General features: G+C 61.1%; 54 protein-coding genes (1 of these 54 running past the window's edge). 30 read left to right on the forward strand and 24 right to left on the reverse strand.

Going from position 1 to position 57,671, the window contains the following annotated elements:
- The 4 genes from VII69_06275 to VII69_06290 form a co-directional block, all read left to right on the forward strand.
- Positions 1-535 (forward strand): ice-binding family protein (locus VII69_06275; protein HEY5094698.1); only part of this gene is annotated, 535 nt, incomplete at its 5' end.
- A 111-nt stretch (positions 536-646) separates the two neighbouring features.
- On the forward strand, positions 647-1,867 hold the full coding sequence (locus VII69_06280) for an MFS transporter (GenBank protein ID HEY5094699.1): 1,221 nt from the start codon (positions 647-649) through the stop codon (positions 1,865-1,867).
- Between the two features lie 91 nt (positions 1,868-1,958).
- The gene (locus VII69_06285; protein HEY5094700.1) at positions 1,959-2,507 is read left to right on the forward strand and encodes an SRPBCC domain-containing protein; all 549 of its coding nucleotides are present in this window, start codon (positions 1,959-1,961) and stop codon (positions 2,505-2,507) included.
- Between the two features lie 234 nt (positions 2,508-2,741).
- Entirely contained in the window at positions 2,742-3,647 is a 906-nt protein-coding gene (locus tag VII69_06290; GenBank protein HEY5094701.1) for a hypothetical protein, read from the forward strand.
- A 77-nt stretch (positions 3,648-3,724) separates the two neighbouring features.
- On the opposite strand, the gene VII69_06295 is transcribed toward VII69_06290, so the two are convergent.
- From VII69_06295 to VII69_06310, 4 genes are all read right to left on the reverse strand, one after another.
- Positions 3,725-5,575 (reverse strand): aspartyl protease family protein, encoded by a 1,851-nt coding sequence (locus VII69_06295; protein HEY5094702.1) that lies wholly within the window; start codon positions 5,573-5,575, stop codon positions 3,725-3,727.
- A gap of 232 nt (positions 5,576-5,807) precedes the next feature.
- Complete coding sequence (locus tag VII69_06300) at positions 5,808-6,749, reverse strand: hypothetical protein (protein HEY5094703.1); 942 nt, start codon at positions 6,747-6,749, stop codon at positions 5,808-5,810.
- Positions 6,746-7,915 carry an acetate/propionate family kinase gene (locus tag VII69_06305; GenBank protein ID HEY5094704.1) on the reverse strand — a complete coding sequence of 390 codons (1,170 nt, stop codon included), beginning with the start codon at positions 7,913-7,915 and terminating at the stop codon, positions 6,746-6,748. The genes VII69_06300 and VII69_06305 overlap by 4 nt, the downstream gene beginning before the upstream one ends.
- A complete protein-coding gene (locus tag VII69_06310) occupies positions 7,912-10,308 on the reverse strand; it encodes a phosphoketolase family protein (protein HEY5094705.1) in 2,397 nt (798 codons plus the stop codon). The genes VII69_06305 and VII69_06310 overlap by 4 nt, the downstream gene beginning before the upstream one ends.
- A gap of 123 nt (positions 10,309-10,431) precedes the next feature.
- Between VII69_06310 and VII69_06315 the strand changes: the two genes are divergently transcribed.
- The gene (locus VII69_06315) at positions 10,432-11,118 is read left to right on the forward strand and encodes a type II CAAX endopeptidase family protein (protein HEY5094706.1); all 687 of its coding nucleotides are present in this window, start codon (positions 10,432-10,434) and stop codon (positions 11,116-11,118) included.
- 17 nt (positions 11,119-11,135) lie between these two features.
- Here VII69_06315 and VII69_06320 read toward each other — a convergent pair whose 3' ends face one another.
- Positions 11,136-12,002 carry a polyphosphate kinase 2 family protein gene (locus VII69_06320; protein ID HEY5094707.1) on the reverse strand — a complete coding sequence of 289 codons (867 nt, stop codon included), beginning with the start codon at positions 12,000-12,002 and terminating at the stop codon, positions 11,136-11,138.
- An 87-nt stretch (positions 12,003-12,089) separates the two neighbouring features.
- Between VII69_06320 and VII69_06325 the strand changes: the two genes are divergently transcribed.
- The 5 genes from VII69_06325 to VII69_06345 all read left to right on the forward strand — a co-directional run bounded on the left by VII69_06325 (position 12,090) and on the right by VII69_06345 (position 16,946).
- Entirely contained in the window at positions 12,090-12,779 is a 690-nt protein-coding gene (locus tag VII69_06325) for a metal-dependent transcriptional regulator (GenBank protein HEY5094708.1), read from the forward strand.
- Entirely contained in the window at positions 12,776-14,116 is a 1,341-nt protein-coding gene (locus VII69_06330) for a divalent metal cation transporter (protein HEY5094709.1), read from the forward strand. The genes VII69_06325 and VII69_06330 overlap by 4 nt, the downstream gene beginning before the upstream one ends.
- Before the next feature lie 14 nt (positions 14,117-14,130).
- Complete coding sequence (locus VII69_06335; protein ID HEY5094710.1) at positions 14,131-14,325, forward strand: hypothetical protein; 195 nt, start codon at positions 14,131-14,133, stop codon at positions 14,323-14,325.
- A gap of 76 nt (positions 14,326-14,401) precedes the next feature.
- A complete protein-coding gene (locus tag VII69_06340) occupies positions 14,402-15,169 on the forward strand; it encodes an SDR family oxidoreductase (protein ID HEY5094711.1) in 768 nt (255 codons plus the stop codon).
- A 73-nt stretch (positions 15,170-15,242) separates the two neighbouring features.
- A complete protein-coding gene (locus VII69_06345; protein HEY5094712.1) occupies positions 15,243-16,946 on the forward strand; it encodes a S53 family serine peptidase in 1,704 nt (567 codons plus the stop codon).
- Positions 16,947-17,004: 58 nt separating this feature from the next.
- Here the strand turns inward: VII69_06345 and VII69_06350 are convergent, their stop codons facing one another.
- From VII69_06350 to VII69_06360, 3 genes are read right to left on the reverse strand one after another with little or no spacing between them, the layout of a single operon-like run.
- Positions 17,005-17,985, reverse strand: coding sequence for an aldo/keto reductase (locus VII69_06350; protein ID HEY5094713.1), 981 nt, complete (start codon positions 17,983-17,985; stop codon positions 17,005-17,007).
- A complete protein-coding gene (locus VII69_06355) occupies positions 17,963-19,441 on the reverse strand; it encodes an aminotransferase class I/II-fold pyridoxal phosphate-dependent enzyme (protein ID HEY5094714.1) in 1,479 nt (492 codons plus the stop codon). Before VII69_06355 ends, VII69_06350 begins: the two co-directional genes overlap by 23 nt.
- Positions 19,438-19,809, reverse strand: coding sequence for a hypothetical protein (locus VII69_06360; protein ID HEY5094715.1), 372 nt, complete (start codon positions 19,807-19,809; stop codon positions 19,438-19,440). The genes VII69_06355 and VII69_06360 overlap by 4 nt, the downstream gene beginning before the upstream one ends.
- A gap of 254 nt (positions 19,810-20,063) precedes the next feature.
- On the opposite strand from VII69_06360, the gene VII69_06365 reads away from it, so the two are divergent.
- From VII69_06365 to VII69_06385, 5 genes are all read left to right on the forward strand, one after another.
- The gene (locus VII69_06365; protein HEY5094716.1) at positions 20,064-21,404 is read left to right on the forward strand and encodes an alkaline phosphatase family protein; all 1,341 of its coding nucleotides are present in this window, start codon (positions 20,064-20,066) and stop codon (positions 21,402-21,404) included.
- Between the two features lie 82 nt (positions 21,405-21,486).
- Complete coding sequence (locus VII69_06370) at positions 21,487-23,634, forward strand: hypothetical protein (GenBank protein HEY5094717.1); 2,148 nt, start codon at positions 21,487-21,489, stop codon at positions 23,632-23,634.
- A gap of 334 nt (positions 23,635-23,968) precedes the next feature.
- Positions 23,969-25,540, forward strand: a complete 1,572-nt coding sequence (locus tag VII69_06375) for a hypothetical protein (GenBank protein ID HEY5094718.1) — start codon at positions 23,969-23,971, stop codon at positions 25,538-25,540.
- Between the two features lie 169 nt (positions 25,541-25,709).
- The gene (locus VII69_06380; protein ID HEY5094719.1) at positions 25,710-26,006 is read left to right on the forward strand and encodes a hypothetical protein; all 297 of its coding nucleotides are present in this window, start codon (positions 25,710-25,712) and stop codon (positions 26,004-26,006) included.
- Between the two features lie 53 nt (positions 26,007-26,059).
- Positions 26,060-26,503 (forward strand): hypothetical protein, encoded by a 444-nt coding sequence (locus VII69_06385; protein HEY5094720.1) that lies wholly within the window; start codon positions 26,060-26,062, stop codon positions 26,501-26,503.
- Here VII69_06385 and VII69_06390 read toward each other — a convergent pair.
- The gene (locus VII69_06390) at positions 26,496-27,569 is read right to left on the reverse strand and encodes a cyanophycinase (protein ID HEY5094721.1); all 1,074 of its coding nucleotides are present in this window, start codon (positions 27,567-27,569) and stop codon (positions 26,496-26,498) included. The two genes, VII69_06385 and VII69_06390, sit on opposite strands and share 8 nt — an antisense overlap.
- Positions 27,566-28,477, reverse strand: a complete 912-nt coding sequence (ribF, locus tag VII69_06395; GenBank protein HEY5094722.1) for a riboflavin biosynthesis protein RibF — start codon at positions 28,475-28,477, stop codon at positions 27,566-27,568. The genes VII69_06390 and ribF overlap by 4 nt, the downstream gene beginning before the upstream one ends.
- A gap of 90 nt (positions 28,478-28,567) precedes the next feature.
- Here ribF and VII69_06400 point away from each other — a divergent pair, with 90 nt between their 5' ends.
- Both VII69_06400 and VII69_06405 read left to right on the forward strand, forming a co-directional pair.
- Positions 28,568-29,095: a hypothetical protein gene (locus VII69_06400; protein ID HEY5094723.1), complete on the forward strand. Its 528-nt coding sequence runs from the start codon at positions 28,568-28,570 to the stop codon at positions 29,093-29,095.
- On the forward strand, positions 29,092-30,507 hold the full coding sequence (locus VII69_06405; GenBank protein HEY5094724.1) for an APC family permease: 1,416 nt from the start codon (positions 29,092-29,094) through the stop codon (positions 30,505-30,507). Before VII69_06400 ends, VII69_06405 begins: the two co-directional genes overlap by 4 nt.
- On the opposite strand, the gene VII69_06410 is transcribed toward VII69_06405, so the two are convergent.
- From VII69_06410 to VII69_06420, 3 genes are read right to left on the reverse strand one after another with little or no spacing between them, the layout of a single operon-like run.
- Positions 30,476-31,693: an ABC transporter permease gene (locus VII69_06410; protein HEY5094725.1), complete on the reverse strand. Its 1,218-nt coding sequence runs from the start codon at positions 31,691-31,693 to the stop codon at positions 30,476-30,478. The two genes, VII69_06405 and VII69_06410, sit on opposite strands and share 32 nt — an antisense overlap.
- Entirely contained in the window at positions 31,690-32,436 is a 747-nt protein-coding gene (locus tag VII69_06415; GenBank protein ID HEY5094726.1) for an ABC transporter ATP-binding protein, read from the reverse strand. The genes VII69_06410 and VII69_06415 overlap by 4 nt, the downstream gene beginning before the upstream one ends.
- A complete protein-coding gene (locus VII69_06420) occupies positions 32,433-34,112 on the reverse strand; it encodes an efflux RND transporter periplasmic adaptor subunit (GenBank protein ID HEY5094727.1) in 1,680 nt (559 codons plus the stop codon). The genes VII69_06415 and VII69_06420 overlap by 4 nt, the downstream gene beginning before the upstream one ends.
- A gap of 110 nt (positions 34,113-34,222) precedes the next feature.
- On the opposite strand from VII69_06420, the gene VII69_06425 reads away from it, so the two are divergent.
- On the forward strand, positions 34,223-34,462 hold the full coding sequence (locus VII69_06425) for a hypothetical protein (protein ID HEY5094728.1): 240 nt from the start codon (positions 34,223-34,225) through the stop codon (positions 34,460-34,462).
- Here the strand turns inward: VII69_06425 and VII69_06430 are convergent.
- Both VII69_06430 and ada read right to left on the reverse strand, forming a co-directional pair.
- Positions 34,430-36,382 (reverse strand): EAL domain-containing protein, encoded by a 1,953-nt coding sequence (locus VII69_06430; protein HEY5094729.1) that lies wholly within the window; start codon positions 36,380-36,382, stop codon positions 34,430-34,432. The genes VII69_06425 and VII69_06430 overlap by 33 nt on opposite strands.
- Before the next feature lie 185 nt (positions 36,383-36,567).
- Positions 36,568-37,638 carry a bifunctional DNA-binding transcriptional regulator/O6-methylguanine-DNA methyltransferase Ada gene (ada, locus tag VII69_06435; GenBank protein ID HEY5094730.1) on the reverse strand — a complete coding sequence of 357 codons (1,071 nt, stop codon included), beginning with the start codon at positions 37,636-37,638 and terminating at the stop codon, positions 36,568-36,570.
- A gap of 166 nt (positions 37,639-37,804) precedes the next feature.
- On the opposite strand from ada, the gene VII69_06440 reads away from it, so the two are divergent.
- Positions 37,805-38,602, forward strand: coding sequence for a hypothetical protein (locus VII69_06440; protein HEY5094731.1), 798 nt, complete (start codon positions 37,805-37,807; stop codon positions 38,600-38,602).
- A 33-nt stretch (positions 38,603-38,635) separates the two neighbouring features.
- Positions 38,636-39,223 carry a GNAT family protein gene (locus VII69_06445; protein ID HEY5094732.1) on the forward strand — a complete coding sequence of 196 codons (588 nt, stop codon included), beginning with the start codon at positions 38,636-38,638 and terminating at the stop codon, positions 39,221-39,223.
- A 116-nt stretch (positions 39,224-39,339) separates the two neighbouring features.
- On the opposite strand, the gene truB is transcribed toward VII69_06445, so the two are convergent.
- The 5 genes from truB to infB all read right to left on the reverse strand — a co-directional run bounded on the left by truB (position 39,340) and on the right by infB (position 44,873).
- Complete coding sequence (gene truB / locus VII69_06450; protein ID HEY5094733.1) at positions 39,340-40,221, reverse strand: tRNA pseudouridine(55) synthase TruB; 882 nt, start codon at positions 40,219-40,221, stop codon at positions 39,340-39,342.
- Positions 40,208-41,212 (reverse strand): bifunctional oligoribonuclease/PAP phosphatase NrnA, encoded by a 1,005-nt coding sequence (locus tag VII69_06455; GenBank protein ID HEY5094734.1) that lies wholly within the window; start codon positions 41,210-41,212, stop codon positions 40,208-40,210. Before VII69_06455 ends, truB begins: the two co-directional genes overlap by 14 nt.
- On the reverse strand, positions 41,202-41,591 hold the full coding sequence (gene rbfA, locus VII69_06460) for a 30S ribosome-binding factor RbfA (protein ID HEY5094735.1): 390 nt from the start codon (positions 41,589-41,591) through the stop codon (positions 41,202-41,204). Before rbfA ends, VII69_06455 begins: the two co-directional genes overlap by 11 nt.
- A gap of 29 nt (positions 41,592-41,620) precedes the next feature.
- On the reverse strand, positions 41,621-42,148 hold the full coding sequence (locus tag VII69_06465) for a hypothetical protein (GenBank protein HEY5094736.1): 528 nt from the start codon (positions 42,146-42,148) through the stop codon (positions 41,621-41,623).
- 103 nt (positions 42,149-42,251) lie between these two features.
- Positions 42,252-44,873, reverse strand: a complete 2,622-nt coding sequence (gene infB, locus VII69_06470) for a translation initiation factor IF-2 (protein ID HEY5094737.1) — start codon at positions 44,871-44,873, stop codon at positions 42,252-42,254.
- Between the two features lie 437 nt (positions 44,874-45,310).
- Here infB and msrA point away from each other — a divergent pair, with 437 nt between their 5' ends.
- Entirely contained in the window at positions 45,311-45,967 is a 657-nt protein-coding gene (gene msrA / locus VII69_06475) for a peptide-methionine (S)-S-oxide reductase MsrA (protein HEY5094738.1), read from the forward strand.
- A 206-nt stretch (positions 45,968-46,173) separates the two neighbouring features.
- Entirely contained in the window at positions 46,174-47,814 is a 1,641-nt protein-coding gene (locus tag VII69_06480) for a S53 family peptidase (protein ID HEY5094739.1), read from the forward strand.
- 117 nt (positions 47,815-47,931) lie between these two features.
- Here the strand turns inward: VII69_06480 and VII69_06485 are convergent, their stop codons facing one another.
- Both VII69_06485 and VII69_06490 read right to left on the reverse strand, forming a co-directional pair.
- The gene (locus tag VII69_06485) at positions 47,932-48,504 is read right to left on the reverse strand and encodes a hypothetical protein (GenBank protein ID HEY5094740.1); all 573 of its coding nucleotides are present in this window, start codon (positions 48,502-48,504) and stop codon (positions 47,932-47,934) included.
- 44 nt (positions 48,505-48,548) lie between these two features.
- Positions 48,549-49,109 (reverse strand): hypothetical protein, encoded by a 561-nt coding sequence (locus VII69_06490; protein ID HEY5094741.1) that lies wholly within the window; start codon positions 49,107-49,109, stop codon positions 48,549-48,551.
- A gap of 299 nt (positions 49,110-49,408) precedes the next feature.
- On the opposite strand from VII69_06490, the gene VII69_06495 reads away from it, so the two are divergent.
- Entirely contained in the window at positions 49,409-49,813 is a 405-nt protein-coding gene (locus VII69_06495) for a hypothetical protein (protein HEY5094742.1), read from the forward strand.
- Positions 49,814-49,829: 16 nt separating this feature from the next.
- Here the strand turns inward: VII69_06495 and nusA are convergent, their stop codons facing one another.
- Positions 49,830-51,158 carry a transcription termination factor NusA gene (gene nusA / locus VII69_06500; protein ID HEY5094743.1) on the reverse strand — a complete coding sequence of 443 codons (1,329 nt, stop codon included), beginning with the start codon at positions 51,156-51,158 and terminating at the stop codon, positions 49,830-49,832.
- A gap of 161 nt (positions 51,159-51,319) precedes the next feature.
- Between nusA and VII69_06505 the strand changes: the two genes are divergently transcribed.
- Positions 51,320-52,294, forward strand: coding sequence for a WYL domain-containing protein (locus tag VII69_06505; protein ID HEY5094744.1), 975 nt, complete (start codon positions 51,320-51,322; stop codon positions 52,292-52,294).
- Here VII69_06505 and VII69_06510 read toward each other — a convergent pair.
- On the reverse strand, positions 52,277-52,639 hold the full coding sequence (locus tag VII69_06510; GenBank protein ID HEY5094745.1) for a DUF202 domain-containing protein: 363 nt from the start codon (positions 52,637-52,639) through the stop codon (positions 52,277-52,279). The genes VII69_06505 and VII69_06510 overlap by 18 nt on opposite strands.
- 211 nt (positions 52,640-52,850) lie before the next feature.
- Here VII69_06510 and VII69_06515 point away from each other — a divergent pair, with 211 nt between their 5' ends.
- The 6 genes from VII69_06515 to VII69_06540 all read left to right on the forward strand — a co-directional run.
- On the forward strand, positions 52,851-54,065 hold the full coding sequence (locus VII69_06515; protein ID HEY5094746.1) for a cation:proton antiporter: 1,215 nt from the start codon (positions 52,851-52,853) through the stop codon (positions 54,063-54,065).
- Positions 54,066-54,106: 41 nt separating this feature from the next.
- On the forward strand, positions 54,107-54,322 hold the full coding sequence (locus tag VII69_06520; GenBank protein HEY5094747.1) for a DUF3311 domain-containing protein: 216 nt from the start codon (positions 54,107-54,109) through the stop codon (positions 54,320-54,322).
- Entirely contained in the window at positions 54,319-55,881 is a 1,563-nt protein-coding gene (locus VII69_06525; GenBank protein ID HEY5094748.1) for a sodium:solute symporter, read from the forward strand. Before VII69_06520 ends, VII69_06525 begins: the two co-directional genes overlap by 4 nt.
- A gap of 81 nt (positions 55,882-55,962) precedes the next feature.
- Positions 55,963-56,400, forward strand: coding sequence for a hypothetical protein (locus VII69_06530; protein HEY5094749.1), 438 nt, complete (start codon positions 55,963-55,965; stop codon positions 56,398-56,400).
- Positions 56,378-57,052, forward strand: coding sequence for a hypothetical protein (locus VII69_06535; protein HEY5094750.1), 675 nt, complete (start codon positions 56,378-56,380; stop codon positions 57,050-57,052). Before VII69_06530 ends, VII69_06535 begins: the two co-directional genes overlap by 23 nt.
- A protein-coding gene (locus VII69_06540; protein HEY5094751.1) for a hypothetical protein crosses the window boundary here: on the forward strand, positions 57,039-57,671 show its beginning. 642 nt of this gene lie beyond the right edge of the window; only the first 633 of its 1,275 coding nucleotides appear in the window; its start codon is at positions 57,039-57,041; its stop codon lies off the right edge, out of view. Before VII69_06535 ends, VII69_06540 begins: the two co-directional genes overlap by 14 nt.

Consider the following 57,671-nt stretch of genomic DNA (forward strand, 5'->3'; position numbering starts at 1 on the left):
TGACCTTGGGGTAAGCCCGGGCTCGTCGATCACCGGATTTGGTCCTGGAGAAGGCACCGTCGTCGGCGGTTCGATACACGACAACGATCCCGTCGCGGCGCAAGCCCAGCTGGATTTGACCACGGCGTTCAACAACGCGGCCGGACGAACCGGCGCGCATGGGATTCCCGCCGAAATCGGCAGTACGGTCATCCCGCCCGGCATCTACAAAGCGCCGGTGTCACTTGCAATCACGGGCACCGTCACACTCGACGGCAAGGGCGACCCCAACAGCGTGTTTATCTTCCAAGTTCCATCCACGCTGACCACTGCAGTCAACAGCTCCGTCTTGTTGATCAATGGCGTCAACGCATGCAACGTGTTCTGGGAGATTGGAAGCTCGGCGACGTTGAATACGAACTCCACGTTCAGTGGCACGGTATTGGCGCAGGCGTCGATCTCCCTAGGAACCGGATCGACGGTACTTGGGCGAGTATTGGCACGGACCGGCGCAGTAACGCTCCTCAGCAATACGGTGACCGACACCGGCCCTTGAACAAGCCGCTTCAACCCAGCGGATCTCGGTTTTTTAGAAGACGGCCCGTGAGACATCACTCACGAGCCGTTTTTGAAGGCGGTGTTACGATAGTGCGGTAACCTCAAGGGCGTGCGTGAGCTGCTGCGCGATCGCGAGTTCCTAGCGTACTTTGCGGCACGGCAGGGTGCGCAGCTGGCTTACAGCATCGAGGCGGTCGCGATCGGATGGCAGGTCTACGGATTGCGCCACAGCGCCTTCGACATCGGCCTCGTCGGGCTCGTCCTCTTCATACCGCAACTTCTTCTCGTCATACCCGCCGGAACGATCGCGGACCAGTTCGATCGCCGCATCGTGTGCGTGCTGTGCACGCTCGGCGAGATGACGGCCGAGCTTATGTTCGTCGCGCTGGTTCTGGCCGGCTCGCGTTCGGTCGCGCTAAATCTTGCCGCGGTCGGCCTGATCGGCGTCGCACACAGCCTCGGCACTCCTGCGGAACGATCCTTGTTGGCCGGAATCGTTCGCTCGGAGCGATTCGTGCGCGCTCAGGCGCTGAGCACGTCCGTCGGCCAGGTGGTGACGATCGCGGGCCCTGCGTTGGGCGGCGTATTGATCGCGATCGGCTTGCCCGTCGCATTCGCTGTAGCCGCCGCGTCGTACGGCCTTGCCGCACTTGCCTTTTCGTTCCTCACGCCGCGGTCAACCGACCGGAGCACAGTCCCGCTCGGAGCGATCGAGGGTGTGCGCTTCATCGCCCGTCATCCCGTCATTCTCGGCGCCATATCGCTGGATTTGTTCGCCGTGCTTTTCGGTGGAGCGACCGCTCTGCTACCGATCTTCGCGACACAGATCCTCCACGTCGGCCCGATCGGCTTTGGCGCCCTGCGGAGCGCGCCGGCGGTCGGTGCGGCGCTCGTCGCCGCGTATCTCGCCCGGCGGCCGGTAGCGCGGCTCGCCGGTCCGGTGCTGATGTGGTGCGTCGCCGGCTTCGGGGTCGCGACAATCGTCTTTGGCGTTTCGCACAATCTCGTGCTCTCGCTCGTCGCCTTGGCAGCGACCGGCGGTTTTGACGTCGTCAGCATGGTTATTCGAATGACGCTCGTGCAGCTCGGCACGCCCGACGCGATGCGCGGGCGCGTCACCGCGATCGAGAACATCTTCATCGGCGCCTCCAACGAGTTGGGCGCATTTGAATCGGGCGCCCTTGCGGCGCTGGTCGGCGCCGCATCGTCCGTGGTCATCGGCGGCTTCGCAACGCTCGCCGTGATCGCGTTCTGGGCGGTCATCTTTCCGTCGCTACGATCCTTCGACGGGATCGCCGGCGCCTCACCCGACGAGCCCAGGCCATTGTGATCTTGAAAATGGCCATAGAAAATGCCTTCGATCGCGCAACGAGAAATGCTCGAGAACGAGCATGGTTCACGTCACGTTGGGGAGGAAGACGATGAGCGAGAATAAGGTCACGTCCGTGGAGGCCCGAATGCCGACTCGACGGCAACTGGTCACCGGAGCCGTAGTCGCATTGGGCAGTCTGGCCGCCGGGTCTGCGGTTTTTGGGAAGACCCCATCGGCCATGACGGAACTACCGAGCACCGGCCCAAACAAGATGCGGTGCTCTCTCCACCAGGAAGTCGAATTCAACGCAAGCTCGCAGCGGATCTATGATGTACTCCTGAGTTCACGTGAGTTTGCCGCATTTTCCGATGCGCCGGCGCAGATCGGCCGCGAAGCGGGAAGCGAGTTCTCAATGTTCGATGGGAAAATCGTCGGACGGAACATCGAACTGGTATCCGATCAACGAATAGTTCAGGCTTGGCGGCCGATCGACTGGAATCCAGGCGTGTATTCCATCGTCAAGTTTGAACTCACGTCGCGGGGTTCGCAAACCAACGTCGCACTCGATCACGCGGGCTTTCCGGAAGGCACGTTCGACCATCTTAACGTTGGATGGAAACTGAAATATTGGGATCCGCTTCGGAAATATCTCGCGTAATCGCACGCTTTCATCGTTGGTTTCATTACTATTTCAGAACCCCAACCTATCCTACACGAAAGCACTCTTTTTCGTTTGGAATTGGGGGTCGCCATGGACATGCGTCGGTTACTCGGATCGATCGCGGCTTGCGCTATGCTCGCGGGTTGCTCGCAGGGGGCGAGCCTGAATCCGCAAGGAACTGGAGCGTCCTTGGCGCTAGCGGTGACACACGAATCGTCAGTTCCTGCCCTGGTGTCAAATCTAAAGGTGAAGTTTTTCGGCACGCCCACGGCGTTTTCGTGGCCCGACTACATCACGAAAGGAAGCGACGGCAATCTTTGGTTCTCTGAGTTCTATGCCGATCAGATCGGCCGGATCACACCGTCCGGCGCGATCAAAGAGTTCCCACTGCCGCAGCTCAACGATATCGAGGGCATCGCGACCGGACCGGACGGCAACGTATGGTTTACGGAGCCCGGAGAAAACAAGGTCGGCAAGATGACGACGACTGGCGCCGTCACCGCTTTTCCCATCGACGCCCCAAATCCGTCGCCGCGAGGCATCACGGCCGGCCCGGACGGAAACGTGTGGTTCGTCGAGTACTACGGCAATGCTATCGGCCGCGTCACGCCGGATGGCGTCATCACACAATTCGCAATTCCGCAAGCGGAGAGTTACCCGTGGTGGATCACCACCGGGAAAGACGGGAATCTTTGGTTCACTGAGTCCGCGACCAACATCATCGAACGCTTCAATCCACGCACGTTGAAGTTCGGAAAGCCGTTGCACCTGCCGGGAATCGGTGCGACGCCGTGGGGAATCATGACTGCCCCGGACGGCCACCTTTGGTTCACGCAGCGCCGGGCCGGCGACATCTCGGTGATCCTCAGTGGCAGCGTGAAATCGTTCCACATCGCAAAGCACACGAGCTATCCGGATACGATCGTCACCGGACCCGATAGTAAGCTTTGGTTCACCGAAAATCAGACCAACGCGATAGGGCGCTTCGATCCCGCCACGGGCACATTTCTGAAAGTGATAGAGCTGCCCGACGGAGATATCCCGACCGGCATCGCCGTTGGCAGCGACAACAACATCTGGTTCACGGTCGCCAACTACACGCAGCCGAACTCGATCGGCGAAATCGTTCTCCATTAGGAGGGACGAGCGGCAGCAGCCGCTTGGGCATTCGGCGTCGGTCCCGCACGCAAGTGCGGGATCGACTTTATATCCCCTTACACGTAGTCTTTCAACGTCAGCGTCACCGCGCGCGCCGCGGCGGTCCCCGTTGTCACCGTCAGTTTCACGGTCGTCCCCGGCGGGCCGCTAAGCAGCTGGCGGATGCGCACCAAGCCGAGTTTGGAAGCGTCGACGCCGTTCACGCTCATGATGAGGTCTCTGGGACGCAGACCAGCTTGTGCGGCGGGTGTCGACGTGAGCACGCCGAGCACGCGAATGCCCGCCTTGACTGCCGCGATGACGAGCCCGCTGCGATCCCCTTCGGTCTGCGCGAAGTCGGCGTTCCTCTGTAAGTACATGATCTGATTTCGATAGTCGAAGGTGACGGTGAATCGCTTGAGCACACCGCCTCCCAGATTGCCTGCGACGCTCGAATCGGCCATCGCGCCCATCGTATCTGTCGAGAGATTGGTTATGACGTTTGGCACGTCGACCGATCCAATCGTCAGCGCCTTGATCCGCGTCACCTGCGAGCTGGACGCGCCGCCGATGCCATATCCTGTGATGCCTGCGACGTTCGAGCCATACTTCTTCGCGAGGTCGTGCGAAGCGACGAACGGCGACATCAGCGTGAGCGATCCTCTACTGCCGGTGTCGACTTCGAAGGTTCCATTCAGACCGTCGACCGTGCCCCTGAATTGGGGTATCGTCTGATAGAATACGAACGGCACCGCCGTGCCGGGAGGACGGACGCCCGCCTGCGGCAGCGACAGCGTCATCGTCTTGTGCGCGTAGTCGATCGTGGTGAGGTAGCGCGCGACCGTTTCGTAGCCCACCATGCCGTCGATGTGCACGCCTTCTATCGCCTGCATCACCGGTCCCAACGGCAAGATTGCAAATGATTGATGCGTCAGCGTGGCCCCGCCAATCTGCAGTTTGGGAACCCATGCAAAACCGCTTTGCACAGTGCCCGCGCCCGCGCCGCCCGCCTGGAACGTGCCGACGCCGTGGATGCCAAGCGACGCCGCCACGTCCGGGTTAAGTACGCCCTGGCCGCCGGTGTCGAAGATGAAGCGGTACGGTCCCTTGCCGTCGACTCGCGCATCGAGATAGATGTGATTGTTGATCACTTCGATCGGGAAAGTCGTGCTGTGGGTGCCCGGAGCCAACGCGAAATCGCTCGGCTCAGACGTAGGCATGACAAATTTAGCAGCAACGTCTTTGTTCAAGTCGATGTGTTTGATTTCGGTAAGGGTCTCGTTGCCTTGGGAGTCCTGGAAGTGAACTTTGAAAGGCAGCACGACGCCATCTACTGTCCGGTAATCGGAGAAATCCGAGACCGCAGACCTCGACGGCGAGAACGTGACCACTTCCCGGCCGAGAAGAAAGGTGGCCGAATCCAACCAGAGGTCGATCGGGTAGCCGCCGCGCGGCAGGGCTCGAATCACGTTGTACGTGTTGTTGCCGAGCTTCTTCTTGCCTGTGAAGACCGACGTTCCCGGCAGACGTTGCGGAAAGAGATAGGAGAACGAGGTCGTGTATGCTTGGGTGATCGCCGTCGAGATGTCGTTGCCGCTATCGTTGACGTGAGCTAGCCCGGTTGCGTCTTGCGTCCATGCATCCGTGCCATTGTAACCTTGGCGGAGCGAGATCGGACCCAACGTTGCGACCTGGAGGAAGTGACCAGTGACGAGATCATCCCATTCGTCGCCTGGACCTACAACACCCAAGACCGTCAGACGTGCCTGTACGTGCAGCGAACGGACTCGCTCGAGCGCATCGCCACCTGCCGCTTCCTTGGCGCGTTTGAGGTAGCTCATCGCTACCGTCGGAGTTCCGCCCGTCGGCATGCCGCTGAATGGCGGCGGCGACAGTTGAAGCGCTGCGACAATGATGGCAATGAACATGTCAACTACTCCCTCTAGCGACGCTTATGGTGCGGATTGATAGACCGCCTCGGATGTTTAGCCAGTGGCGACACTTTCATCCTTAGTCGTCATCTGGCCGACGCATGCCAAAAACGGTGGTCATTTCCAGTCGAACAACCCGCTTGTATTCCGTATACTCTGCTGCTTCGCATTTTGTTGCAGAGGGCGGATTCTTCGAGTAGCATGACCCATTAGATGATCTCAACATCTATCAACTTTGGCGTTGCGCCGCGGCTCGCAGTCCGATGGCTGCCCCGCCGGCAAGTTCGGCAGCCACTATTAAGAAGTAGTAGTAATAGAATCGATTCAACGACGCAAACTCCGGGTACCGAATGAGGAATACGACGCAGAGAACTATCGTTATCGCAAAATTGAGAAAGGTGAGACCCGCAATAACCCATGCAGCCACCATTTTTCTGGCAGGCGCATAGTCGGCAACAAGCGCGACGATGATGCCGGTCCCGATCACCGAAGCAAGGCTTTCTGATGAACTTCTGGGCAGGCAAGCCGGACATAGCGCGCCGACACCAACGGCAATCGCCTCAAACGCGGCTCCCAACCCGAGCGCCGCTAGGATGCCGAGCCACCATTGTAAGCCGAGGCCGCCTGGGATCGTGATGGGCACGATCGGTTCATCGATAAGTGATTTGTTTCTGGCGAGCAAGTGTGTCAAGAAGATAATCCCCATCGACGGGATCACAAGATATAAAACGGCGATCCACGCGGGAAATACCTGGGTATGGAAAAGTAGGTCTTGCGAAGCAGCCGACACGAGTACCTTGAGGATCACGGCGAGTTCGGCAATCGCGACGACCAGACCAACCTCGGTACGATACGACGGAGCGATGAAAGCCGCGGCTTGGGCCGCAGCGACGATTGCGATAGCCATCGCCACAGCATATATAGCCGTGTTCGCAATGTCGTGAAATCCAGCCGACGCTAGTTGTCTTATGACGATCGCGGCTACGATCGAAACGCCTGGCAGAGCGATTAACCAACGTGCCCATGCCGGAAACTTCTCGAGCTCCCTGAGTGGATTGCCGCCCTCGTCGGGACTTTCGGAAAACGGCTCGTCGCACTCGGCGCAGTTGAGTGAGGCGGCTTCGTTTTCCGCACCGCATGTCGGACAAGTCCGCACAACTGGAAGCATCATTTTGGGCCGGTCTTCGCCAGCAGCGAACGTACGTGCCGAGCTATCATCAGGCTCTCGTCTGTCGGGATGACTCGCACGGCGACTGCGCTGTCGTCGTGTGAGATGACGTTCGCGTCGTCCGCATTTCGCGCTGGATCCAGTCGGATGCCAAAATGCGAAAGGCCGTCGGCGACAAGAGCTCGGATTTTTGCGGCGTGCTCGCCGATGCCGCCGGTGAACACCACGGTGTCCAACCCGCCCAGGACAGCGATCATGGCCCCGGCATGCTTCACGATCTGATAGACAAAGAGATCGATCGCTTCAGCGGCCCGCGGTTCATCTGCGGCACGAAGCAAAAGCGCCTCCATGTTCGGGCTCGATTCGGAGACACCAATCAATCCCGATTGCTCGGTCAGCAACTCAGTGAGGTCCGATGCCGACGTTCCGGATGCGACGAGGTACAGCAGCACCCCGGGATCCATATCGCCTGGCCGGGTGCTCATCATCAAGCCGCCGAGCGGAGTAAATCCCATCGTCGTGTCCAGAGAATGGCCATCTCGAACGGCCGCAAGACTTGCTCCGCTTCCGAGATGCGCGATCAACACGCGCCGGCCGGCCCCTACTCCAAGCACGGACATGATGTATTCATAGGATAGTCCATGGTAACCGTATCGCCGGATTAGCGGCCCCACGGATCGAGGCAGCGGGATGCGCTGGGCGACCGCCGGCATATCATGATGAAACGCGGAGTCGAAACATAAGACTTGTGGCGTATTGGGAGCCTGCGACGTCACTGAATGCACGAGATCCAGTTGCGATCGAAGATGCATAGGATCGAACGGCACGAAGCGCTCGAGGTCGTCCAACAATTCCGGTTTGACGAGGGCCGGCGACACATGATCGGGGCCGCCAAAAACGATTCGATGTCCGATCGCCGCGGGTTCTCCCGCATCCGATGAAGCGATCGTCTTGAATATCCGCGCCAGCACCGTCGCGAAATCGACGGCAGCGTTCTGCGCGGTGTGGCCTTGGCGAGCCCCGTCCGCGTCCTCGATCCAAAACGTGGTGGAGGATTGACCCAGGCCTTCTGCGGCGCCACGCAGCAGGCGGCGCTGCGTTATATCTTCCGTCGCGTAATACGCAAACTTGAGCGAGGACGAACCGCCGTCGAGGCAGAGAATGTTCACGTGGTCCTTGGCTGCGCGGCACGCCATTGCCAATCGCGGATCTCGGGCATGTCCTCGCCGAATTCGCGGACGTAGATGGAATGCTCGACGAGCTTGTCGCGAATGAGCTGTTGGACGTGAGCCGCGCGGTCTTGAAACATCGGCAGCCGATCGATCGCATCGTTGGCCAGATGAAAGCGGTCGATCTCGTTGCGGACGGCCATGTCGAAGGGCGTCGTCGTCGAGCCTTCTTCTTTATACCCGCGAACGTGGATGCCCGAGTGATTGGTGCGTCTATACGTCAGCCTGTGGATGAGTGTGGGATATCCGTGGAAAGCGAAGATGATCGGCGCGCTCTTTGTGAATATGGAATCGAACTCATGATCGGGCAGCCCGTGGGGATGTTCGGACTGAGATTGCAGAGTCATGAGGTCCACGACGTTGACGACGCGGATCCTCAAATCCGGCAAGTGCCGGTCAAGGAAATCCACGGCGGCGAGCGTTTCCAGTGTGGGAACGTCGCCGGCGCAGGCCATGACCACGTCGGGTTCCACGCCGTCATCGTTGCTCGCCCAATCCCATATGCCGATGCCTTCCGTGCAATGTTGGATCGCCGCCGTCATGTCCAGCCACTGCCACTCCGACTGTTTGCCCGCAATGATGACGTTGACGTAGTTCCGGCTTCGAAGGCAATGATCCGCGACCGAGAGCAGCGTGTTGGCATCCGGAGGAAGGTAGACGCGAACCACGTCGGCCTTCTTGTTGACGACGTGGTCGATGAATCCGGGATCCTGATGACTGAATCCGTTGTTGTCCTGGCGCCAAACGTGCGATGTGAGCAGATAGTTGAGCGATGCGATGGGCCGGCGCCACGGAATGTACCGCGTGACCTTGAGCCACTTCGCGTGTTGATTGAACATCGAACTGATGATGTGGATGAAAGCCTCGTAGCACGAAAAGAATCCGTGGCGGCCGGTCAAGAGATATCCTTCGAGCCATCCCTGGCAAAGATGCTCGCTCAACACTTCCATCACCCGGCCGTCGGGCGCGACATGGTCGTCATTCGGGTAGATCTCGGCTGTGGAGCACCGGTCTGTGAAATCGAACAGCGCGTCGAGCCGATTAGAGCTCGTCTCGTCGGGTCCGACCACGCGAAAGTTATCCGCATTGAGGCGCATGACGTCGCGCAAGAACGTGCCCAAGACACGAGTGGCCTCGGCGCGACACCCGCCGGGAGCCGCCACTTGCACGGCGTGATCGCGAAAATCGGGCATCACGAGATCGCGGAGCAGGAGCCCGCCGTTTGCATGAGGATTTGCGCCCATTCTGCGCTCGCCGGCAGGAGCGAGCGCAGCCAGTTCCGCCTTCAACTTTCCGTAGTCGTCGAAAAGCTCGGCCGGACGATAGCTTCGCATCCATTCTTCTAGTATCCGAAGATGTTCCGGATTGGCCCGCACGTCGCTCACCGGAACTTGGTGCGCGCGAAAAGTCCCCTCTACTTCCTTCCCGTCCACAATCTTTGGACCGGTCCATCCTTTGGGTGACCGCAACACGATCATCGGCCATGGGCGCCGCTTTGTGAATCCCTTGGATCGCGCCTCGCTTTGAATCGACCGGATTTCCGCGAGTACGATTTCGAGCGTCGCCGCCATCTTGCGATGCATCGGCTCCGGTTCGTGTCCTTCTACTATATAGGGCGTGTATCCATATCCGGAGAGCAGGTTCATAAGCTCATCGTTGGAGATCCGCGCGAGGACGGTCGGGCCTGCGATCTTGTAGCCGTTCAGATGCAATACCGGCAAAACCGCACCGTCGCGAACAGGGTTGAGGAACTTATTGGAGTGCCAACTCGTGGCGAGCGCACCGGTTTCGGCTTCGCCGTCACCGACGACCGCGACGGCGATGAGGTTTGGATCGTCGAACACTGCTCCAAACGCATGCGTGAGAGCGTACCCAAGCTCTCCGCCTTCATGTATAGAACCCGGCGTTTCCGGCGAAGCGTGGCTGGGGACGCCGCCCGGAAATGAGAACTGCTTGAACAGAACTTGCATGCCTTTGGTGTCTTGCCCGACCCCTGGGTAAAGTTCGCTGTATACTCCCTCCAGGTACGTGTTCGCGACGACCGCCGGCCCGCCGTGCCCGGGCCCTGCGATGAAGATCATGTCGAGATCATGCTTTTTGATCGCACGGTTCAAGTGCGCGTAGAGAAAGTTCAAGCCCGGCGTGGTACCCCAGTGCCCCAATAGCCTCGGCTTCACGTGCTCGGGTTTGAGCGGCTGCTTCAGCAGTGGATTGTCGAGCAGATAAATCTGACCGACGGAGAGATAATTCGCCGCTCGCCAGTAGGCGTCGATGCCTTGTAATTCTTCGGGCGAAAGTTCGCCGTGACCGGTCGTGGCGCTCGTCGATAGCATGGGTTCACCACATTATTTGAAGTAAGAGGCAAGGTTCGATGAGACGCGCCGTGATTCGACTTCGCGCCGACATTTACCCGTGCTCCGCAGGTTGGCTAAGCCTCAAGGCGATAATCTCGACCGATGAACGACGCTTACTCAACGGCGACCGGCCCCGGCGATCGATTCGCCAAAGAGCTGCGCGGATTCGGGCCGCTCGGTGTCGTCGCGATCGTCGTCATCCTTGCGAGTCAAACGCTCGCGCCCCTCAGCGCCATTCTGGTGCTGCTCTGGGTCACGCTATCGCGCACGCCGTGGGCCGAAATCGGCTACGTACGTCCTCGAAGCTGGCTCGTCGAGGCTACCGCCGGCATTGCCCTCGGCGTTGTGCTCAAATTCCTACTCAAGATCATCGTCATGCCGCTTCTGGGCGCCGATGCCATCAATCGAACGTATCACTACATCGTGGGAAACCCCGCAGCCGCCATTTCGGAGATTCTGCCGTTGATCATCGTCGGGGGCTTTGCCGAAGAGACCGTGTTCCGCGGATATCTGTTCGAACGATTCGGCAAACTTATCGGCAAGAGCATCGTCGCAAAATCGGGCACCGTGCTCGTTACCGCGCTGTTCTTCGCGTCGCTCCACTTTTACGATCAAGGCTTCGCGGGCGTCGAACAGGCCATTTTCACCGGACTCGTCTTCGGAACGGTTTTTTCGTCAACCGGCCGGATCTGGATCGTGATGTGTGCGCACGCTGCGTACGATCTCACCGCGCTTGCGATCATTTATTGGAACCTCGAATCCGAGTTCGCTCACCTCGTGTTCAAGTAAGTCGCGCGAGACGATGCTTATGGTTTCGCCAGCTCCGCCCGCAGGCTGCGTAGCTTCGACTTCAACTCCTTCGGCAGGCTCGGGTATTGCAGGTGCAATGATTTCATCTTGCTCACGAGGATGTCGGCGACCGCCACGCGCGTGAACCATTTATGGTCGGACGGAACGATATACCACGGAGCCCAGGACGAGCTCGTCTTGCCCAACATCCCTTCGTACGCGGCGCGGTAATCGTTCCAGAACGCGCGTTGCTGCACGTCTCCGAGCGAGAACTTCCACTGCTTTTCCCGGTCGTCGAGGCGCGCGAGCAATCGCTTTCGCTGCTCTTCTTTCGAGATATGTAAGAAGAACTTCACGATGTGCGTGCCGTTCCTGACGAGGTAGCGCTCGTAGTCGTTTATCTCGGCGTAGCGGTGCCGCCAGAACGTTGCCTGCCCGGCGTGCGATTTTGGGAGCGCACTTCCCAACAACTCGCGGTGCACCCGCGTGACGATGACGTCTTCGTAGTACGACCGGTTGAAAATCCCGATGCGCCCCCGCTCGGGCATGGATTTCGCGCAGCGCCAAAGATAATCGTGGCGGAGCTCTTCTGGCGATGGCTGTTTGAAACTCGTCACGCTCACGCCTTGAGGGTTCATGCCGGACATCACGTGGCTTACCGCGCTGTCCTTTCCGGCAGTGTCCATCCCCTGAAAAACGACGAGCAGCGCGTAGCGCCCAGCGGCGGTGAAAGTGTTCTGCACGCCGCGGAGTCGCTCGATATCCCGTTCGAGCTTTTGACCGGCTCTTACTTTGTCGGGGAAGCCGCCTGTGCCGCCCGGATCGATCGATTGAAGGTCTACCGGCCGCGAGGGATGCGCCCGCAACGTGCTTTGATACTTCATTCGCGAGCCGTTCTCGTCTTCGCATTCGCAATCTTTCCCGCGTCGACGATGCAAGGGAAATTCGCCCGTTTTCGCAAATAGTTAGACATGGTTAACAACCAGGCCGACCGCTCCCGGCAGCGTGCGCACGAAGACTATGTGAAGGGCATCTATCAGTTGGCCGGCAACGCGCCCGTGCGCGCCGTGGATCTCGCCAGATACTTGCACGTCTCGCGGCCATCGGTCACAAAGCTGCGCCGCAGCCTAGAATCGTCAGGGCTCGTGCAGACATCGAAGGGCCGCACGGACCGGATTTCGCTCACTTCAAAGGGCACCGACCTGGCCGCTCGCATCCTTCGCCGGCACCGGCTGATCGAGACGTTCTTGCATAAAATATTGAAGGTGCCGCTCGAGCGGGTGCACGCCGACGCAGAACGCATCGAACATACCATTTCCGACGACATCGCCGCTCGGCTTTCCAAATTCCTCGGCAATCCGTCGGCCGATCCGCACGGTCACCCCATCCCGTCGCCGGCAGTGAAGCCCGCCGCGAAGTCGCTGACCTGTCTCGCCGACACACGAGCCGGCGACCTCGTGGTCGTGAAGACACTCGACGATCGCGATGAAGCGGCCGTCAAGTACCTCTCGGCGCGCAGCATATTGCCGGGGATGCGGGCGCTGATCGAAGGCAACGTTCGGGGGGTTGTCCGGTTGCGCGTGGGCCGCACATCGGTTCGCATCGCAAAGGCTGCCGCGGAACGGGTCTGGTGCGTGGCGGCTCAAGGCGGCGCGCGATGAGCGGCGCCGGCGTCGCCGAACATCCGAATCGCGAAGAGCAACTTCGCGCGATCGACCGCGGCCGCGTCGAAGCGGCACGGAGCGGTGGGCGGCCGTTTTCTCTCTTCTTCCTTTTGGCCGGTCCGGGCATCTTGGTCATGTTGGGCGAGAACGACGGTCCGAGCATGCTCTCGTACGCGACCACGGGCGCCACGTTCGGCATCGGCTTTTTCATCCCGTTCATCATCCTCACGTTCTTGATGGCGTTCACCGTCCAGGAGATGACCGTGCGCCTCGGGATCGCCACGCGCCGCGGCCACGCCGAATTGATCTTCGACCGGTTCGGCCCCTTTTGGGGTTACTTCTCGATGCTCGATCTCGCCGCAGGCAACGTCCTCACGCTGATCACGGAGTTCATCGCGATCCGAGCAGGCGCGGCTTTCTTCGGCATTCCGGCCCAGTTTGCGGTTTCGGCTGGCGTCGCGTTTGTGATCATCGCGATCAGCATGCGGCGCTATTTCACGTGGGAGCGCGCCGCCATGGCGCTTGCGGCGTTCAATCTTCTATTCGTGCCGGCCGCTCTTCTGGCACATCCGGATTGGGCGGGGCTGGCCCACGCGCTCGGCACCTGGAGTCCGTTGCCCGGCGGCGTGTCGGCCTCATTCATGACGCTCCTGCTAGCAGACGTCGGCGCCACCGTCACGCCGTGGATGATCTTCTTCCAACAAAGCGCCGTCGTCGATAAAGGGATGGGGCGGAACGATATCCCGCAAGGCCGGTTCGACACACTGTTCGGCGCGACGATCGCGGCCACGGCGGCCATCGCCACAGTGGTCGCCGCTTCGGCGCTATTCGTGAATCACGTCAGCGTGATTTCGTTTTCCGACGGCGCGGATTTCGCAACGGCGCTGCAGCCGTTCATCGGCCACACGGGTGCATCGCTGTTCGCACTTGGCATCATCGAGGCCGGCCTCGTCGCCGCGATGACGATTTCGGCTAGCTCCGCCTACGCGCTTGGCGAGGTGCTGCACACAAGACACAGCCTGAACGCCAATTTCCGCGATGGAAAGGCGTTCTACACCTGTGCGATCGCATCGGTGGTGTTCGCCGCGGCGATCGTCCTGATCCCGAATGCGCCGCTGCTCGCCATCACATTGGCGGTAAACGTCATCGCAACGTTGCTCATGGCGCCGGCTCTGCTGTTCCTGTTGCTCTTAGCAAACGACCGCGAGATCATCGGTCCGCTTGCGAACAATGCGCGGAGCAATTGGTTCGGGGGCGCGATCGTGGTGGCGATCGCCCTCATGGGATCGGCATACGGGATCATCTCCGTTTTTCCAAATCTCATTCCGAAGTGAAGGAGCCGCGCCGCATGAATCGTGACGCACCAACCGTTCCGGCACCCGACGAGTCCGTCGAATGGTCCCGCCGGCTTCGCGAGCCGCTGCCGCGCCGAACCTTGAGTCCCGGCATTCTGGCGCTGCTCTGGATCCTCCGAATCTATGTGATGATCGCGGTGCCGCTCGTCATCTATGCTTTCGTCACCGCCCTCCAGCAGCGTCATTGAACGGACACTAAGTAAAGGAGATTCGGGTGACTATCCGACGAACCGATGCGGGCATGCTTGTGCGCTGGAGGTAAATGTGGACTTAGGAATTCGCGGACGCGTGGCGCTCGTCACCGGCGCCAGTTCGGGGATCGGCGAGGCCGTCGCGCTTGCGCTCGCGGAGGAAGGCGCCACCATCGCGGTCGCCGCGCGCCGCCGCGACCGGTTGGAGGCAGTCGCGCTCGAGGCGAAAAAGCGCGGTGCGAGTGCAGCCCATGCGTTTGAGGTGGATCTCGACGATCCTGAAAGCATCACCGGCATGCTCATGCGAGTGCGTGAGACGTGCGGCGACATCCAGATCCTCGTCGCCAATAGTGGAGGTCCAAAACCCGGCACGTTCCTCGAACTGAAGTTGGATGATTGGGACGCCGGCTACCGCGGCACGCTGCGAAGCATGTTGGCATTGGTCTATGCTGTGGTGCCGGCCATGACGGCGAGCGGCTGGGGCCGCATCGTTGCGCTCACGTCATCGTCGGTCAAGCAGCCCATCCCCAACATCGCTCTTTCTAACGTCTTCCGCATCGCATTGGTGTCAGCGCTGAAGACGCTTTCGGGCGAAGTGGCTCGCGGCGGCGTCACCGTCAATTCCATCGCCACGGGTCGCGTGCTCACAGACCGGCTGCGTCATCTCTATCCGGATGAAAAATCGATTCATAAAGCGGCGGAAGCAGATGTTCCCGCGGGCCGAGTGGCGATGCCTTCGGAGTTTGCGCCGCTCGTCGCCTTTTTGTGCGGCGAGCCCGCCCGATACGTCACGGGCCAGACCATCGCAATCGACGGCGGTCTGATCAAAGCGCTGTTCTAGTCTATTTTCACTTTGTAATCCACACCGTACCCGCGACCAAAGTCCCCATCGACGCCGCATATCGAGGGCGCCCATGACGGCTCGTGGAATTGCGCGCGATGCTTGGCGCATCCACATACTTTCGCCGGCGCCGGGCACGAATGGAGAAGCAGACGTGAAATTTCTCGCCCATGTCGCATCCCTTGCGGCGATCGTCGCCTGCACGGCCATGCCCGCCGTCGCGGCGCCGCAATCGTCCGTCCTTGTCGCCAACGCCGTTCACGAGCCCGGCATCCGCGATCTCGGACGCGCCAACCCGCAACAGACAGTTACCTTATTGGTGTCGATGCGCTATCGCAACGACGCGCAACTCGATCAATTCGTCGATGCCGTCAGCAATCCGCGCTCTCCCGTGTATCGTCACTTCCTAACGAACCAACAATTCAATTCCTATTTCTCACCGACGGTGCGCGACTATAACCGCGTCGCAAGCGCGCTCGTCCGCGCGGGATTCCGCGTCACGCCTTCTGCAAACGGCACCATCATCGACGCGACCGGACCCGCGGCGGCGGTCGAACGCTACTTCAACACTGAGATCCACATGGTGCGCCAGGCCGGCGTTCCCGACGTGCGTTATGCGAATTCGCGGCCGGCGAGCATGCCCGCCGAGATCGCGGACGCCGTGGAAAGCGTTATCGGCTTTGACAGCCTGCGCGCCGCAACGCCCGACCATTTCATCGGCAAGAACGAAACCGACCCGGACAAACTAGGCGGCCCGATCCACGGCAAGGCGGGCGGCTACAGTCCGTTTGCGATCGCGCAGGCGTACAACTATCCCGTCCAGCATGGGTTCGACGGCACCGGCCACGCGATCGGCATTGCTATTGACTACGATAGTTCAGACGCCGATCTCAATGGCTTCTTGGCGTTCTTCGGGGAAACGCGGACCGGACAGAACTTTCACGTTCCGGTGGATGGCGGCCAACCCTACGATCCATCCGGCGGCAGTGAGGAGTCCACGCTCGACACCGAGACGGTGGGCACGCTCGATCCCGGCGCCGACCTGTATGTCTACAACTTCGGCGCGTCGTTCACGTTCACGGAGATCGGCGACGGCTACAACCGCGCGGTCTCCGACAACAAGGTCGACGTCGTGAGCTCAAGCTTTGGCTTGTGTGAGAACAATTCGCCGGCCAGCTTCAACACGACCGTGAACCATATCACGAAGCAAGGCGCCGCCAAGGGCATCAGCTTTGTGGCGAGCACCGGCGACTTCGGCCGTGGCGGCAAATGCTCCGACCACACCGGTCAAGACGTCCCCGCGGTGCTGAAGTTCTTCACCTCGGTGGGCGGCGCTGACCCGAACATCGGCAACATGGGCAAACTCAAGAGCGAGCTCGAGGACCGTGGTTCCGGCGGCGGACCCTCGGACATCTTCGCGATTCCGAGCTATCAAGTGGGCGTGCCCGGAATGTTCTCGACGACAAAGCGCAACATCCCCGACGTGTCCGGGCCGTACGAACCGGATGCGTTCTTCTTCGCCGGCCGTTGGGGCACCATCGGCGGCACTTCGTGGGCCGCGCCGGCTACCTCGGCGTTTCTCGCGGAAGCCAACCAGGTCGCGGGCTCGCGGGCCGGCTTTGCCAACCCCGCGATCTATGCGGCGTTCAAGGTTTCGGGCTACGATCTATTCCACGACGTGACCACCGGCAATAACGGCATCGCCTGTTCGACAGGCTACGACGACTGCAGCGGCATCGGCACGCTGAAGGCCTTCGCTCTCGCGAAAGCCCTCTAGACCACAATCATCGCGGACGCTCGGAGCGATCTCCGGGCGTCCACGATTTCAAAAGCCCTCACGCATTCACGTTGCTCATGTCCGCGTAGCGCTGTCCGGCGAATGCGCCCGCCGGCGACGCCTGGTCGACGCGTTCGAGTTCGGCCTTGCTCAGCACGACGTCCACAGCCGCCCAATTCTGTTCGAGCCATTTCCTGCGTTTCGTGCCGGGGATCGGCACGATGTCTTCGCCTTGATACAAAAGCCACGCGATGGCGAGCTGACTCGCGGTGATGCCTTTTCCCTTGGCGATCTCCTCGAGCACGCCGACCACCGCGAGATTGCGCTTCAGATTCTCGTCTTGAAACCGCGGATGGCGGGCGCGGAAGTCGTCGCTGTCCAGCACCGTCGTGTTGGAGATCTGGCCGGTCAAGAGGCCCCGGCCGAGCGGGCTATAGGCCACAAACCCGATACCCAGTTCGCGGCAAGCCGGCAGAATTTCGCTTTCGACGTCGCGCGAAAACAACGAATATTCGGTTTGCAGCGCCGTGATCCGGTGGACCGCATGTGCGCGGCGAATCGTCGCGGCCGACGCCTCGCTCAGACCGAGATGATGCACTTTGCCGGCGTCGACGAGCTCCGCCATCGCACCTACCGTCTCTTCGATCGGCACGGACCTGTCCACGCGGTGTTGGTAATAGAGATCGATATGATCGACGCCTAGACGCTTCAGTGAAGCGTCGCACGCCGCGCGCACGTAGTCGGGCTTGCCGTTGATGCCGATGAATTCTCCAGCTTCGGAACGTTCGTTGCCGAACTTGGTCGCAAGAAACACCTTGTCGCGCTTCCCTGCGATGGCCTTTCCGACGAGCCGCTCGTTCTTGAACGGTCCGTACATGTCGGCGGTATCGAGAAAATAACAACCCAGTTCGAGCGAGCGGTGAATCGTGGCGATGGATTCGACATCGTCCGTCGCACCGTAGAATTCCGACATGCCCATGCAGCCCAAACCTATGGCCGATACCGTCGGCCCAGCGTTACCTAGAATGCGAGTCTTCACGACTGTCCTCCACTGATGCCTGAGATTTTCGCGGTAGGGTCTTCGCTAAACCGTCGAGCCGCGAAATGGTCTCGGCGATGTCTTCGTCGGTCGTGCGCGGATTGAGCGTGCACATCCGGACGACGATTCGTCCGGCAATTTTCGTCGTGAGGATCGCCGCGTAGCCATTTTCGGTCAGCGCCAGCGCAATGCGACGGTTCAAGTCGTCGGCGACGAGCGCATCCATACCAAGAGTAGCGTACCGGAACGTCACGACGCCCATGCACGCGGGCGAAGATATCTGCCAACCGGGCAGACGGCGCACCTCGCGCTCGGCCAATTCCGCCAACTCGAAGCCTCGATCCACCGCTGCGCCGAACGCATCCGCACCGAACACCTGCAACGACATCCAAAGCTTCAGCGCCCGGAACGGCCTCGTCAGTTCGGGGCTCAACTCCCAATAGTTGACTTCGCCCGGATCCACATGCGCGTCCTTGAGATATTCCGGTACGATCGAAAACGCCTGATGCAGGAGGATCCGATCCCGCACGATGACGCACCCGCATGGATACGGTTGGAATATCCATTTATGAGGGTCCACCGAAAACGAGTCGGCCCGGCCCAGACCGGCGAGCAATGCGCGGCCGGTCGCGCTGAAGATCGCCCCCGCTCCGAACGCGCCGTCGACGTGATGCCACAGTCCCTCTCGTCCGCACAGATCGGCCAACGCTTCGAGGGGATCCACCGCCCCGGTGTTGGTCGTGCCCGCGTTGGAGATGAGACAGAACGGAAGCCGCCCGGCAGCGCGGTCTGACGATATGGCTTCGGCAAGCGCGGCCATGTCTATGGTGAACGCGCCGGTGGAAGGAACCTGATGCATCTGGTCGCTCGCGAAGCCCAAAATGCGAAGGCCGCGCTCGATCGACGAATGCGTCTGATCGGAAAAGTAGATCACGGCCCGCCGGCGATCGTCGGGAGCGAGACGGGACTCGCGCGCGGCGTGAAGCGCGGTGAGGTTGGCGATCGAGCCGCCGCTCACGAAGACGCCGCCTGCGGAACTCGGCATGCCGGCTAAACCCGCCAACCACTCGATCGTCGTCGACTCGATCGCGGCGGGTCCGGAACCTTCGAGCCAGGTTCCAGCGAACACGTTGAATCCGGAGGCCATCAGATCGGCGAGCACCCCGACGATGTTGCTCGGGCCCGGCACAAACGCGAAATAACGCGGGTGGTCCGGGCGGCCCATGTACGGCAGAACGTCGTCGATGACGCGGCGCACGACATCGGCCGGATCTTTGGGGCCCGATGGCAGCGGTTCGCGCAGCGCGGGATCGAGCGCGACAGAACTTGCGCGCTGCAAGGCCGGCAGGTCGCGAAGTCGGCGGCGGTATTCAACGACTGCGTCGATCAGTTGGTAGCCAAGCGCCTTCGCGACGTCCGGCTCGAGGTCGAGAGCGAAGTCGATCTCAGGCTTCACGCCGGCATCCCGCGCTTTTTGAACGCCTTGAACCCCGCGTCGACGACATCGGACAGTTCTGCGAAGAGCGCCGGGTCCGGTGCGGTGAAGTTGAAGCAACCTTTTCCTTGCATTCGCTTCTTCAATGCAGGCGACATGTTCGACAGAAGGTCCGGGTACATGTACACGAGCACGAAGTGAAAACTCACGTAGTTCTTGTTCGTCTTCACAGCCGCGACGAACAGGCGCTTGCCTTTCCAGAGCGGCTCTTTGGTTTCGACATAGTATTCGCCGGGTGCATCCCGTTTGACGTAAAGATTTTGCGCGCGTGTTGTCAACAGCCGCCGCAGACCCTTGAACGCGCCGTCAAAATCGTTCTTCTTTGGCATGTCGCGGACTATTCAAAATGTTCCGGCGCCCCGCCTTGTCCCGGTCTCTGCCAAATGGTAACGTCGGTGTTGCTTGCTTGCTATTTTATATGAAGTTTTCTTCGAGTGCACCAAGTCTAGTATACGCATCGCGAAGATTAAATCGCGCGTTCGATTCGCCGGTGCGAGAGGCGACGATATGAGTGCACCGAAGGTCCGCATCGTTTTCCGATTCGGTGCTCGCAATTTCCACATGCAACTAAGGAGTGTGCGACATGTTGAGAAAAATCAAATTCGCTATTCCGTTGTGCGCGCTCGTCGTGCTCGTGAGCGGATGCGGTGGGGGAAATGCCCCGGCCGCAGTTCCTCACGGAGCCGGCTTGCAAGCGCGGTCTAAGGCGCTCACGTTGCCGCAGTACGTCATCGTCATGGTGCAGGAGAACCGCACTGTCGACAATCTCTTCCAGACGCAACCGGGTGTCGACACGCGAAACTTCGGAATCGATTCGCACAATCATCGCGTGCCGCTCAAGCAGGTCGCGTTGGGCGCACCGTGGGGGTGCAGTCACGCGCATTCGGCATTCGTCACTGAAGTCACAAAGGGCTTCGATTTGGAGCCGTGCGGCAAGAACGCGCCCGCCGATGCAGCCTTCTCGTATGTCGATCCGTCGCAGATCACCCAGTACACCGCGCTCGCGTCGCAGTACGCCATCGCCGACCACGTGCTGCAAAGCAACGAAGGTCCGAGTTTTCCGGCGCACCTCTACTTGATCGCGGCCACCTCCGGAACGCCCGGCTCGCATTGGAACATCTCGGAGAACGACGGCGGACACCCGCGCACCGCCGCGGGATGCAATGCGCCCCCTGGAAAGACGGTCACGACGATCGATATGACGAGCGCGTTTCCGGGCATCGAAGATAATCCGATTTTCCCGTGCATCAACCCGCTGACCATCTTCAACGAACTCGATAGCGCCAACATCTCCTGGAAATACTACACGCCGAGTGTCGGCAGCATATGGACTGCGCCGTATGCGGTCCAATCGCTCTACACAAACGACAAGGCGAACGTGATCGTGCCCGAAACCACCGTCTTGTCGGACATCCAAAACGGCACGCTGGCGCACGTGAGTTACGTCATCCCGAGCGGCGACAACTCCGACCACCCAGGCAAGGGCAACAACGGCGGGCCGACCTGGGTCGCATCGGTCGTGAACGCGCTCGGTGCTTCGCAGTATTGGAACCAGTGCGAGATCATCGTGGTCTGGGACGACTGGGGCGGCTGGTACGACCACGTCGCCTACCGTCATCCGGCCTCAAGTCCGGACGACCCGTATGAATATGGCCTGCGCGTCCCACTGCTGGCGATCGGCCCATTCGCAAAATCGAATTGGGTCGGACACGAGCAGCGAGATTTCTCAGCCATCCCGCACTTCATCGAGGATGTGTATGGGCTGAACTCGCTCGGCCAGTTGGACGCGCAGACCGATGACCTGTTCCAACTCTTCGATTTTCACGGACAGCCGCGGAAATTCACACACATTCCCACCGGCAACGTGACGATCAAGGGCCTCATCAACCGTCCGCCCGATCTTTCGGACGTGGACGACGACTAGGACGGAAGACGGTAGGGCGAGCGGGGCCGGCCATAAAAGTCGGCCCCTACTGGTATTGCGCCATGCTTTGAAGGAGATATAGATGTATTCCACCCGGGGAGCCGGCGGCGGCCGTAAGATTCGGTTCGTATCCGCCGCCATCGCGCTCATCGCGCTCGTCATCATTCTCGTGAACATACCGGCGCACGCGCAACCGGTCGCGTCGGAAATACAGTGGCTGTCGCTCGGACCTGCGGGTTCGCAGATCGGTTCGGGCAAGATCAATGCGTTTGCACAAGTCCTGAGCAACCCGAATATCATGTACACCGGTGGAGGCTGGGGCAATACCCCGCGCGAGTCGCCGGCGGAGGGAGGAATCTACGGCACAACCGACGGCGGCGCCACATGGACGCCGATGAACAACGGGCTTATCGGCCCCGACCGGACGATTTCGTCGGTCGTCAACGGGCTCTGGCTCGATCAGTCAAATCCGTCCGTGATGCTCGCCTCCACGGAGTTCGGCGGCACGTTCCGCTCGACGAACGGCGGCCAGAAATGGACCAATGTCGACGCTTCGGAAGCGACCCAATTCGACCAGGTAGGCGCCAAGGTTTATCTCGCGTCGCGGCGCGGCGTGCTGGTTTCCAGTGACGACGGCGCCACGTGGACCGTCTCGCTCGCCGACATTTCCGGAGCCAACACTGTGGTCACGGCGGGCGGCGCCACGTTCGCCGGAACAACGGCGGGAGACGTTTTCAAACTTAAGTCCGGCGGCTGGACCAAAACCGGACATCCCGGCACGGGGCCCATTCACGATTTGGCGGTGGATCCGTTCAACACCAAAATCGTGTACGCTAACGTCGACGACCCGTCGGCGTGGAATCAAAACCTGTACGGGTCCATCGACGGCGGCGTCACGTGGACTTTCGTCAATTGTCAGTGTTCCATCGGCCCACAAGCGATCGCGTTCAGCCTTGTGGTGCCGGACCGGCTCTACATGGGCGACGACGGCAGCGGCGTCATCTTCTACTTCACCGCCAATGGAAGCTCCCGTCCCACTCTGAACTTCGGTGCGGAGCCGTTCGGCGTCGACATGCGCTACATCATCCCGCTCCCGGCGCAGGTCAAGACCGACGATGCCTGCATGCTGCTCATGGACCAAGGCCTTTTCTACGCGCCGAGGTGCACGTCCGGAACGGCGCCGCCGCTTAACGAAAATGTCCCCAACACGCTCGCGTACGACGTGAAAGTGACGCCGAATGGAAAGGCGGCGACCGTGCCGCTTCAAGATAATGACGAAGCGAACAGCGTCGACGGCGGCAAGACTTGGAGCTACAGCGACGCCTCCAACGCAGGCGAAGGCGGCGAGTCGTTCATCGATCCTACGAACCCGGCGAATTGCTATTTCGCGCATCCTGATTCCGGACTATGGGTATCGTCCGACGGCTGCGCCAACTTCTCGGGTCCCGTCGTCGGTGGTATCGAATCGCTCACGTTCGACCAAGCCGTCCCCGGGAAGCTGTACTCGGTCCTCAACGCCGATGTCAGTTCGGCATACGTCGCCGTCAGCACGAATGCCGGGAACTCGTGGGCTCAAACCGGGTGGACATTCACCAATCCTTATCTGGTCGTCGTCTCACCCACCGACTCGAAGACCATCATCGTCGCCACCGGCACGGCCATGACCACCCCACATCTGTTCTACACACACGATGGCGGCACGACGTGGATTGAAGCGCACGGACTTCCGTCGCAAGTCCAACGCAACTCGACCATCTACTATCCTACGCATCGCTACTACGCGACGTTCGAACCGGGCAAGCCGAAGTCCATTCTCCTCGCCGATCACGACCCGACCACGGACAACGTGTTGATCTTCCGGAGCACCGACAACGCGAAGACGTTTTCGAAACTGAAGACGTTCCTGCAGCCGGTGCCGCCGCGCCCGTGGCCGTTCCTCATCTTCCAGAACAGTCACGAGCACGCTTCGAAGGACGTACCATACTACGCCACACGATTCTTCGGAAACCGGCTTGCGTTCAACCCTCAGGCTCGGACCGGCGAGACGCCGGCCGTCGTCCTGACGACGCGATTCGGCGCCTATGTCTCCTACAACGAGGGCACGTCGTGGTTACGGATCGACAACTTCTCGATCGCGCATCACTTCATCGGCGTTGATTGGAACAGCGGCTACGTGTTTCTCTCGACCTTCGGCCAAGGAGTAATTCGAAGCGTCGCCCGATTGCAGTAGCCGGGCAATCGTAAACGCGGCGCGGAATCCGCGGCGGCGGTCGGGCTAATCCCCGGCCGCCGCGTTTTTTTCACGCCGGCAGCCGTGCGGCACGTGAAAGCGCGGCGATGAGAGGACTATCGGACGAAGGAGCGAGCCGAATTCGAGCCGTAAAATCCAATCGCGCCGATAGCCTCTATCGACGCTTCCCAACGTTCGTGATCGGATAGCGATCGCACAACTTTCTGCGCGCGGGAGGATTCGGATGAGGACCAGCACCGTTGCCGCGGGAGCGACAGCTCTCGCCTTGGCTAGCTTGACGTTTGCCAGCCCTGTCTCTGCCCAGGGGTCTGTCGTGAGAGCGTTTCACGCGCCAACGCCGGTATTCTCAAAGGCGGTAGCCTTTGACGTATCCCGCCCGGTGCGGAGTCTGCCGCGCTATTTGGGCGTCACCCCGTTGCAAGGCGTTCAACAAGAGATCCGGCCGGAGAATAACGACGGGCCGTTCGTCAGACCGGTCAACGTGTTCCAAGACCCGGTCGTCCAAAGATATTTCGGCAACGACCCGACCGATAGATTGTTGATGAACTTCGAGGGTTTGAAAAACGGCAACAATCCGTTTCAGGTGGCACCGCCGGACCCGGACGGCACGATCGGGCGGAACAATTACGTCGAAATAGTCAATCTCGTTTTCGGCGTCTACGACAGACACGGAAACCTTCTCGCCGGACCAACGCAAATCGGCACCCTCTGGCAAGGATTCTCAGTGCCGGATTGCACCGACGAATCGGGCGACCCGATCGTGCTCTACGACCGGCAAAACAATCGCTGGATCCTTTCGCAATTCACGACCAGAGGACCGAATTTTTACAATTGCGTCGCGGTTTCGCAGACGGCGGACCCCGCGGGCGCATACTTCCGGTACGCATTCGCCGAGGGTCCGAATTTCCCGGACTATCCGAAATACGGAGATTGGAGCGACTCGTATTTGCTCAGCTCGCGTGATTTTGGAAACGACGGCAGCTACGGAATCAGCATCTACGGCCTCGAGAAGAGAAAGATGGTCCAGGGCGACCCGAACGCTCGAAGCGTACACTTCTTCCTCGACTCGAGCATACTGCCCATCGCACAGCTCGGAGACGGGCTGCTGCCGGCGGACGTGGACGGACCGCCGCCCGCGAACGGCGCTCCGGCTCCGCTTGTCGGAACGCAGAACATACTCGGCCCCTACGGCGCCACCACCGATGCGCTCAACATCTACGATTTGACGATCGATTGGCCCAACGGAACCGCGTCGCTCAGCAACGTTCTGCAGCTTCCGGTTGCCACGTTCAACTCCACGTTCCCGTGCGGCGCAAGCGGGCGCGCGTGCATTCCCGAGCCGGGCACTACGGCGAAAATCGACTTCCTGGGATACCGGCAGCGACCGACTTGGCGCCTCGCCTTCCGCAAGTTCCCCACGTACGAAACGATGGTCACCAATCAATCGGTGCAGGTGAGCGCCGGTGTGGCCGGAGTTCGCTGGTATGAAATCCGAAGAAACCACGGTGTCTACTCGCTCCACCAGCAAGGCACGTACGCGCCGAACGATGGCGTCAACCGCTGGATGGCGAGTGCGGCGATGGACAAACTCGGCAACATCGGATTGGGCTTTAGCGTATCGGACGGGACGAGCGTGTTCCCGGGCATCCGCTACACCGGCCGCAAGCGCACCGACCCGCTCGGCACGATGACCGCGCGCGAGCAAGTTCTAATGGCCGGCAGCGGATCACAGACTACGACCAACAACCGCTGGGGTGACTACACCTCGCTGAACATAGACCCTCTAGACGACTGCACGTTCTGGTACGTCAACGAATATTATCAGGCCACGTCGAGCGAAGGTTGGCAGACGCGGATCGGAAGCTTTAGACTCAGCGGCTGCTGATACTGCTACAACACCGTAGTTCGCACGTAACGGTCGAGATTTCTCGGCCGTTACGTTTTGCTGCGGCCCTTGAGAGCGCGCGCCAAAACGTAGGAAGCATCGGACCGTGCGAGGCTAATAATATCTTCAGTTCCGCGGGTGGCTATTGGTGGCTGTCGAAGCTCTAAGGATGCCTAGAACAAATAGCGCGCCATCCCACAATGGGAAGTCACACATATCAGCGGTTCTCGTCGCGCCGGGGAAGCCAGTCTCACTTGTCGACAAGACGCAGAGTCATTCGCGGCTCTCCGTCTCGCTCGACGTCGATACCGCCCTCAAGGTTCGAGACCTTGCGTTCAAGGAACGCACCAGCGACAGCGCCGTCGTCGAGGCCGCGTTGCGTGGTTTTTTCGATTCCGGAAATTCGTTGAACCTGCACGCCATTCTCGAACGCTTGGGAATCGCTCCGCGGCGTAGAAAAGCCTAGCGCATCGTTTCTCGGCGGGGACGTCTCCATTTCGTGCGGAAGTCCGGGCACGTATGCCAGGCAAGAATATCATCGTGCAAATGGCCGATCGGCTGCGCGCCGGCAAAGCCGCCGGCCCTGAAGGCGCAGCGCGACACGCCGCTTCTGAATCGTTTGCGTCGCGTCAATACATCCTCGCGCAGCTTGGAAAACGTCTGACCGAACGCATCGCCGCCGACCTCCGTTTCGCCAAGGTCAGATGCCTCGCAAAGCCCTCCTCCGACGAACCCGAACGGATCATGCTCGTTCGTAACGAACGCGTCGTCACGGTTCGCATTTCACCCGACAGCGAATATTTCAGCGTGGGCGGGTTCGGTCTGGGAAAACGATTCTCTGCAAATCCGGCTCATCTGCAAGGCGACGATATCGTTCTTTTAGTAGCCGATGAATCCAGCGTCAGCCCGTTCGGCACAGAAGTCACGGCTCTGGATTTTCTCGAAGACCTGCTGCCTAGTTAGAGCAGGCCGCGCTGCGGCTGCCTGCCGGAGCCACGTAGGGATCCGCCGGCGAATAGATCTGCTTCGCGTCGCCGTTCACGTCGACGGAATATTCTCTCCCCGCGCCGCACCAGCGCCGCAGATCGAACGTCGCGCCGTTTCGATCGAGCAAGATCACGTCGAGCCCGCGAAACTCTAAGGGCCGGCCCGATTGTAGCCGTTCGACCGTGCCGCCGCGCACGAATAGCGCCCGGCCGCCGCTGCCCTGAAGAAGCAACGTCGCGTTGCCGCTGCGGTCCACGGCTAGCGCCGAGCGCGCGTCCACACCGATTCCGCGAACGTCGTGGCCGCGCCGGCGCAGAAGCGCCAAGAATGCGGCGAGCCGCCCGAAGCGATCGCGCTGATGAAAGTGCGTGTCGGTGATGACATCGCGCAATGGCGGAAAGGACAAGAAATTCTCGGTGAAGCTGATCGCCGGCTCCTGCGGATCGGGCACGGCATCTGCCGTGTGCACGTCGTGCGTTCGATCCCCCGCGACCGCGTCGAAGGCATATTGGCCCAGTATCGCGAGTCCTGCGCTCGTGCCGCCCACGATGCCGCCGCGATCGTAGACTCTTTGCACGGCCGCCGCGAGCGGCCCGCCTTTCCAGATCACATAGTTCGCTTGATCCCCGCCTGCGAAGAACACGTTCTGTGCGCGCGACACGATCGATGCAGCGCGAGCGATCGCGCCGGCTTGCGAACATGGCGGCAGCAAGATGGTGCGCACCGAATTGAAGTGGGCGAGGCCGTGGATATACGTGTCGTAGTCGTTGCCGCCGCTCGCCCGCAGAACGACGACATCCCCGGCGTCACCCGCCGGCGATCCGGCTGCGTTGACTCCCATCCAGTGAAACGCAGCGTCGACGTCGGTGCCGCCGCCCATGAGCACGAGGCCCGGACCGCGCGGGGCGATCGACGACGGCTTCGCATTTCCCGCAGGCGGATAGAACGTCACCGGACACGCTGCGGCTCGCGCCGGAATGGGCGTCCACATCGCCAGCGCGGCGATGAGGATGATGACGAACGACTTCGCCGCGATCGTCACGCGTTCGCAACCGCCTCGACGTCGCGCCGGATCGCCGCCGCAAGCTCGTCCTTGCTCGCAAACCATTGTTGTTCGCGCAAAAAGCGCCAATCGCGCACGCTCACGAGTTCGCCGTAGATGCTCCGCGAGAATTCCAACAAGTGCACTTCGACGACGCTTTCGGAACCGCCGAACGTGGGCTTGTCGCCGATGCTCACAGCCGCGCGGTAGTCGCGGCCGTCGTGGTGCGCGAGGGCGGCATACACACCCGCGGGCGGCACGAGTTTACCCGACGGCACGGTCAAGTTGACCGTGGGGAATCCCAACACGTGGCCTTGCCCATCGCCGGTCCGCACCAAGCAGTTGAGCGTATACGGCGAGCCCAACAATTTGTCGGCCAGGACGAACTCGCGCTGCTCGATCAGATTGCGGATTCGAGAGCTCGAGACTTTATCGCCGTCCGATTCGAGAAGGGGCGCGGCTTCAAACGCGCTGCCGGCTTCTTTGAAGACGCGTTGCGCAAGCGCGCAATCGCCGGTCCGATTGCGTCCGAACCGCCAATTGTCACCGACGACGAGAAGCTTCGTCCGCAGCCGCGTCAGCAGCAGGTCGCGCAGAAAGATCTCTGCCGGAATCGACTGGATGCGCTCGTCGAATGGCAAGAGAAACAGCACGTCGAGCCCACAGGCGTCGAGTAGATTGATCTTCTCTTCGACCGTCGTCAATAACCACGGCGCGTGACCGGGGTGCAAGAACGCCTGCGGGTGATGATCGAAAGTCAGGGCGCCGGCGACGACGCCCGGCCGCCGCTGCGACAGCAGTTTTTGCAGCACCGCGCGATGACCGGCGTGCACGCCGTCGAAAACGCCGATGGACAGCAACAGGTCGGCGTCGGCCGAGTAACTTTCAAGGTTACGGACGATAAGCATAGAGCGGCCGACGTTCGCGCAGGCGGCCCGAGCGCCCTATGCCGCTATCGATTGGCGGGCTGGCCGGCACCTCTGACGAACGGGCGGACCATGGTTTCTCGACCGCCGGGCGACAGGGAGAGCGCACGGCTCACTTCCCTGCCGATCGTCATCGGACCGATCGTGCTCGCGCTGTGTTGGACAACGCTTGGGCTCGTCGCGCAAGCACAACACGCGTCATGTTGGGACGGATTCAAACTTGCGCGAGTCGCGGGTCCGCTCGCGCTGGACTACAAGTTCAATGATAATGTTGGCCCCGCGTTACCGCTTTTGACGTACGCGATGCAAGCTGTGTCCGCATACGTGCTCCTCTTCGTATTTGGGGTCGTCGCGGCGCAGCGAAGCGCACGGGCGATTCTCGTCGCGATCTCGCTCATCGGCACGATCGTCGTCTCACTCTTCTTCTGCGCCGCCTACGTCGCGACGTACGCCGATTTGGCGCGCGGCGGCTTCTTATGCGACCTGGGTTTTGAGCTGATCCCATTCGGCGGCTTTGCGTTAGCGGTAATCGTTGTCGCTGCCGGATGGCTGATCGGGTGGCTTGCCGGCCGCCGGCCTACGAAAGCAGCCGGCCGATGACCGACGGTCAGCCCGAACTGCGCCGGAGTCTCGGGCTTGCCGACATCGCCTTTTTCTTCGTGGTGGCAGGTTCGAATCTGCAGTGGGTGGCGACCGCCGCGGCCGCCGGGCCAAGCTCGCTGCCCGTGTGGGTCATCGGATGCGGCGCGATGTTCATCCCGCTCTCGATCGTGGTAGTATATTTGTCTTCACGTTATCCGGATGAGGGCGGCATCTACGTGTGGGCGAAGCGCGCATTCGGCCCGTTCGCCGGATTCATGACCGGTTGGACGTACTGGTGCGCCAATCTCCCATATTTTCCGGCGCTGCTCTACTTCACCGCCGGCAATGCGCTGTTCATCGCGGGCAGCAATGCAGGGTGGCTCTCGACGTCGCCGCTTTACTTCATCGGCGTCAGCATCTTCGGTCTCGCGCTGGGCACGTTCGTCAATGTGCTCGGCCTCGACGTCGGTAAACTGCTCAACAACGCCGGCGCGATGAGCCGCTGGACCGTGACCATCCTTCTCATCGCCCTCGGCGCGCTGATCTGGTGGAAGGCCGGCCCCGCCACGCCCATCACGATGTCCACGATGCGCCCCGGCTTCCACATCAAGGACTTGATATTCTGGTCGACGATCGCATTTGCGTGGACCGGGCCGGAAGCCGCATCGTTCATGGCGGGCGAGATCAAGAATCCGCGGCGCACCATTCCGCTCGGTTTGATCATCGCAGCGCCCGTCATCGCCGCTATCTACATCCTGGGCACCGCGAGCGTGCTGGCGGCTCTCCGGCCCGCCAACACGAGCGCACTGTACGGCGTCATGCAAGCGATCGGGCAAGTGGCGAATCACTTCGGCTGGGCATTTCTCACGCCGGTCGCTGCCGTGCTGGTGACCGTCAGCTGCTTCGGCAGCGTCGGCGCGTGGCTTGGCGCCGTCGCGCGTCTGCCGTTTGTCGCCGGACTCGACAAGTTTTTACCGGCTTCATTTGGCCGCATGCATCCGCGATGGGGATCACCGGTCACGGCGCTTTTAGCGCAGGCCGCGATAGCGGCGGTCTTCATCTTGCTGGGTCAAGGCGGCACCTCGGTGAAGGGCGCTTATGACGTGCTCGTCAGCACGACCGTGGTCATCACACTGGTGCCGTTCGCCTATGTCTTCGCGGCAGCGTTCAAGCTTCACGGGCGTGACGATGCGCAAGCGATCCGGATCCCGGGCGGAACGTTGACGGTGAGAATCGCCGCGTCGATTGGCCTAGTGACCACGCTCGGCTCGATCGTGCTCGCCGTCTTTCCTGCCGACGACGAGCCCAACAAGGTTCTCGCGGTGACAAAGGTATTGGGTCTCACGGCATTGATGATCGTGAGCGGCGTGGCCGTCTATCTTCGCGGCGCGCGCCGCATCACTCGTGACGCAGCGCTTCGATCGGATTGAGCTGCGACGCCCGCTGCGCCGGATAGAATCCGAACGCGATCCCGACCAACGCCGCGAACACGAACGAGAGTACGATGGACGACGGCGCGATCTGGATAGGCCAGCCAGCGCCCGCCGACGTGCCGAAAGCCGCTCCGATGCCGATGAACACTCCGATGATGCCGCCGGCGCACGAAAGCGCCACCGCTTCGACGAGGAATTGCATCAGAATGTCGCGCTCCCGCGCGCCGACCGCCATCCGGATCCCGATCTCGCGCGTGCGCTCGGTGACCGATACGAGCATGATGTTCATGATTCCGATGCCGCCGACGATGAGCGACACGGCGGCGATCCCAGCGAGCAGTTTGGATTGCACGTCAGCAGTGGCGCTCGCGGCCGCCTGGACGTCGGCGATGTTCCGCACGGAGAAGTCGTCGGGCGCTCGCGTCGTCAAGGCGTGGCGCAATCGAAGCAATGCTTCCGTCGACGAAACAACGCTTGCAACCGCATCGGGCGATTGGGCGGAGACGAAGATCGTCCCTAACCAACTCTGGCCGTTCAGCCGCAATTGCATGGCCGAAATCGGCACGACGACCTGGTCGTCCTGATCGCGCCCGAATCCGCTCTGTCCCTTGGCCGCAAGCACGCCGATCACCGTGAACGGCACGCTTTTGATGATGACCGAGCTTCCGACGCCGCCGCCGGATGGGAACAGATTCGACTGCACGGTCGCGCCGAGCACCGCCACTTTCGCGCCGCTTTTCACCTCATCGTCGCTGAAGAATCGCCCCTGACTCATCGTCCAGTTCTGAACCGACATCCACGAAGGCGTCGTGCCGACGATTGACGTGGCCCAGTTGTTGCCGCCCGCGACCACCTGGGAATTGGTGGAAGACATAGGTGCCACGTACGCGACGCCGGGCACGTCCGCCTGAATCGCCGTCGCGTCGCCTAGCTTGAGTGATTGACGGGCGCCGGCTCCCAACTGCACGCCGCCGGTGATGCTGCTGCCGGGCACCACGACGATGAGATTGCTGCCGAGGCGGGCTAATTGCGCCTGGACCGCCGCTTGCGCGCCGCTGCCGATGGCCATGGACGTGATGACCGCTCCCACGCCGATGATGATGCCGAGCATGGTGAGCAGCGACCGGAACGCATTGCGCACCAACGACTGAAACGCGACGCGAAGCAATCCGGCGGTATTCATGCGTGCGCTTCCGTCGACGCCCGAGCCGGCGTGGGCTGATCATCGAGCACGTGCCCGTCACGGAATGTGACGATGCGCTGCGACCAAGCGGCGACATCGGGTTCGTGCGTCACCAGCACGATCGTGATGTGGCGCTCTTCGTTGAGCGAGTGAAAAATGGCCATGATTTCCTGAGTGCTGTGGCTATCCAAGTTGCCGGTGGGTTCGTCGGCGAGAATGAGGGAGGGATCGTTCACGAGCGCACGCGCGATGGCGACGCGCTGCTGCTGGCCGCCCGAAAGTTCGGAAGGCGTGTGATTGAGGCGCTTGCCGAGGCCGACGGCTTCGAGCGCTTTTCGAGCGCGTTCGTGGCGCTCCTCGGCCCGAACGCCGGCGTAGGTCAGCGGCAATTCGACGTTCTCGATGGCCGAGCTGCGCGACAGCAAGTTGAAACCCTGGAACACGAAACCGAGTTTTCCGCTTCGAACCGCGGCAAGCGCGTCGCGCGAAAGATGCGAGACGTCGTCGCCTTCGAGGAGATACGTGCCTGACGTGGGCTGGTCGAGACAGCCGATGATGTTCATGAAGGTGGACTTGCCGGATCCGGACGCGCCCATGACCGCCAGGAATTCGCCGTTGTCCACGTGCAGCGTCACACCGTCGAGCGCCGCGACGTCTTCGGCGCCAACGCGGTAGACCTTATGCAGATCGCGGACGTCGATGACGTGCCGAAGAACGTTGTGCACCGCTCCATTGGTGTTCATCGACCAAACCCGGCGCCTCCCGCGATGGGGTTGGTTCCGCTGTATTGCTGCGTCAGCAGTTGTCCGACGATGACCTGGTCGGTCGGCAGAAGTTCGCCGCTCAGCACTTCGTAGTTGCGACTGTCCGAGATTCCGATGACGATCCGCACGGGAACCGCTTTGCCGCCGCGCAGAACCCACACAGTTGCATTTGAGCCGACGGCTCCTGCCACTGTGGACGTGCCCGAGGGCGCGGCACCGCCGCCGCCCGCCGCCGCGCCGCCCGATGCGCCGCCGCCCGGTGCTGCACCCGCCGGCGCGCCGCCCGGTGCTGCGCCCGCCGCTGCGCCGCCTGGCGCTGCGCCGCCCGCCGCGCCGGATCTAGACCCTCTTGTTCCGCTACTGCCGGCTAAGCCGGTCGGCTTGAACAGCAACGCCGCCGCCGGAATGGAGAGCACGTGACTGTGCGTCGTCAGAGCGATGATCACATCGGCCGTCATGCCTGGCTTGAGCCGGGATGAGTCGTCGTGCACGGCGACGATCGCGTCGTAGGTCACGACGTTTGAGACCGTTGTCGGGTTGATCCGGACTTGCTGAACCGTGCCCTGGAAGTTGACGTTCGGAAACGCCGGCACCGAAATCTGTGCTTGCGCGCCCGTCTTGAGCTGACCGACATCCGCTTCGCTCACCGATACATCGACTTGCATGTCTTTCAGGCTCGACGCGATGACGAAGAGGGTGGGGGTTTCAAGTGACGCGGCAACTGTCTGCCCCACGCTTACCGCGCGCGACACGACGATGCCGTCGATCGGGCTCGTGATGACCGCGCGCTGAAGATTGTATTCCGCCTGTTGCACTTGACCTTGAACGGCCGCTGCTTGCGCTGCCGCTGCGCTCGCCTGATACAACGCTGCGGCGTGCTGATCCGACGCCGAGCCGATTTGAATCGTGGTAGCGGAAGCCTGAGCGCGAGCTGCCGTAAGCGCGGCCTGCGTGGCGCTGACATCGGCGACGTTCGCGTTGTAGGTGGAGCGGTCGGTGTCCATCTGGCTCTGCGAGATATAGCCCTGCGCGAGCAGATTGACATCGCGCGTGATCGTGCTCTGCGAAAGTGCGAGCGCGGCCTGCGCTTTGGCGACGTTCGCCGCGGCCGATTTCACGTTGGCCAGTGAAACGTTAGCGGTGGCGACCGCCGCCGCGATCGCGGCCGAAGATTGCGACGCGGTGCTTGACGCGGCCGATGCGTTGGACTGCGCGGCCGCCAACTGACCGTTGACCTGAACCGCTGTGGCCTGAAGACTTGTCGGATCCAGCGTGGCGAGGACCTGGCCTTTGTGAACGATCGAATTGTAATCCACCGACAAGCTGTTGATCGTGCCGGACACCTGCGTGCCCACGGCTACCTCGTTCACCGGGTTGACCGTACCCGTCTCTTCCACCGTGCTGCTTATGTCCGCGTAGGCGACCGGCTTTGTGATATAGCGGGGAGCGGCGGCGCCGTTTGTCAGCGTCCGCACGATGGCCCAAATCCCAAAAATGAGCAGCACGACGCCGGCCCCGATGATCCACGGGCGCAGCGCAGGCGGCAGTTGTCGTTTGGCCGGCTTCCGTTCATTTACGGGGGAGTCAAATTCGGGACGCTCTTGCGATGGCTTGGTAGGTTCGGTTTCCGGGTAAGCGGGATTTTGTGTTATCATGACGCCCTTATCGTACCCTTCTTTCCTTAGAGACATACGTGGGTTCGATGAGAACGTTCTCATCGAAGCCACACGATTGTCCCAGGCGACGGCCTTATGCTTGCAGCGATATGTCTAATGCGCATCAGGAACTCGATGCCGACGTCCAAGCCATCGGCCGGGTATTCACGAAGATCTATAGCCGGAATTACGACCGCCACGGCCGCGGGGGTTTGACCGCCGCGCTCAAGCTTCTCGCCGAAAACGATCGCCGGGTCCTTTTGTACGCACTTCGGCGGCTGCTCGCTGTGCGGATCGATGTCGCCGCGGAAGCGCGGCTAGACCGCCATCTTGATGAAGTGCGCGGATAGGTATTTGCCCCACGTGTGCAGATCCGCCGCATCAAAGCACCCGATGCTCGGCCGCCCGAGCAGATATCCTTGAACGCCGCGTATTCCCTTGGATATGCCGCCGATCTGCGCCCCTGTCCGGCAGGCGAACTCGAGAATTTCAGCGTTTTCGACACCTTCGGCGATGACGTAGCTGTTCGCGCTCTGCGCGATCGCCACGATTTCCGCTATCATGCTTCGCGCTGCCTCATCGGTGAGCGCCTTTTTCATAAGCGAATAGTCGATTTTCACGTAGGCGAACGTCATTGTGCTCAGGATTTCGAGTCCTGACTTGTCCGAAACGTTGTCCAGCGCGAGCCTGACGCCAAGTGCGTTTAGGGCTGCCGCACGCGCGGCGAGCAGAGCGGCATTCAATGCCCCGGGTTTTGCGATCTCGATGACGATCTGTTGCGGCTGCAAACCCGCCGAGCGGCCCATGCCGACGAATTCGTGCGCGCTGAATTCGGGATGCGCGAGCGATTTCGGCGTGATGTGCACGAAGACCGTGGAGCCCGGCGGCAAGTTCGCGCTTGAGGCAAATGCCTTTTGTATGCAGCACCGGTCGAGTTCCGGAAGCATGTTCAAAGATTCGGCCGACTCGAATAGCTCGGCAGGCCCGTTCAAGCCGAGTTCGATGTGCGGACGCGTCAGCGCCTCAAATCCGAACGGACGACAAGTCGCGATATCCCAAATCGGTTGGAAGGCGACGTCGAGCAAACCCTCATCGATGAATCGTTTGAACGTCGCCGCCTTACGCGTGGAATTGACCCGCGCGGGCGCATCGATTTCATCGAAGCAAACGACGTTGTTTCGCCCGCGTTTCTTCGCCTCGTAGAGCGCGGCATCGGCGAGCTCGTATGGTTCGGTCGCCAGGTGCGCGGCGTCAAGAGCCACGTAGCCCACGCTTATGGTGGCGCCGAGCATGCTGCTTTGCGCCTCGACTCGAAGCCGCTCGAGCGCTGCCCGTGCGATGTCTCCACCCGTGTCGACGAAGATGATCGCGAATTCATCGCCTCCGACGCGGTACGCGCGATCTTCTCGCCGCAGCGTTCGGAACAGGCGCGCCAAGCGGGTGAGACAATCGTCACCGTGCTTGTGTCCGTGTTTGTCATTGAGAATCTTGAAGCCGTCAATATCTATGAGGGCGAGCGTCAGCGGGTGGCCATGCCGGTGAGCGCGGGCGACTTCTCTCGCGAAGTCGTCCGAGAATGCGCGGTGGTTGCCGAGCTGCGTTAGGCTGTCCGTGAGCGCGACGCGTTCCAGCCCCTCGATCCTCGCCGTCGTCGTCTGCTCGGTTCTCCGCCTCGATGCTTCGAGCTCGATGTTCGCGGCGGCCAATTCTTGCGTGCGCTCCACGCTCATGAACAGCTTACGCAGTTGCGACACCGCCCAGATGAGCACCCCGCATTCGACGCCGACCATGATCGCGTGCAGCGCGACGCGGCCCAAGCCGCCCTCGGTCGGGAACACGCGGCTTGGAGCGATGTAATTGAATAGAAGGTGATGGATCGATGTCAGCGCGGCGGAGATGGCGATCGGACGCCAATCGCAGAATGCGATGAGCATCGCGAATACCACGAAGAAGTACATGTGGTAGTCTATTTGAAGCCGGCCGGTGTTATCGAAGACGAAGAAAATTGGCATGGCGGTGAGCGCGACCGCGATGAGATTTCGGGTGGCGAGGCCGGAGGGCTTTGTGATCGCAAAGATCGTCGGCGGGATCAAGATGACCGTGAGTAGGATCAATTGCGGTCGCCAGTCGAGGCCGTTTAGCGCAGCCATGACGAGAATCACCGGCAAATGAAGCCACAGCAAGACGACGTAGAGTTTCGCTGCTCTCGTCCGAAGGATGACGAGTTCGCGGCAGTCGTCGATGGTCAGCTCCGAAGATCGCTTAGTCAAATGTCTTCTTCCTTACATGTGCTCCATAATATGTATCGGCCATCCAGCGTCTCAGCCCCGGCCTTCCATAGGTCAAGCCGCAGCCTGCCGTCTCATTTGTTCAGGCAGGTCGTTCTGGCCGCGGCCACAGCAAAGGCGCCGGCATTCCTACGTACGCTCAGCGCCTTAGCGGTATCAAGTGCCGTTCAGCGGGATTTTAGCGCCGACCGCTCCATGTCTATGAGGGTCCGCTTCCTATCCAATCCCCACTTGTAGCCTCCGAGTTCGCCCGTGCTTCGAATCACCCGGTGGCATGGGATTGCGATTGCGACGACGTTGCTGGCGCAGGCGCGCGCGACCGCTCGGGCCGCGCCCGGCTCGGCGATCCCCGCCGCGACCTCGCCGTACGAGCGCACCTCGCCGTAAGGAATCGTTTGAAGATAATTCCATACCCGCATCTGGAACGCGGTATGGAGAATGTCCAGCGGCAGATCGGTGAGAGGCTGGCCGCCCGATAGGTGCCGATTGAGCGCGTCGACCCACTTCTCAAATTCGGGATGTCGCGGCTCTCGCATCGGTCCGATCTCGGCCTGGGGATATTCGCGCTGAAGCATCTGGAGAAGCTCGGCAGCGGTGGCGCCGAATTGCACGAAGCACAGCCCGCGATCTGTGGCGCCGACCATCATGAGACCCACCGGGGAGTGGATCGTCGCGTACGTGATCTTCACATCTCGTCCGCCCGAGCGGTATTGACGCGGCGTCATGCCTAGGCGCGTGTCCGCTTGCTCGTAGACGCGGCTCGAAGATCCGTACCCGGCGTCGTAGACCGCCGTGGTGACGTCCTTCGCGCTCTTCAGATGCGCGCGGAGGTTGCGTAGCCGGATAGCGTTCGCGTATTGCTTGGGAGAAACGCCGACGATCGCTTTGAACCGGCGTTGGAAATGAAACGGGCTCAGGTTCGCGCGCTTTGCAAGCTCACTTAAGTTGAGCGAGGCGCCGCCCTGCGCTTCGATATAGTCGCAGACCTCCCGGATTCGATTTGAAGTCGCATCAACGGCTATGGCGGCTTGCGGCTTACAACGACGACATGCGCGAAAGCCGGCCTTTTCCGCGTCCCCGGCCGAACTGAAGAAGCGGACGTTTTTGCGGCTCGGATGGCGTGACGGACACGATGGGCGGCAATACACCCCCGTCGTGGAGACGCCGAAGTAGAACTCCCCATCTTGGCTTGGGTCTCTGCGTATGACCGCATCCCAGCGGCGCTTTTCGTCTAACAAATCTTCCTCCCGAATGTTCTTCTGCAAAACCCGCCAGGCGCACTCCCATAAACGCGGGTCACCCTCATCGTAGCCTTTACGTCGCGGCGTTTCTATCGCATTGTTGCGCTCGAATCTCGGCTCGGGCGAGCGAATTGTCGCACGCGTCGTCGATTTTAGCCGAAAGGTGGCTTTTGCAGCCACGCGAAACGACAGGTCGGCGCGCGCCTTCGAGCGAGTGCTGTCTGCCCATTGCGGTTCGGAGCAGCAAGTGATCGCCGTGATCATCGCAGCGGTCGTGGTAGCCGCATCGCCTACCCCGGCGGCCGCCCCCGCCGCTCTATCGACCACGCCGCTACGAGAAGTGGTGTACAAGGTGACCACATCCGAGTATGTCGACGACATCACCGAATCGTACGGCGGCGGCGAGGACGCGTTTGCTCCGTCTTCGACGATCGTGGGAGCAAAGAACGGAGTAGTCACCGTCGACGTGATGGCCAAACTCGACGATGGCGTTCTCGGCGTCCAGATATCGGAGCGGTGGAGAACTCTGCCGCTGCCACAGCGGTTCACCGGTATCGTTGCGCCCGATGGCACGGTGAAATTCCCGCCGGCCACGATCGATCCGGTGACGATCGAGCTGCTACCATTCTTCGCAACGCGCTTCGCGCCGGCCGGCGCGCTCGCAAACGGCTCCCATTGGACCGTCGTCAGCACGTACGACAAATCCGTGGTGACGACCGGGTACACGGTGACGTCCGTCGGCGCAGGTTCCGTTACGATTCGCAAACTGACGTCGATCAGTGCGCTCGGAAACGAGTCGATCGACGGCGCGATCGTCTTCGACCCGTCGACCTCGGTGCCGATTTCGGGCAAGCTCCGCGTGAAGCGCACCGACACTTTCGCCGACGGTCAAACGCAGCAGACGATCGACCTGACCTTTGAGCGAGTGTCCGACTCCGATCTAACGACGGCCACGCCGTAGCTGCCGGCGCGAACCCCATTGCCAGTGGAACTGATGAAGGCACAACCGACGACGCTGCGCGGCCGCGCGGTCCGGCTCGAGCCCTTGAGCGTGGATCACGTAGATCCGCTGACACGCATCGGCTTGGAACCGGAGCTTTGGCGCTTGAGCCCGACGCCGATGGCGTCCGCAGACGACATGCGGGCGTACGTCATGACGGCTTTGGACGAGATGCGGCGCGGCGTGTCGGTCCCTTTTGTTCTCATCGATCAAGCCACCGGGCATGTGGCCGGCAGCACTCGTTACGCCAATATAGATCCGGTTCACCACCGGCTCGAAATCGGATGGACATGGCTTACGCCGGCGCATCAGCGGACTGCGGTGAATACCGAAGCCAAGTTGCTGCTCCTCACCCATGCCTTCGAAGTCTTGGGAGCGATCCGCGTTGAATTGAAAACCGACGCTCTCAACGACCGGTCGCGCGCCGCAATTCTGCGAATCGGCGCCACCGAAGAGGGCACGTTTCGAAATCACATGATCACTTCGACGGGGCGCATCCGGAACTCGGTCTATTTCTCGATCATCGACGCCGAATGGCCGGCGGTGAAAGCGAAATTGCAGGCCCTTCTCGGCTCGTACTAGGGCAAGCCGTACTAGGGCAAGCATCGCTTGCCCATGGGTGAGCAATGCTCACCCTCTACGGAGGAAAAAAATGGGGCAAGCGATGTCGGGACTCCGGACCTAGATTACAGGGCGCGCTACGTGAAAACGCGCGCTGGTTGCAGTCGCGTACCAGTGGACTGGGCGGTTGCGACTGCCGTGCCCGAAATGCGTCCGTTTGAGGTGACGAGCACGTCGCCGGCCACCGATTCGTCCGCAACAATCACCACGTTTCCGTGACCGAACTGATGCGCGTCGTCCGGATTCAACGAGATACGAGGTTGCGTCAAGACTTCGAGTGGGTCGATGAGATAGGAAAACGGATCGGCGAGCAGCGCTTCTTGCGCGCACGCATCGGCAAGCACGAATGGCCCTGCAGCAGTCCGGACAAGCGAGTCCATGTGAGCTGGGATGCCGAGCAGGCTGCCGATCTCTTCGCACAAGGTGCGGATGTAGGTGCCGGCGCTGCATTCTACGGCGAGTCGCGCTCCCGAATGGCCGTACTCGAGGACACGTAACGAATATATCTCGACGGTGCGCGCCGGCCGCGCCACTTCTTCTCCACGGCGCGCGCTCTTGTACAAAGGTTGACCGCCGACTTTGACCGCGGAATACATGGGCGGGACTTGTGATAGAGGACCGACGAGGCCAGCGATCGTTTCCGGAAATGCGTCGCGCCAACCGGCGGGAAGTGCGCTTGAATGAGTCACCGCGCCCGATGCGTCGGCGGTGTCGGTAGCGGCTCCCAAGACGAGGTCGAATTCGTATTTCTTGCGGCCATCGCCTAAGAGCGGCAACAGCTTTGTGGCATGACCTACCGCGAGAACGAGCACGCCTTTGGCGTCGGGATCCAACGTTCCCCAATGTCCGAGAGGGATGCGACCCAAGGCGCGGCGCACGCGAGAACCAAACGCTGTGGACGTGATACCCGCTGGCTTGTTGGCGTTGATAAACCCGAAGGGGACGCTAGTGCCCGGCACGAGCCTCGGCTGCCATTTCAACGCGAATGGCGGCGAGCAAGGCGGCGAGTGCGGCGTCGAGCGGACCCGCGACGGTTGCGCCCGCCGCGCGAAAGTGGCCGCCGCCGCCGAGCAATGCCGCGGCCGCCATGACATTGACGCCTCCCCTCGATCGCATGCTCACGCGAAACGTGCCGTCGGGCGCTTCTTTGAGCAGCGCCGAGACCTCGCACTTGTCCACTGCACGCAGCGCGCCGACCACGTCTTCGAGATCTTCGTACGCGGCGCCGAATTCCGCCAACATGGCCCGCGTGACCACCGAGTAGCAGATGCCGTCATCGGTGAGCATGGCTGTGTCCAGCGCGCGCCCGAGCACTTTTTGGCCGGAGAACGTGCGCGTTTGATAGAGCTGTTCGTTGATGCGGTCTTTGTCGGCGCCGGCCTCCATAAGTGAGGCACAAAGCCGGACCGTGTGAGGATCGGCGTTGGAGTACATGAAACAGCCGGTGTCGGAAATGAGCGCCGTGAGCAGACACGTGGCGATGTCGGGCGTGACCGAAACGCCGAGAGCGACGACCAATCCGAGGACGATGCTGCCTGTGGCCGCCTCGGATTCCATGACGTAATTCCAACGTCCGAAGCGCTGATTGCCAAGGTGGTGGTCGAGATTGATGATGCGGTCGCGCGGCACCCATTCGAGCGCCTTGCCGGCGCGCCACTGATCGCTCATATCCATGAACACGAAGATGGCGTCGTCCGCAACGCCCTCGAACGTGCGCTGCGGGAGATCGGATTCGGGTAAGAAGCGCAGATTGTTCGGCACGTCGTCGTCGAGGAAGTAGACGACGTCCTTGCCGAGACTCTTGAGCGCGATGCCAAGGGCAAACCCGCTGCCAAGCACATCGCCGTCGGGCTTTTCGTGCGCGCACATGACGAACTGGCGCTTGCTTCGCAAGCATTCCAGCGCGCCTTTCGCGCCCTCCGGCACGTCGCTCGATCCGTTAGGCTTCATTATGCTCTCGCCGCTCATCCTTTCGCTGTACCTCGTCCAACATGTTCGCCATCCGCACACCGCGCGCAATCGATTCGTCGCGGATGAATGTCAAAGTGGGCGTGCGCCGCATGCGCAGCCGTTTTCCCAATTCGACGCTGAGGAATCCGGCGGCCGACTGCAAACCGGTGATCGTGGCCGCCGATTGCCGGCGGTCACCCATCGGACTTGCGAAGACCTTAGCCGTTCGCAAGTCGGGGCTCACTTCGCACTTCACGATCGTGACGAAGCCGACGCGCGGATCCTTCAACGATTCGTGGATGAGTTCGCTCAACTCGCGCACGACTTCGTGCTCGACCCGCTCCAGCCGTTGGCTCTTCGCGCCGGTCCGTTCAGGCATCTGGTTTTTCACCGCACGCGTGTTCGATGTCAAGGTGCATCGGCGTCGGCGTCCTCCTCAATCAACCAAGCTCGGCCCTTCTCATCGGCGCAGGCCGCCAGCGCCCAAGTCCTCACCGCCGTCGCGCGCTCGGCATCGCCGCACTCGTTGAGCGCGTCGATGAACTGCGACGCCGCGATCGCCCACTGTTCGTCGGGATCGTCGATGCCGAGCAGCACGGCGGCTGCGAAATGCGACACCGACTGCGGCCAGCGGTTCAGATTCGCGTAGGCGGCCGCAAGATCCGAATGCAGGCCCGCGGCCGTAGGAAAGCGATCCAAGCCGGCGCGCAAGAGATGTTCCTCGCGCTCGTCGTTGCCGAGCTCAAGGCAGAGCGACGCCATCAACTGCACGCCTTCGGGTCCGAGCTCGCCGCTCGCATCGAGCGGTTCGAGCATGGACAGCGCGCGCCGCAACTCAATGCGCTGTTCGGCCGACCACGGTCCATCCGCGCCGCCGTTTGCGATGATGACGTTGAAGTAGATCTCGTGTGCTTGCTCGACGACGTCGCGGTCCATCAGTTCTTTCCGGGTAGCGGTCGACATCGCTTTTGAGGCGGTCGATTTTAGTCGACCGGCGAACCCGAAAGGTTCGCCGGTTCGAATCCAAGCCTGAATGAAATCACGCGCCGACCGCGGCGAACTGCTCCATCATATAGGCCTCGATCACGTCGCCCTCTTTCAAGTCGTTGAAGTTCTCCACCGAGAGGCCGCACTCGTATCCGGCGGCCACTTCGCGCGCGTCATCCTTGAAGCGTTTGAGCGAACCCAGCTTGCCGTCGTAGATGACGACGCTGTCGCGAAGGACGCGCACGCGCGAGTCGCGCGTGACCTTGCCGTCTTTCACGTACGCGCCGGCGATCGTGCCGACTTTGCTGACCTTGAATATCTTGCGCACTTCCACTTGACCGAGCACCACTTCCCGCTCTTGCGGCTTGAGCATGCCCGTCATCGCAGCCTTGACTTCATCGATGACGTTGTAGATGACCTCGTACAAGCGGACGTCGACGCCCTCTTGTTCGGCCTTGCGCGCGATGGTGGCGTCGGGCCGGATGTTGAAGCCGATGATGATCGCGCTCGACGCGCTTGCCAACATGACGTCCGATTCGTTGATGCCGCCGACGCCCGTATGGATAACGCGCGTGCGCACTTCTTCGTTGGTGAGCCCGTCTAGCTGCGAACGCAAGGCCTCGACCGAGCCTTGGGCATCGGCCTTGATGATGAGGTTGAGGTCCCTGACGCCGCCCTCTTTGGCTTGCGCCAAGAAGCCGTCGAGAGTGACCGGGCGCCGCGCCGTGGCCATGCGCTGCTCGCGCTTGCGCTGCGACCGCTTGGCCGCCAGCTCGCGCGCATCGCGCTCGTCGGAAACGACTTCAAGCACGTCGCCCGCAGCCGGCACGTCTGACAAACCCATGATCTCCGCCGCGATCGACGGACCGGCGCGCTTGATGGCCGTACCCGCGTCGTCGAAAAGCGCACGAACCCTACCAAACGTCGCGCCGACCACTGCGATGTCGCCCACGCGCAATGTGCCGTTTTTCACAAGCACGGTGGCCACCGGGCCGCGCGTCTTATCCAATTGCGCTTCGATGATGACGCCGGACGCGCGACGATTCTTATTGGCCTTCAGTTCTTGCAGGTCGGCATTGAGCAACACCATTTCGAGCAGTTCGTCGATGCCGGTCTTCAGTTTCGCCGACACCGGAATGAACTGCGTGTTGCCGCCCCAATCTTCGGGTGTCAGGCCGAGTTCGGAGAGCTGCTGCTTCACGCGGTCGACGTTCGCGTTGGGCTTGTCGATTTTGTTGACCGCGACCACGATCGGCACGCCGGCCGCTTTCGCGTGGTTCATGGCTTCGATCGTCTGCGGCATGACGCCGTCGTCCGCCGCCACCACGAGAATCGCGACGTCGGTCACCTTCGCGCCGCGCGCGCGCATTTCGGTGAACGCTTCGTGGCCCGGCGTGTCGATGAACGTGACTTTGCGGTCGTTCGTCTCCACCGTATAGGCACCGATGCGCTGCGTGATGCCGCCGGCTTCGCCCGCTGCGACTTTGGTGGAGCGGATCGCATCGAGCAGCGACGTCTTTCCGTGGTCCACGTGACCGAGCACCGTGACGACCGGCGGACGCGTGGTGAGCGAACCCGGCGGATCGGCTTCGGTGAGGATCTCGACGGTCTCTTCGTCGGCTTCTTTGACGAGCGCGTTGAAGCCAAAGCGTCGTGCGACTTGCGCGGCGACGTCGGACGGCACGTGCTGATTGATGGTGGCCATCGTGCCCATCTTGATGAGTTGGCCGATGACTTGACCCGCGGGAACGCTCATCGCCGAAGCGAGCTGCTGCACTGTGAGAAGGTCGGGGATCTCGAGATCTTTGAGGACCGTGGGCTCGACCATGGGCCCAGGCGCCGACTTGTGCCTCGGCTGCGATTTCTTGAGAAGCTCTTCGCGCTGACGCTCTTTGCGATCGCGCTCCAATTCCTCGCGCGTCTTCTTGCGGCCGCCGGGTTGCGGACCGCTGCTGGGCGCACCGGGTTGCTGCACGCCGGGGGTACCGGGTCGACCCGGCATAGGCCGCCCCGCAACGCCGGGTCCATTCGCAGGCCGGCCGGGCATCGGACGGCCTTGCATGCCCGGACCGCCGGGCCGCGGCTGAAATCCGACGCCGCCGGTTCGCACGGCGCCGGCGCCCGGCCGCTGCTGAATCGGAGCGGTGATGGGTAGTTTTGGCACGGTCGGAATCGGCGCGGTGGGATCGGCAGAAGCCGCCGGAATAATTTTCGGATGATGCGCCGGACGAACGGTAGCCTGTCGTTTCGGCGCGGTGGTGGCGACGGCGCGCAATCGCGGCACCGGCGCATGAACGGCTTCGCTCGCGGCCGGCGCCGGGCGCGCTTGCTCGACAGCTGCGGTCTCGGTCTTCGGCTCGACGGCCGGAATATCGATCTTCGGCAATGGCCGGACTGGCTCGACGACTGCGGATTCGGCAGCCTTCACATCCGGCAACGGCCGCGCTTGCTCGACCGCGGCCCCATTTGCGGCAACGGATTTTTTGACCGCCGGCTTGTGCGTCTTCGCGGTCTGCGCGAGATCGCCGACCAGCACACCGCGGACGATGCGGGCCCGATGCTCGTCGATCACGCTCATGTGCGTGGACGCTCGAATCCCCACTTTGCTCAGCAGGGTGATCGTGTCTTTGCTCGACAAGTTGAGCTCTTTCGCGAGCTCGTGAACGCGTACCATTGCCAAAACTAGACTATTTCCTCATTCTTCCGATTAGACGCGACATCGTCGTGCGACGCCCCAAGTTGGTCGGCATCCTTGACTTCGGCCAAACCCCGAAATCTCTTGTTCTTCCTTACCTTATCCCGACAGGCCGCAGAACATAAATATGCCCCACGCCCCGGCGCCCGCGCGGCAGGGTCAGCCCGCCATCCGCCTTCTGACAGGTGGACGAAGCGTACCAACGACTTCTTTGGAAACCGGGCGCGGCAACCGACGCACTGTCGGAACGGCACGTGCGGGGAAGGGCCCTGGGGAGCGGAATTCGGCACCTGTCCTGATTATTCGCCACGGGGGTGCGGCCGACCTGGGACGGCCTGCGCATCCATCGCGCACTTCCATGCGTATACCAACTAGCAACTAGACCGATACCGACATCTTGTATAAGAAGGAATCCAATGCACTTCACGCACCCCGTCCGCACGCTTTTCGCCGGCCTCATCGTCGCCCAGCTCGTCCTGATCACTGGCTGCATGAGTCTTGCCGACACGTCGACCGCGAAACCCGCGCAGCCGGGTTCCGGAGAGACGGTCGTCCTTGCAGGAGGTTGTTTCTGGGGCATGGAGGCGGTATTTGAAAAGCTGAAGGGCGTCTCAAATGTCGTGGCGGGATACTCGGGCGGCGACGCGGCGACGGCCCATTACGATATGGTGAGCACCGGCACGACCGGTCATGCAGAATCCGTCGAAGTGACGTTCGATCCGAAACAAGTCTCGTTCAACCAATTGCTCGCGGTGTATTTTCTCGTCGCGCACGATCCGACGGAACTGGATCGGCAAGGCCCCGATGACGGCACGCAGTACCGCTCGGAGATCTACTATACGACCACCGCGCAAAAGAACGCCGCAGAATCGTACATCAAATCGCTCACAGATCAGAAGACGTTTAGCGATAAGATCGTCACGCTGGTCGCGCCGTTACACGCTTTCTATCCCGCCGAAGATTACCATCAACATTTCGTCGATCGAAACTCCTACTACCCGTACGTCGTGATCAACGATCTGCCGAAGCTCGTCGCACTCAAACACAAATTCCCGGATATGGTCAAGCAATAACTCGCGCATCGTAGGAGGGCAACCGTACTAGGGCAAGCGGCGCTTGCCCCGTTTTTTTGCGTCGACTCCGCTTACCCTATTTTTTCGCATTAATATCGCGGATGCGCTGAGATTATAGAGGAGCTGCATCGAGCGAATTGGGCCTTGTCAATATCCGCGCCTCCGGCGTACACTTGGTTGTATCCCATGCTTGCAACGGAGGAACCATGGCCAGATTCACTCAGTTCGTCGTGCCTGCCGCCGCCGCGCTCGTCCTAGCCGTCGCGCCGCAGAGCGCGAACGCGCAATCGATGCAGTCTAACGTCGCGGCCGGCGTACCCACGCGCGCCGATGTGCGCGATCTTGGTGCTGCGAAGCAAACGCAAACGGTCAAGCTCGCGCTGACGCTGCATTATCGCCACGAAGGCGAGCTCTCACAGCTCGTCGAGGCCCAAGCGGATCCGTCGTCCGGATATTACGGACACTTCCTCAACAACCAGCAGTTCAACGCCTACTTCGCGCCGTCGCAGTCCGACTACACGCGACTCGCGCAACAGCTTCAGCGCGCCGGATTCCGGGTCGTCGGCACGTACGACAACCGGACGGTGCTCGATGTCGCCGGTCCTGCAAAGGCTGTCGATAGCTACTTCGACACCGAGATCCACTCCGTGTACCAATCGGGCTACGGCTTGCGCTACGCCAACGCGCGGCCCGCCATCATGCCCGCCGAGTTGCAGAATGAGCTCGTCGCGATCTCAGGCTTCGACAACATCAACAAGGCGCGCTATCAGTATCTCCGCGGCCGCCGGCAGCCGGTCACGCCCGACAACGTCGGCGGCATGCTGCACGGACCCGACGGTGGGTTCGGCCCTGTTGCACTCGCGACCGGTTTCGACTTTCCGGTGCAGCACGGATTCGATGGCACCGGACATGCGGTTGCCAACGTCGCGGGCACTGTGAAGAATTCGGACATCAAAGGGTTTGTGAGTTTCTTCGGTGAGACGCGCACGGGAACGATCCACCGCAAGATCATCGAGGGCAACGGGCAATGGAGCTCCGGCGATCCGGCTGTCATCGAGGCGACGCTGGATGTGGAGACCATGGGTTCGCTGGCGCCCGGAGCCGACGTGTACCTTTACATCCTTGAAAACCCGGTCGACCAACCGGGAGAGGACGCCTACAACGCGATCGTCTCCGACAACAAGGTCGATATCGTGAACTCCAGCTTTGGCGTTTGCGAGACCGACGACCAACCGTACGCGAAGTCCGCAAATCATATCGCCACGCAGGGCGCAGCCAAAGGCATCACGTTTAGCGCATCATCTGGCGACGGCGGATCCTCAGAATGCGGCAACCCGAACGATCAACTCGCACCTGGAGTTGAACCGCATTTCGTCTCGGTCGGAGGCACGTCGCTTTTCGTGAACTCGCATGCCAAATACCAATCCGAAAGCGTTTGGAACGGTTCGGGCGGCGGCGTATCGGCGTTCGTGCCCATTCCGAGTTACCAAAAAGGCGTGTCCGGACTTGCTTCCAGCACGAATCGAAACGTGCCCGACATCGCCTTCCCCGCAGATCCAAACACCGGCTTCTCGTTCTTCTTCGGCGGTTCATTCGAAGGACCCATCGGAGGAACGTCGTGGTCGTCGCCCACCTATTGCGCGCTGCAAGTGACGATCAATCAGAAAGACGGCAAGCGCTTTGGCTGGGTCAACAAGAAGATCTACAAGGCTTTTGCCGCCAACGGCTACACGGTGTTCCACGACATCACCACCGGCTCAAACGGCAATTTCAACGGCAAACCAGGCTACGACAACGCGACCGGGATCGGCTCGATCAAGGGCTTCAAATTCGCCGGCGTCGAGTAAACAAAAAGCACCCAGGGGCAACCGTACTAGGGCAAGCATCGCTTGCCCTATTTTTTTCCTTTCCTTATCCGTAGTAGGAGGCAACTGTACTAGGGCAAGCACCGCTTGCCCGCGATTTCAATCTTCGTTATGCGCGAGCCAAATTGAGACCACATGACCATCATGAAAAACAATCGTTGAGAAATCGAAGTAGCCGTGAGTATCTCCTGCATGAACCACGGACTTAGCAAGGTTTAGGAATTGACGGCGATCCGTCGGCCGGGTGATATCAGAGAGTGGCACTTTCAAGGCCGCGACAACTTGCTTGGGAGTGTCGCCAAGGCGAAGGCCACGAACGGTCGACACGTGTGAAAGATCACGGCTCGGTAACTTCACAGGCGGAGTGCCAATATAGAGAATCATTTCCGGCCCGCCGTCGAAGCCCGCCGCAATGTGGTGAGCGTAATCGTATATCCACCTTGACCCAGAACAGGCGGTGTCCGCTTTCATCCCGTTAAACGCAAGTCTTTCGGTAAAGTGATCTTCGATCACCATCGGCTGCCTTTGGCGGTCGGATGGGCCCGCAATTTCTTGTGCCGACTGTGCCCATGCCGCAAGCTCATCGTGTGCTTTCGCCGGCCCGAGCACCAATGCGGCGACGGCGCAGAAACCGACGATGAAGCTTATAAGAGTGCGAGTTCTTGCCAACAAATCGTACCGACCTTTGTGCTCACGTCGCCGTTAGCCGATATGATCTAATGCTTTGGTTGGCCCAAAAACGTCAGCGTCTTGATCACCGCCCGATAGGCGGCGATGTCGCTGTCGGACGCACGCTGCTTCGGCGGCGGATCCAACGATACGATGAAGTAATAATCGATCGTGTGGCCAGGATTTACGTAGGAGACATACTCATCGGCCCGTTTCAGGCCGTATATCTTTGCATAAACAGTGCCGCCTGGGTATTCGGCGGAGAAGTCGGAGAACTTGATGTCCGGCGTCGCCGTCTTGTAACGCGCCATGTCGGTGGTAAGATCGCGGCCGACGTCGTCGCCGAAATCTTTGGGAAGAATCGAAACGCGGATGATCACTCCGTCTTGGCCGAATTTTTGACCTATCGGCAGAAAATATACATTTGACCCGATCTCGTCGCTATGCTCAGTATAGCCGGTCCAGCCGTCCGGCTCATGGGCGCCGAACATCCAGCCCTTGCCATACGCGAGAAGCGAATGCATATCGCTGGGGATGGGCGAAGGTTCTGGGGTTGGTGCGAGCAAGACCGCCGCCGCGACCACCGCACTCTGCAATATCATAAACATACGATGCCATTTGACGCGCGCGCCGAGGGTTCCCACGGAGCAAGGCCTTGAGACTTTTTCGTTTGGCGTTGTCTTCGGCGTTAATAGCGTCTGCGCTGGTTGTTGCCGGATGCACGAGCGTTCGAACTCCCCCACTGGCTCAGCTATCTTCGCCTATCCCGCTTTTGCCATGGGACTACGAGTCGTATGTGCTATTCACGGATCCGTGTTACGCGCCCGTGATCTCCGAGGCGATCAAAACATTCGGTGAAGTACCGCCAGGTGTTTCGCACACTTGGCCCGGGCTGTATAAGGCCTCCATGTCTCGCGGAGACATCACGGTGCTCTTTCCGCAAACGGCTCGCGGTGTTGACTGCGCCAAAATCGGCGTTCTCTCGATCATACCAGTAAAGTATGCGTCGCCGCTGACGATCAATCTCCCGGATTTCGACGCTCGGACGATAACCATCTACCCGTCCAACGTCGACAGGAGCGCATTCATAAAGGTCACCGACAAGTTTGGACGATCGTTCTCGAAAAAACTCGTGCTTCGACCATTCGGATTTGAGGTGGACTACCACCAACACATGCTGGTGATCGTAGCTCACGGCTCAATGCGGTTCGGCACCGACTTCCAAACCTCAATCGAGCGTGGCGACAGGACCACCTATTTCGTGACCTTTAGACCCTACCTGTTGATAGAGGGACCGGTCTACGACGACTAGGCCGTGAGGCGTAGCGTTATTCCGCGATCTCCGGCTCGGCGTCGGGAGTGGCCTCTTCTTCCTCTACCTCGTCTTCGCCAAGCGTCATCCGCTGCAGTTCCTGAAGTTTGCGGATGAGCTCTTCGTCTTGCGCGAGCATTTCGGCGGTGAGTTCCACGCCGCTCTCCTCGGCTGCGACTTCGGCCATGGCCGCGAGTTCCTCGCGCTCCTTGTCCTCGTCGACCCGCTGCGACATGACTTCCGCCCACTGCTCTTCGTTGTGGATGTCGATGCGCCAGCCGGTGAGCCGCGCGGCAAGCCGGACGTTCTGACCTTCTTTGCCGATCGCAAGCGACAATTGATAGTCGGGCACGACCGCCTCCGCCAAGTGCTCGCGCTCGTTGAGATGCACCGAAATCACTTTGGCGGGCGCCAACGCATTGGCCACGTAGGTGGCCGGATCGGGCGACCATTGGATGACGTCGATCTTCTCGCCGCGCAGCTCTTCGCCGATGTTGTTCACGCGAGATGAACGCGGCCCTAGGCACGCACCGACTGCGTCGATGTCCTCTTCATTCGTCCACACCGAGATCTTCGAACGGGCGCCAGGCTCGCGCGCGACGTCCTTCACTTCGACAATGCCCTGCGAGACTTCGGGAATTTCTTGCTCGAAGAGGCGCCGGACGACATTGGGATGGATGCGCGACAGTATGATCTGCGGACCGCGATTCGTCTTGCGGACTTCCATGACGTACGCGCGGACGCGTTCGTTGATGCGAAACGACTCGTGGGCCACTTGCTCGGACACGGGCAAGATGGCCTCGGCCTTTCCCAGGTCGACGAACATGTTGCGCTGCTCGTAGCGCAAGACTTGACCGCCGACCAGCTCGTCGAGCCGGTCGTTGTATTCGTCGAAGACCATGTCGCGTTCGGCCTCGCGGATGCGCTGCACGATGACCTGCTTGGCCGTCTGCGCCGCGATGCGCCCGAATTCTTTCGGCGTGATCTCGACGTCGAAGTTCTCTCCGGCCGCTTTTCCGCCGGCGTCGGCGACCGAGATCTCGATCGCGGGATCGGTGACTTCCGCCACGACGGTGCGCCGGGCGAACACGCGATACGCGCCGTTCTCCCGGTCGACGATCACTACCGGATTGCCGACGGCTTCAGCTTCGCGAACGAAGTTGCGCTTGTATGCCGAGACGAGCGCGGCTTCGAGCGCTTCCATCAGCACTTCGGCCGATAGGTTGCGGTCGCGTTCGAGCTCTTTCAGTGCGGCGATGAGTTCCGGATTTGCCACTGACGGCGTCGCGACGCCGGCCGGCGCCGAACCGTCGGCGTTCTTCTTGACTGTTTTTCTTACTGCCATAACGTCTCTCGTTAACGTTGAAAGGAGCGGGCGTCAACCCACTCCTCTCTGAGGAACACTATGGAAATGTTAGCATATTCGGGAGTCTCGCGCAAGGGGGTGGGCTTCGGCTGAAATGCGATCACAGGGCAACCTGGCGCCCGCCCGCAACACCTCTGCCGATGAGCACGACAAATCCAGAGCATCTCGGCAGAACCGCGCGGTTCATCAGACTGCTCAAAGAGATCGATGAAAAGCGGGCGGTCTCGAAGGCTCGATTGCACGAGATCCTCACCACCTCGTCGGAAGCGACATTCAAACGAGTCAAAGCAGAATTGCGCGAAGCCGGATATCCACTTTCATACAACAGCAAGGATAAACTCTATCACGTTTCGGCACGAGCCGCGCTCTCGCGGCCGAAGCTCGATCCGCGCAGCCGCGCGCAACTCGCGCTGGTGAGGACCGCGATCGCGGGTCTTGGCGCGCCCTACGTCGCCGCGCTCGGTGAAGTGCTCGACATCCTCGATGCCCGGATCGCCATCGAAGATCCGGAAGCCGCTGCAACGCTCTCGTCGCGACGGCCTCAGCCGCGCGCGGATCGCGCGTTTTACGAACGGCTCGATAACGTGGACACGGCGATCCGCGAAAGCCGGCTCATACAATTCGACTACACCCACACCGCGGGCGGCGCCACCGACCCGCGCTGGGCGAAGCCCCTTGCGATGCACGATCACGACGGGCGCATCTACTGCTGGGCGATCGTCGAAGGCGAAGACCGCCCGAAGCTGTTCGCGCTGGACCGCATGGGAGACGTCGAACTGCTCGAACCGTTCGATCCAGACAGTAGATGGAAGCTCGACGACGATCTGCGCTACAGCTTTGGCATCATGATCGGCCGGGACGCACCGCAAAAAGTGGCGATCGACATCGACGCAAGAGCCGCGGCGAACGTGCGCGCCCGGCGCTGGCCCGCTGAGACGGCTTGCGAAACACTTTCCGGCGGCACCCTGCGCATGACGTTTGAAGTCACGATGACCGAAGAGCTGATCTCGTGGGTCTTGGGTTTTGGCGGGCTCGCTACGGTCGTAGAGCCGTCGAGCGTGGCAGATGAGGTGCGAAGCCGCGCTGCAGCTATGGCATCACAACACGCGCGATAGGTTCAGGATGACCAGCGCGCCGGTGACCACGGTTGCCGCTCCGACGACGATGGCAAGCCATGGCGCCGAATGGTATTGGTCACGTTTAAGCTCGATATCGACCACGACGAAGCGCCACGATCCCAGCGCGCCGAGCGCGACGCCCAGCGCCGCGAAGGCGATGCCCAAACGGTGACCGGACATCACTGCCCACGGTCCGACGCTGACCTGGGTTCCCGGCATGGCGTGCGCGAGCACCGCGAACTTTGCGATGACAAATCCGAACGCCATCAGCGACAGCGACGTCCGCACGTAGGCGAGAAACGTCCGCTCGTTGGCCAGATGATCGGTGACGCGCAGATTCATGATGGTGGAAGCTTGATTGGGACGTCCGTCTTTGGTATTCCTCGGCGGCTGCGGCCGCAAACTCGACGTCTGCACACTGCAAGGACGTCGGCCGAGCGCGGTGGAAACCCATCGGACGTGGCGGTGGAGTCCGCCCGGCAGCGATGCAAAACTGCTCCGATGTGGGAGCCGATGACTCCTGACCGCGCTCTTAGAGCGCCAGGAGAATCATATGCACGCTGTATTTGACGTGTCCGCGCTTCAGAACATGTGGCTCATCGCCGCGATCTGGATGGCGCTGGCGTTCCTCGGTTCGCTCATCTCGATCCGATTCGGCATAGCGGCCGCCCTGATCGAGATCATGCTCGGCATCCTCGCGGGAAACTTCATCGCCTTACGATCCAACGTCTGGATCGATTTCATCGCGGGCTTCGGCAGCATCATGCTCACGTTTCTCGCGGGCGCCGAGATCAATCCTACGAATTTCAAGCGCCAGTGGCGCCCTGCCGTCTCAATCGGGCTCTTGTCTTTCGGCGCGCCCTTTCTTTGCGCGATGGTTTACGCTTACTTCTTCGCGCATTGGGACGCCAACGCTGCAAAGATCGCGGGCATCGCGATGTCCACAACGTCGGTGGCCGTTGTCTATGCGGTCATGATCGAATCGGGACTCGCGGGCACGGAGTTCGGCCAACTCATTTTGGCCGCGTGCTTCATCACCGATCTCGGCACCGTAGTGGCTCTCGGACTGCTCTTCGCGAACGTCAACGCGTGGCTCGCGATCTTCCTAGGCGTGAGCATCGCGGTGATCGCGTTCGCTCCGCGGTTCGTTCCGAATCTCTACGTTCGGCTTGGCGATCGTGTCAGCGAACCCGGCGCCCGCTTCCTCTTCCTCATCATCTTCATGCTCAGCGGCCTCGCCACGATGGCCAATAGCGAAGGCGTTCTGCCAGCCTACTTCCTCGGCTTTTCGTGCGCCGGCTTTCTGTTGAGCCACACCGAGTTTTCGCGCGGCCTGAGGCGCACGACCATGAGCCTGCTAACACCGTTTTATTTCATCAAGGCGGGTACGTTCGTGTCGCTGACGCAAGCGGCGACGGCGATCTGGGCGATCTTGGCGTTCTTTCTCGTCAAGGTCGTGGCGAAAATAATTGCCGTCTATCCAGCAGCCCGGGCGATGCGCTATAAGACGAGCGACGCCGCCTACCTCACGCTTATGATGGCGACCGGTCTGACGTTCGGCACGATCTCGAGCCTCTACGGACTGATGCACGGCTACATCACGCAGGGGCAGTACACGACGCTCGTCACCGTCGTCATCTTGACCGCGATCGTGCCTACGCTGATCGCGCAGCGTCACTTCCCGCCGAGTCAGGAAGTGCAAGAAGCGGAGTCCGGAGGTCTGGCAGAGATCGAGGTCCGACTTTCGAAGGCGGCGCCTCCCGGCTAGTCCCACAGGACTCCGGCACATGGCCGAGAATCGGCGCGCGTATGAACGATCCGGCCGCGCGCCGTAATCCGCGGCGCTTCGCTTATTGGCTGCTCGCGATCCCTATCGTCGCGACTTTGTGGCCTCCGCTCTACGCGCACGCCGACCCTGAGATCGCCGGCATTCCATTTTTCTATTGGTATCAATTCATCTGGGTCGTGCTGAGCAGCGTCGTCACCGTAACCGTCTATCTGCTCACGCGCGAGGATAAGACGTGATCCTGTGGACCGCGGTCGCGGTCTTCCTCGCGCTCTTCATCCTCGTCAGCGTGATGGGCTTCATGGCCACACGCTGGCGGCCGAGCAATCTCGACGACATCCACGAATGGGCGCTCGCCGGCCGCGGCTTCGGCACGTTCACCTCGTGGTTCTTGATCGGCGGCGATATCTACACCGCCTACACGTTCATCGCTGTGCCGGCGTTGGTCTACGGTGCCGGCGCCCTCGGCTTCTTCGCGCTGCCCTACACAACGATCGTCTATCCGATCGTCTTCGTCTTCGCGCCGCGCTTTTGGCTCGTCGCGAAGCACCGCGGCTATATCACGTACGCCGATTTCGCGCGCGAGCGCTTCGACAGCCGCAGCCTCGCCTTTGCGGTGGCATTCACGGGCATTTTGGCCACCATGCCGTACATCGCGCTGCAGCTCGTCGGCATGCAAGTCGTGATCGCCGGACTCGGCTTCACCGGCCAGGGTCTGTTAGGCGACCTGCCGGTCATCGTGGCGTTTGCCATTCTCGCGATCTACACATATCGGGGAGGCCTCCGCGCGCCGGCTATGGTCGCATTCGTCAAGGATGCGCTTATCTACATCACCATCATCGGCGCGTCGATCGTGCTGGTCTCAAAACTCGGCGGCTTCGCGCACATCTTCCAAACCGCAAGCGCGGTCTTGGCACAACGGCCAAAGCCCGGTACGATCATCTTGCCCCCGCAAAGCTTTACGGCGTATGCCACGCTCTCGCTCGGTTCGGGCCTCGCGTTGTTCATGTACCCGCACGCGATCACCGGCGTGCTGAGCGCGAAGAACACGACCGTCATCAAGCGGAACATGGCTCTCATTCCGGCCTACAGCGTTTTGCTCGGCCTCAACGCGCTGTTCGGATTCATGGCGATCGCCGCCGGCGTTCACGCCGCAAGCCCGAACGCCGCGGTGCCGCTGCTGTTCGTGAAGATGTTCCCGCAGTGGTTCGTGGGGATGTCGTTCGCCGCCATCGCGATCGGCGCGCTTGTCCCGGCTGCCATCATGTCCATCGCGGCAGCCAATCTCTTCACGCGATCGATCTACAAGGAATACATCAAACCGGCATGCTCCGGTCCGGAGGAGACGCGCGTCGCACGTTACGTCTCGCTTGCGGTCAAGGCGGGCGCGCTGCTGTTCGTGCTCTTGCTGCCCACACAATTCGCCATCTACTTTCAGTTGCTCGCCGGTGCGTGGATCCTTCAGACGCTGCCGACGATCCTCATCGGCCTCTACACGCGCAGGCTTCACCGGCGCGCGCTATTCGTCGGTTGGCTGGCCGGCATGATAACCGCGACGTGGATGGGCATCGTCACTGGCTACACGCCGACGATCACGCTGCACCTCGGCGGCTTCTCGCTGGCTGGGTACATCGGCCTATTCGCGCTCACGCTCAACCTCATCGTGACGATTGTGGGCACTTTCATATGCGATGGTCTTGGCGTCGGCCGGGGCCAGGATGCGACGAGCCCGACGGACTATTTAGATGACACGGGAGTAGCATCGCGAACAGTCGTTCGCAAGTTATCCGTGACTTGAATCACTAATTTAGGGTATTATTAGAGAATAACGGCGCTCATGGCGTCAGTACCTATTTTCTTACCATTCGAAGGCGGCTCCATGGACGGTAGACGTCATCGCGGCACACGCGGTTTCAGCGTAGTCGAGGCCTTGATCGGCATAACTCTTTTCGCCATGGCGCTCATGGCGTTCTTTGCAATTTTCCCATATTCGCTTGCCACCACTTCTCACGACGACGAATACCTTCAGGCGATATCGGCGGGGCAAGAGTATTTGGATTCGCTTCGCTCTGCGGTCGAGCAATCGAAGCCGCTCCCGGGTTCGCCAAATCCGCCGATAAGAATCGACGGCGGCTTCTCGGTTCTGGGCAACGGCGTGCGGAACGCTTCGCCGGGTAACTTCACGATCAAAGGCGGCTGTACTTTGGTTACGGGCTACACGCGTCTTGAATTGTGCACCTCCACGGTCCAGTGGACCGAGGCCGGCCTTACTCGCACTTATCAGGTCCAATCGTATGCGACACAGCAAGTCTCGTAGCGCGCGCCTCGCGCGCGGCTTCACCATCGCCGAGATGTTGACGGTAACAGTGCTCTTCGGCCTGCTCCTCACCACCATCGCAGCCGTCATTCCAGCAGTGCTTCGTTCGCCCACGCAGATGCAGGCGCAAGTCGACGAAGTCGACGCAGGCGCGCTGGCGCTTTATAAGGTGCAGCGCGACGCCCGCCAAGGCGATGTCAACGGTGTATTCAATTGCAGCACTGCGCCGGTCGTGATCTGCGTACAACAAACGGGTTCCACGCCGATGAACACGCAAGCTCTTGTCATCGCAGGCGACAACGGAACGACACAGTTCGTGAACAATGTCGGACAACCCAAATGGCAAGGCTATGTCGTCTACTGGCTGGCGCCGAGCGCTGCCGGCGTCGGAATGGATCTGATGCGTACGTTCGAGTTAATCAATATTCCAATCATAGGCGGTGTGCCGCAATTTTCTGCGAGCGACGCTGCGACTTGTGTGAATACCGCGATCGCGCAGGCGTCGCCGTCGGTTGCGGCTCCCGACGTTCGTCAACTCTTGTCAAGCGTGACGCCCGCCAATGGGATAATCGCATTGCAGATGGTCGCCGGCGTGAACCGCGGCGACGTCACCGGCATCAATCTGCAGGGTAATACCTATGCTCGCAACTAGAGCGGCCGGCGCGGCGCGCGGCGTCGTGATGCTGATCGTCATAATCCTTGTGGCGCTTTTGATCATCATCGCGCTCTTGCTGGCGTCCGGAGCGTTCAATGCCGAAACGGCCGTTGAGGCGGTAGCCGCTAAGTATCGCGTGCTCAACTCCGCCGAAGGCGGCGTCAACGCCGCGCTGAACAACCTCGCCGAAGATCCTTACGCTACGCCGACATGCTATCCCGGTACGCTCAACAATATGGTCTATACTGGGTGCATCGTTTCAAACAATCTTCAACGCTCCTCGCCTGCGCCGGTATTGGATCCCGCCACCGGCGACCAGATCAACGTCCCCAAGAATTCCGCGTACCTATACGGCGAGTCGTCGGTCGGCGGTGGCCGAAAGGTTTACATCGAGGCTATCGCCAGTCTCGCCCCGCCCCTCACGCTTCCAAACGGCGCCATTAATGCCGTCGGTTCGGTCAACGATCTTGCGCCGGAGACGATCGCCGCCGATCCACAAGCGATGTCCCCGGACGCCAACGTCAACGCCAACGCCGACATCGACGTGAGCAGTCTGCCAAGTTCCGTGAGCGGCACCACCTCGGCCGTCGGGACCGACAACCTGCCGGGTACCGGC

It is taken from the genome of Candidatus Eremiobacteraceae bacterium (assembly GCA_036511855.1).
Classification (GTDB): domain Bacteria; phylum Vulcanimicrobiota; class Vulcanimicrobiia; order Eremiobacterales; family Eremiobacteraceae; genus JABCYQ01.

What these genes read in the sequence shown, in the direction of transcription:
- VII69_06285 (HEY5094700.1), top strand. Translation starts at nt 1,959, where the DNA reads ATGAGCGAGAATAAGGTCACGTCCGTGGAGGCCCGAATGCCGACTCGA.
- VII69_06295 (HEY5094702.1), bottom strand. Translation starts at nt 5,575, where the DNA reads ATGTTCATTGCCATCATTGTCGCAGCGCTTCAACTGTCGCCGCCGCCA.
- VII69_06300 (HEY5094703.1), bottom strand. Translation starts at nt 6,749, where the DNA reads ATGATGCTTCCAGTTGTGCGGACTTGTCCGACATGCGGTGCGGAAAAC.
- VII69_06310 (HEY5094705.1), bottom strand. Translation starts at nt 10,308, where the DNA reads ATGCTATCGACGAGCGCCACGACCGGTCACGGCGAACTTTCGCCCGAA.
- VII69_06315 (HEY5094706.1), top strand. Translation starts at nt 10,432, where the DNA reads ATGAACGACGCTTACTCAACGGCGACCGGCCCCGGCGATCGATTCGCC.
- VII69_06320 (HEY5094707.1), bottom strand. Translation starts at nt 12,002, where the DNA reads ATGAAGTATCAAAGCACGTTGCGGGCGCATCCCTCGCGGCCGGTAGAC.
- VII69_06325 (HEY5094708.1), top strand. Translation starts at nt 12,090, where the DNA reads ATGGTTAACAACCAGGCCGACCGCTCCCGGCAGCGTGCGCACGAAGAC.
- VII69_06330 (HEY5094709.1), top strand. Translation starts at nt 12,776, where the DNA reads ATGAGCGGCGCCGGCGTCGCCGAACATCCGAATCGCGAAGAGCAACTT.
- VII69_06335 (HEY5094710.1), top strand. Translation starts at nt 14,131, where the DNA reads ATGAATCGTGACGCACCAACCGTTCCGGCACCCGACGAGTCCGTCGAA.
- VII69_06345 (HEY5094712.1), top strand. Translation starts at nt 15,243, where the DNA reads ATGACGGCTCGTGGAATTGCGCGCGATGCTTGGCGCATCCACATACTT.
- VII69_06360 (HEY5094715.1), bottom strand. Translation starts at nt 19,809, where the DNA reads ATGCCAAAGAAGAACGATTTTGACGGCGCGTTCAAGGGTCTGCGGCGG.
- VII69_06365 (HEY5094716.1), top strand. Translation starts at nt 20,064, where the DNA reads ATGTTGAGAAAAATCAAATTCGCTATTCCGTTGTGCGCGCTCGTCGTG.
- VII69_06370 (HEY5094717.1), top strand. Translation starts at nt 21,487, where the DNA reads ATGTATTCCACCCGGGGAGCCGGCGGCGGCCGTAAGATTCGGTTCGTA.
- VII69_06380 (HEY5094719.1), top strand. Translation starts at nt 25,710, where the DNA reads ATGCCTAGAACAAATAGCGCGCCATCCCACAATGGGAAGTCACACATA.
- VII69_06385 (HEY5094720.1), top strand. Translation starts at nt 26,060, where the DNA reads ATGCCAGGCAAGAATATCATCGTGCAAATGGCCGATCGGCTGCGCGCC.
- ribF (HEY5094722.1), bottom strand. Translation starts at nt 28,477, where the DNA reads ATGCTTATCGTCCGTAACCTTGAAAGTTACTCGGCCGACGCCGACCTG.
- VII69_06400 (HEY5094723.1), top strand. Translation starts at nt 28,568, where the DNA reads ATGGTTTCTCGACCGCCGGGCGACAGGGAGAGCGCACGGCTCACTTCC.
- VII69_06405 (HEY5094724.1), top strand. Translation starts at nt 29,092, where the DNA reads ATGACCGACGGTCAGCCCGAACTGCGCCGGAGTCTCGGGCTTGCCGAC.
- VII69_06410 (HEY5094725.1), bottom strand. Translation starts at nt 31,693, where the DNA reads ATGAATACCGCCGGATTGCTTCGCGTCGCGTTTCAGTCGTTGGTGCGC.
- VII69_06415 (HEY5094726.1), bottom strand. Translation starts at nt 32,436, where the DNA reads ATGAACACCAATGGAGCGGTGCACAACGTTCTTCGGCACGTCATCGAC.
- VII69_06420 (HEY5094727.1), bottom strand. Translation starts at nt 34,112, where the DNA reads ATGATAACACAAAATCCCGCTTACCCGGAAACCGAACCTACCAAGCCA.
- VII69_06425 (HEY5094728.1), top strand. Translation starts at nt 34,223, where the DNA reads ATGTCTAATGCGCATCAGGAACTCGATGCCGACGTCCAAGCCATCGGC.
- VII69_06445 (HEY5094732.1), top strand. Translation starts at nt 38,636, where the DNA reads ATGAAGGCACAACCGACGACGCTGCGCGGCCGCGCGGTCCGGCTCGAG.
- VII69_06455 (HEY5094734.1), bottom strand. Translation starts at nt 41,212, where the DNA reads ATGAAGCCTAACGGATCGAGCGACGTGCCGGAGGGCGCGAAAGGCGCG.
- rbfA (HEY5094735.1), bottom strand. Translation starts at nt 41,591, where the DNA reads ATGCCTGAACGGACCGGCGCGAAGAGCCAACGGCTGGAGCGGGTCGAG.
- VII69_06465 (HEY5094736.1), bottom strand. Translation starts at nt 42,148, where the DNA reads ATGGACCGCGACGTCGTCGAGCAAGCACACGAGATCTACTTCAACGTC.
- infB (HEY5094737.1), bottom strand. Translation starts at nt 44,873, where the DNA reads ATGGTACGCGTTCACGAGCTCGCGAAAGAGCTCAACTTGTCGAGCAAA.
- msrA (HEY5094738.1), top strand. Translation starts at nt 45,311, where the DNA reads ATGCACTTCACGCACCCCGTCCGCACGCTTTTCGCCGGCCTCATCGTC.
- VII69_06480 (HEY5094739.1), top strand. Translation starts at nt 46,174, where the DNA reads ATGGCCAGATTCACTCAGTTCGTCGTGCCTGCCGCCGCCGCGCTCGTC.
- VII69_06490 (HEY5094741.1), bottom strand. Translation starts at nt 49,109, where the DNA reads ATGTTTATGATATTGCAGAGTGCGGTGGTCGCGGCGGCGGTCTTGCTC.
- VII69_06495 (HEY5094742.1), top strand. Translation starts at nt 49,409, where the DNA reads ATGTCTCGCGGAGACATCACGGTGCTCTTTCCGCAAACGGCTCGCGGT.
- nusA (HEY5094743.1), bottom strand. Translation starts at nt 51,158, where the DNA reads ATGGCAGTAAGAAAAACAGTCAAGAAGAACGCCGACGGTTCGGCGCCG.
- VII69_06505 (HEY5094744.1), top strand. Translation starts at nt 51,320, where the DNA reads ATGAGCACGACAAATCCAGAGCATCTCGGCAGAACCGCGCGGTTCATC.
- VII69_06510 (HEY5094745.1), bottom strand. Translation starts at nt 52,639, where the DNA reads ATGAATCTGCGCGTCACCGATCATCTGGCCAACGAGCGGACGTTTCTC.
- VII69_06515 (HEY5094746.1), top strand. Translation starts at nt 52,851, where the DNA reads ATGCACGCTGTATTTGACGTGTCCGCGCTTCAGAACATGTGGCTCATC.
- VII69_06520 (HEY5094747.1), top strand. Translation starts at nt 54,107, where the DNA reads ATGAACGATCCGGCCGCGCGCCGTAATCCGCGGCGCTTCGCTTATTGG.
- VII69_06530 (HEY5094749.1), top strand. Translation starts at nt 55,963, where the DNA reads ATGGACGGTAGACGTCATCGCGGCACACGCGGTTTCAGCGTAGTCGAG.
- VII69_06535 (HEY5094750.1), top strand. Translation starts at nt 56,378, where the DNA reads ATGCGACACAGCAAGTCTCGTAGCGCGCGCCTCGCGCGCGGCTTCACC.